This is a genomic window from Sedimenticola thiotaurini (assembly GCF_001007875.1).
GTDB lineage: Bacteria > Pseudomonadota > Gammaproteobacteria > Chromatiales > Chromatiaceae > Sedimenticola > Sedimenticola thiotaurini.
This window is the reverse complement of record NZ_CP011412.1, coordinates 921,499-979,169: the sequence shown is the minus strand read 5'-3', so window position 1 is coordinate 979,169 and position 57,671 is coordinate 921,499. Positions and strand designations below refer to the sequence as shown.

48 protein-coding genes (2 of these 48 only partly in view) are annotated in these 57,671 nt (G+C 50.6%); 21 read left to right on the top strand and 27 right to left on the bottom strand.

The genetic code is table 11. The annotated features are described in order from the left end of the window. On the top strand, positions 1-1,080 hold the 3' portion of the coding sequence (locus tag AAY24_RS04315; RefSeq protein WP_046858645.1) for a putative O-glycosylation ligase, exosortase A system-associated. It extends 234 nt beyond the left edge of the window; 1,080 of the gene's 1,314 nt are visible here — the last part of the coding sequence; its start codon lies off the left edge, out of view; it ends in the stop codon at positions 1,078-1,080. 9 nt (positions 1,081-1,089) lie between these two features. After that, entirely contained in the window at positions 1,090-2,049 is a 960-nt protein-coding gene (locus tag AAY24_RS04310) for a polysaccharide deacetylase family protein (RefSeq protein ID WP_046858644.1), read from the top strand. A gap of 48 nt (positions 2,050-2,097) precedes the next feature. Here AAY24_RS04310 and AAY24_RS04305 read toward each other — a convergent pair whose 3' ends face one another. From AAY24_RS04305 to AAY24_RS04265, 10 genes are all read right to left on the bottom strand, one after another. Then, on the bottom strand, positions 2,098-3,948 hold the full coding sequence (locus AAY24_RS04305) for an asparagine synthetase B family protein (protein ID WP_199930491.1): 1,851 nt from the start codon (positions 3,946-3,948) through the stop codon (positions 2,098-2,100). Further along, positions 3,948-4,649: a tetratricopeptide repeat protein gene (locus AAY24_RS04300; RefSeq protein ID WP_052761054.1), complete on the bottom strand. Its 702-nt coding sequence runs from the start codon at positions 4,647-4,649 to the stop codon at positions 3,948-3,950. The genes AAY24_RS04305 and AAY24_RS04300 overlap by 1 nt, the downstream gene beginning before the upstream one ends. A gap of 62 nt (positions 4,650-4,711) precedes the next feature. After that, positions 4,712-6,166 (bottom strand): lipopolysaccharide biosynthesis protein, encoded by a 1,455-nt coding sequence (locus AAY24_RS04295; protein WP_082117027.1) that lies wholly within the window; start codon positions 6,164-6,166, stop codon positions 4,712-4,714. A 307-nt stretch (positions 6,167-6,473) separates the two neighbouring features. Further along, a complete protein-coding gene (locus AAY24_RS04290; RefSeq protein ID WP_082117026.1) occupies positions 6,474-7,520 on the bottom strand; it encodes a polysaccharide pyruvyl transferase family protein in 1,047 nt (348 codons plus the stop codon). Between the two features lie 48 nt (positions 7,521-7,568). Beyond that, complete coding sequence (locus AAY24_RS04285) at positions 7,569-8,816, bottom strand: glycosyltransferase (RefSeq protein WP_046858641.1); 1,248 nt, start codon at positions 8,814-8,816, stop codon at positions 7,569-7,571. Between the two features lie 40 nt (positions 8,817-8,856). Then, positions 8,857-10,149 carry a 3-deoxy-D-manno-octulosonic acid transferase gene (locus AAY24_RS04280; protein WP_052761052.1) on the bottom strand — a complete coding sequence of 431 codons (1,293 nt, stop codon included), beginning with the start codon at positions 10,147-10,149 and terminating at the stop codon, positions 8,857-8,859. 41 nt (positions 10,150-10,190) lie between these two features. Further along, positions 10,191-11,447, bottom strand: coding sequence for a hypothetical protein (locus AAY24_RS19115; protein WP_199930490.1), 1,257 nt, complete (start codon positions 11,445-11,447; stop codon positions 10,191-10,193). A gap of 125 nt (positions 11,448-11,572) precedes the next feature. Further along, positions 11,573-11,905: a hypothetical protein gene (locus AAY24_RS04275; RefSeq protein WP_046858640.1), complete on the bottom strand. Its 333-nt coding sequence runs from the start codon at positions 11,903-11,905 to the stop codon at positions 11,573-11,575. A 20-nt stretch (positions 11,906-11,925) separates the two neighbouring features. Next, positions 11,926-12,897: a GNAT family N-acetyltransferase gene (locus AAY24_RS04270; RefSeq protein ID WP_046858639.1), complete on the bottom strand. Its 972-nt coding sequence runs from the start codon at positions 12,895-12,897 to the stop codon at positions 11,926-11,928. 52 nt (positions 12,898-12,949) lie between these two features. Further along, a complete protein-coding gene (locus tag AAY24_RS04265; protein WP_082117025.1) occupies positions 12,950-14,170 on the bottom strand; it encodes an aminotransferase class I/II-fold pyridoxal phosphate-dependent enzyme in 1,221 nt (406 codons plus the stop codon). A gap of 211 nt (positions 14,171-14,381) precedes the next feature. Here AAY24_RS04265 and AAY24_RS04260 point away from each other — a divergent pair, with 211 nt between their 5' ends. The 3 genes from AAY24_RS04260 (at position 14,382) to AAY24_RS04250 (ending at position 19,010) form a co-directional block, all read left to right on the top strand. Beyond that, on the top strand, positions 14,382-14,633 hold the full coding sequence (locus AAY24_RS04260) for an acyl carrier protein (protein WP_046858638.1): 252 nt from the start codon (positions 14,382-14,384) through the stop codon (positions 14,631-14,633). 14 nt (positions 14,634-14,647) lie between these two features. Beyond that, entirely contained in the window at positions 14,648-16,360 is a 1,713-nt protein-coding gene (locus tag AAY24_RS19375) for a hydrolase 1, exosortase A system-associated (RefSeq protein ID WP_234422275.1), read from the top strand. Positions 16,361-16,703: 343 nt separating this feature from the next. Next, complete coding sequence (locus tag AAY24_RS04250) at positions 16,704-19,010, top strand: tRNA wybutosine-synthesizing protein 4 beta-propeller domain-containing protein (RefSeq protein WP_046858637.1); 2,307 nt, start codon at positions 16,704-16,706, stop codon at positions 19,008-19,010. A 47-nt stretch (positions 19,011-19,057) separates the two neighbouring features. Here the strand turns inward: AAY24_RS04250 and AAY24_RS04245 are convergent, their stop codons facing one another. Together AAY24_RS04245 and AAY24_RS04240 are read right to left on the bottom strand one after the other, a co-directional pair. Further along, a complete protein-coding gene (locus tag AAY24_RS04245) occupies positions 19,058-20,290 on the bottom strand; it encodes a pyridoxal-dependent decarboxylase, exosortase A system-associated (protein ID WP_046858636.1) in 1,233 nt (410 codons plus the stop codon). Then, a complete protein-coding gene (locus AAY24_RS04240; RefSeq protein ID WP_046858635.1) occupies positions 20,287-21,882 on the bottom strand; it encodes an acyl-CoA ligase (AMP-forming), exosortase A system-associated in 1,596 nt (531 codons plus the stop codon). The genes AAY24_RS04245 and AAY24_RS04240 overlap by 4 nt, the downstream gene beginning before the upstream one ends. A gap of 170 nt (positions 21,883-22,052) precedes the next feature. Here AAY24_RS04240 and AAY24_RS04235 point away from each other — a divergent pair, with 170 nt between their 5' ends. The 3 genes from AAY24_RS04235 to AAY24_RS04225 all read left to right on the top strand — a co-directional run bounded on the left by AAY24_RS04235 (position 22,053) and on the right by AAY24_RS04225 (position 25,915). Further along, on the top strand, positions 22,053-23,630 hold the full coding sequence (locus AAY24_RS04235; RefSeq protein WP_046861000.1) for an MBOAT family O-acyltransferase: 1,578 nt from the start codon (positions 22,053-22,055) through the stop codon (positions 23,628-23,630). A gap of 2 nt (positions 23,631-23,632) precedes the next feature. Further along, positions 23,633-24,850 (top strand): hypothetical protein, encoded by a 1,218-nt coding sequence (locus AAY24_RS04230; RefSeq protein ID WP_046858634.1) that lies wholly within the window; start codon positions 23,633-23,635, stop codon positions 24,848-24,850. Positions 24,851-24,937: 87 nt separating this feature from the next. Further along, positions 24,938-25,915, top strand: coding sequence for a sulfotransferase (locus AAY24_RS04225; RefSeq protein WP_046858633.1), 978 nt, complete (start codon positions 24,938-24,940; stop codon positions 25,913-25,915). Between the two features lie 35 nt (positions 25,916-25,950). Here AAY24_RS04225 and AAY24_RS04220 read toward each other — a convergent pair whose 3' ends face one another. Both AAY24_RS04220 and cysC read right to left on the bottom strand, forming a co-directional pair. Further along, positions 25,951-27,099 carry a TIGR03088 family PEP-CTERM/XrtA system glycosyltransferase gene (locus tag AAY24_RS04220; protein WP_335337210.1) on the bottom strand — a complete coding sequence of 383 codons (1,149 nt, stop codon included), beginning with the start codon at positions 27,097-27,099 and terminating at the stop codon, positions 25,951-25,953. Positions 27,100-27,194: 95 nt separating this feature from the next. After that, entirely contained in the window at positions 27,195-27,821 is a 627-nt protein-coding gene (gene cysC, locus AAY24_RS04215; RefSeq protein ID WP_046858632.1) for an adenylyl-sulfate kinase, read from the bottom strand. Between the two features lie 228 nt (positions 27,822-28,049). On the opposite strand from cysC, the gene AAY24_RS04210 reads away from it, so the two are divergent. Continuing rightward, positions 28,050-28,808 carry a S1 family peptidase gene (locus tag AAY24_RS04210; RefSeq protein ID WP_046858631.1) on the top strand — a complete coding sequence of 253 codons (759 nt, stop codon included), beginning with the start codon at positions 28,050-28,052 and terminating at the stop codon, positions 28,806-28,808. 12 nt (positions 28,809-28,820) lie between these two features. Here AAY24_RS04210 and AAY24_RS04205 read toward each other — a convergent pair whose 3' ends face one another. Further along, the gene (locus AAY24_RS04205; protein ID WP_046858630.1) at positions 28,821-33,215 is read right to left on the bottom strand and encodes a heparinase II/III family protein; all 4,395 of its coding nucleotides are present in this window, start codon (positions 33,213-33,215) and stop codon (positions 28,821-28,823) included. Positions 33,216-33,441: 226 nt separating this feature from the next. Between AAY24_RS04205 and AAY24_RS04200 the strand changes: the two genes are divergently transcribed. Together AAY24_RS04200 and prsT are read left to right on the top strand one after the other, a co-directional pair. After that, complete coding sequence (locus AAY24_RS04200) at positions 33,442-33,933, top strand: low molecular weight protein-tyrosine-phosphatase (protein WP_046858629.1); 492 nt, start codon at positions 33,442-33,444, stop codon at positions 33,931-33,933. Between the two features lie 230 nt (positions 33,934-34,163). Then, entirely contained in the window at positions 34,164-36,935 is a 2,772-nt protein-coding gene (prsT, locus tag AAY24_RS04195; protein ID WP_046858628.1) for an XrtA/PEP-CTERM system TPR-repeat protein PrsT, read from the top strand. Between the two features lie 35 nt (positions 36,936-36,970). Here the strand turns inward: prsT and AAY24_RS04190 are convergent, their stop codons facing one another. After that, on the bottom strand, positions 36,971-38,113 hold the full coding sequence (locus tag AAY24_RS04190; protein WP_046858627.1) for a GNAT family N-acetyltransferase: 1,143 nt from the start codon (positions 38,111-38,113) through the stop codon (positions 36,971-36,973). 407 nt (positions 38,114-38,520) lie between these two features. Here AAY24_RS04190 and AAY24_RS04185 point away from each other — a divergent pair, with 407 nt between their 5' ends. Continuing rightward, on the top strand, positions 38,521-39,591 hold the full coding sequence (locus AAY24_RS04185; protein WP_046858626.1) for a hypothetical protein: 1,071 nt from the start codon (positions 38,521-38,523) through the stop codon (positions 39,589-39,591). Between the two features lie 10 nt (positions 39,592-39,601). Here AAY24_RS04185 and AAY24_RS04180 read toward each other — a convergent pair whose 3' ends face one another. Both AAY24_RS04180 and AAY24_RS04175 read right to left on the bottom strand, forming a co-directional pair. Further along, positions 39,602-40,459 (bottom strand): ThiF family adenylyltransferase, encoded by an 858-nt coding sequence (locus AAY24_RS04180; RefSeq protein ID WP_046858625.1) that lies wholly within the window; start codon positions 40,457-40,459, stop codon positions 39,602-39,604. A 49-nt stretch (positions 40,460-40,508) separates the two neighbouring features. Beyond that, the gene (locus AAY24_RS04175; protein WP_046858624.1) at positions 40,509-41,501 is read right to left on the bottom strand and encodes an SDR family oxidoreductase; all 993 of its coding nucleotides are present in this window, start codon (positions 41,499-41,501) and stop codon (positions 40,509-40,511) included. Between the two features lie 488 nt (positions 41,502-41,989). On the opposite strand from AAY24_RS04175, the gene AAY24_RS19370 reads away from it, so the two are divergent. Next, entirely contained in the window at positions 41,990-42,880 is an 891-nt protein-coding gene (locus AAY24_RS19370) for a PEP-CTERM sorting domain-containing protein (RefSeq protein WP_234422240.1), read from the top strand. A gap of 53 nt (positions 42,881-42,933) precedes the next feature. Here the strand turns inward: AAY24_RS19370 and AAY24_RS18405 are convergent, their stop codons facing one another. The 4 genes from AAY24_RS18405 to AAY24_RS04150 all read right to left on the bottom strand — a co-directional run bounded on the left by AAY24_RS18405 (position 42,934) and on the right by AAY24_RS04150 (position 48,665). Continuing rightward, entirely contained in the window at positions 42,934-43,932 is a 999-nt protein-coding gene (locus AAY24_RS18405; RefSeq protein WP_082117021.1) for an HD-GYP domain-containing protein, read from the bottom strand. 358 nt (positions 43,933-44,290) lie between these two features. Next, on the bottom strand, positions 44,291-45,667 hold the full coding sequence (locus AAY24_RS04160) for an L-serine ammonia-lyase (RefSeq protein ID WP_046858622.1): 1,377 nt from the start codon (positions 45,665-45,667) through the stop codon (positions 44,291-44,293). Positions 45,668-45,789: 122 nt separating this feature from the next. Beyond that, positions 45,790-46,515, bottom strand: a complete 726-nt coding sequence (locus AAY24_RS04155) for a glycerophosphodiester phosphodiesterase family protein (protein ID WP_046858621.1) — start codon at positions 46,513-46,515, stop codon at positions 45,790-45,792. Next, positions 46,512-48,665, bottom strand: coding sequence for a putative bifunctional diguanylate cyclase/phosphodiesterase (locus AAY24_RS04150; protein WP_199930489.1), 2,154 nt, complete (start codon positions 48,663-48,665; stop codon positions 46,512-46,514). The genes AAY24_RS04155 and AAY24_RS04150 overlap by 4 nt, the downstream gene beginning before the upstream one ends. 286 nt (positions 48,666-48,951) lie before the next feature. On the opposite strand from AAY24_RS04150, the gene AAY24_RS04145 reads away from it, so the two are divergent. The 4 genes from AAY24_RS04145 to AAY24_RS04130 all read left to right on the top strand — a co-directional run bounded on the left by AAY24_RS04145 (position 48,952) and on the right by AAY24_RS04130 (position 50,823). Beyond that, positions 48,952-49,251: a TusE/DsrC/DsvC family sulfur relay protein gene (locus AAY24_RS04145; RefSeq protein WP_046858619.1), complete on the top strand. Its 300-nt coding sequence runs from the start codon at positions 48,952-48,954 to the stop codon at positions 49,249-49,251. Positions 49,252-49,304: 53 nt separating this feature from the next. Then, the gene (bcp, locus tag AAY24_RS04140; protein ID WP_046858618.1) at positions 49,305-49,778 is read left to right on the top strand and encodes a thioredoxin-dependent thiol peroxidase; all 474 of its coding nucleotides are present in this window, start codon (positions 49,305-49,307) and stop codon (positions 49,776-49,778) included. Between the two features lie 126 nt (positions 49,779-49,904). Next, positions 49,905-50,270, top strand: coding sequence for a Spx/MgsR family RNA polymerase-binding regulatory protein (locus AAY24_RS04135; protein ID WP_046858617.1), 366 nt, complete (start codon positions 49,905-49,907; stop codon positions 50,268-50,270). Positions 50,271-50,361: 91 nt separating this feature from the next. Beyond that, the gene (locus AAY24_RS04130) at positions 50,362-50,823 is read left to right on the top strand and encodes an EVE domain-containing protein (protein ID WP_046858616.1); all 462 of its coding nucleotides are present in this window, start codon (positions 50,362-50,364) and stop codon (positions 50,821-50,823) included. Between the two features lie 34 nt (positions 50,824-50,857). Here AAY24_RS04130 and AAY24_RS19105 read toward each other — a convergent pair whose 3' ends face one another. From AAY24_RS19105 to dksA, 3 genes are all read right to left on the bottom strand, one after another. After that, a complete protein-coding gene (locus AAY24_RS19105; RefSeq protein WP_199930488.1) occupies positions 50,858-51,013 on the bottom strand; it encodes a hypothetical protein in 156 nt (51 codons plus the stop codon). A gap of 95 nt (positions 51,014-51,108) precedes the next feature. Then, a complete protein-coding gene (gene gluQRS, locus AAY24_RS04125) occupies positions 51,109-52,005 on the bottom strand; it encodes a tRNA glutamyl-Q(34) synthetase GluQRS (protein WP_046858615.1) in 897 nt (298 codons plus the stop codon). A gap of 78 nt (positions 52,006-52,083) precedes the next feature. Next, positions 52,084-52,527: an RNA polymerase-binding protein DksA gene (gene dksA, locus AAY24_RS04120; RefSeq protein WP_046858614.1), complete on the bottom strand. Its 444-nt coding sequence runs from the start codon at positions 52,525-52,527 to the stop codon at positions 52,084-52,086. Positions 52,528-52,719: 192 nt separating this feature from the next. Here dksA and AAY24_RS04115 point away from each other — a divergent pair, with 192 nt between their 5' ends. Both AAY24_RS04115 and AAY24_RS04110 read left to right on the top strand, forming a co-directional pair. Further along, positions 52,720-53,487 carry an HAD family hydrolase gene (locus tag AAY24_RS04115; protein ID WP_046858613.1) on the top strand — a complete coding sequence of 256 codons (768 nt, stop codon included), beginning with the start codon at positions 52,720-52,722 and terminating at the stop codon, positions 53,485-53,487. 85 nt (positions 53,488-53,572) lie between these two features. Then, positions 53,573-54,712 carry a pyridoxal phosphate-dependent aminotransferase gene (locus tag AAY24_RS04110; RefSeq protein ID WP_234422239.1) on the top strand — a complete coding sequence of 380 codons (1,140 nt, stop codon included), beginning with the start codon at positions 53,573-53,575 and terminating at the stop codon, positions 54,710-54,712. A 102-nt stretch (positions 54,713-54,814) separates the two neighbouring features. On the opposite strand, the gene cysZ is transcribed toward AAY24_RS04110, so the two are convergent. Continuing rightward, positions 54,815-55,591, bottom strand: coding sequence for a sulfate transporter CysZ (gene cysZ, locus AAY24_RS04105; protein WP_046858611.1), 777 nt, complete (start codon positions 55,589-55,591; stop codon positions 54,815-54,817). Between the two features lie 36 nt (positions 55,592-55,627). Continuing rightward, the gene (locus AAY24_RS04100; RefSeq protein ID WP_052761048.1) at positions 55,628-56,335 is read right to left on the bottom strand and encodes a 4'-phosphopantetheinyl transferase family protein; all 708 of its coding nucleotides are present in this window, start codon (positions 56,333-56,335) and stop codon (positions 55,628-55,630) included. Between the two features lie 105 nt (positions 56,336-56,440). Between AAY24_RS04100 and AAY24_RS04095 the strand changes: the two genes are divergently transcribed. Both AAY24_RS04095 and recJ read left to right on the top strand, forming a co-directional pair. After that, entirely contained in the window at positions 56,441-57,094 is a 654-nt protein-coding gene (locus AAY24_RS04095; RefSeq protein ID WP_046858610.1) for a glutathione S-transferase family protein, read from the top strand. Positions 57,095-57,102: 8 nt separating this feature from the next. Then, positions 57,103-57,671, top strand: partial view of a single-stranded-DNA-specific exonuclease RecJ gene (gene recJ / locus AAY24_RS04090; protein WP_052761047.1) — the 5' end (the start) only. It continues 1,168 nt past the right edge of the window; the window shows 569 of its 1,737 coding nt (coding positions 1-569); its start codon is at positions 57,103-57,105; its stop codon lies beyond the right edge, outside the window.

Below are 57,671 nucleotides of genomic sequence, written 5' to 3'. Positions count from 1 at the left end.
TGGATACTATTCCTGCTCTGGATGGGAGTTACGAGCCTGTTTGCATTTTACCCCGACGATGCACTTGCTCAATTGATCAAAGTTCTGAAAATCCAGCTGATTATCTTTTTTACCCTGATGCTGATTCACACCAAGGAACAGGTGATGGCACTGCTGTGGGTGATTGTGGGCTCTATCGGTATTTTTGGTGTTAAAGGCGGTATATTTACCATACTGACCGGTGGTGCATTCAGAGTCTGGGGGCCACCTGGGTCATTCATTGAGGATAACAACGAACTGGCTGTTGCTTTGTTAATGTTGTTGCCCCTGATCTACTATCTCAAGGTACAGGCAACCAATGTATGGTTACGGCGTGGCTTGTTGATCGCTTTTCTGCTTTGTGTGCTTTCTGTATTCGCCTCTTACTCAAGAGGAGCGTTTTTAACCATCGGAGTTATGTCGCTCTACTTGATATTAAAAACAAAAAACAAAGTAATTATTCTGGCTATGGTGGCAATTGGGGGCGTTCTTGTACTCAGTTTTCTCCCCAACCAGTGGCATGAGCGCATCGATACCATCCAGAACTACCAGGAAGATGCCTCTGCAATGGGTCGACTCAATGCCTGGACGTACAGTGTCAATGTGGCGAATGACCGCTTAACCGGTGGTGGCTTCAACTCCTGGTCAATACCCACGTTCCAGATTTATGCTCCGAATCCCAACGATGTGCACGCTGCACACAGTATTTACTTCGGTGTATTGGGTGATCATGGATGGATCGGCCTGCTGCTCTTTGTGACAATCCTTTTACTGGCATGGCGGACCGGGGTCTGGATACTGAAGAACACACGGGGGATAGAAGAGCTTAAATGGGCCTATGATTTCGCCTATTATTTCAAGATCAGTATGGTTGCATACTGCTTTGGCGGGGCATTTCTCAGTCTTGCCTACTTTGATTTTCCCTGGCATCTGTTTGCCATTATTCTGATCGTTAAGAAAATAACGGAAGCACAGTTGGATAAATTGAAACAGGAGCAGGGATTGAACAGAGAATCGGGTGTTCGGCATGCATCGCGTACAGCACCGTCCATGACCAGGTAGATCCAGGCGATGATTTTTTCCACAACAAGACGATGGCCGTTCCTGCAGTTGGTGACGGCAGCCGGGCCAAAAGCGAAACTTTCGATTCTTAACTACCATCGAGTCCACCCAGTTATCGATCCGATTAATCCCGGTGAGATCGATGCTGAACGATTTACCTGGCAGATGGAACTGGTTGCCAATAATTTTAATGTGCTGACAGTAGGGGAGGCAGCAGATCTCCTGGCAGAGGGGAAATTACCCGATAGATCCCTCTGTATCACATTCGATGATGGCTATGCAGACAATGTGGAAGTTGCGTTGCCTATACTCAAGCAGTTTTCCCTCAGAGCGACATTTTTCATTGCGACCGGGTTTCTTGATGGTGGTCGTATGTGGAATGACACGGTCATTGAGTCGGTTAGGAACTTTCCGGCTGGATATCTTGATCTGTCGGATCAGCAACTCGGCCAGTATCAGCTTGATAGCTGGCAGGACCGGCATAATGCCTACTCGGCAATTATTCGCGAAATCAAACATCTCCCACAGGAGAAGCGGCAATCTCTGGTCGACTGGGTGGCATCGAGAGTACCGGATGGGATCGATAGCGGAGATCTCATGATGCGTAGCGATCAGGTGCGGGAACTACACCAGAGTGGTATGGAGATTGGTGGCCACACAGTTACTCATCCGATTCTTTCGACCATTCCGGATGAGCAAGCCAATCATGAAATAGCGGAGGGGAAGAAACAGCTGGAAGCTATTACCGGTGGACCCGTAACAGTATTTGCCTATCCCAATGGCAAACCGGTGCAGGACTATTTGCCAAAGCATACCGACATGGTACGAAAGCAGGGATTCAAGGCGGCCGTTTCAACCGAATGGGGTGTATCTACCACTGCAACAGATCCATACCAGCTGCACCGCTTTACTCCCTGGGACAATACACCGGCAAAGTTTATGCTCAGGCTGATCAAAAACTATGTTTAATAGTATTAATGGGATCAGGGTGCAATAGACCGATGAAGCCTTGGCAGTTTATCTGGAGTGTTTTTCCATCCAGAGTTGCAGCACGGTCAGAATCCAGATCAGTTCGCCATAGTACGCCGCATGTCCCTTACGATGTAGCTCGATAGCGTGATCGAGGAAACCGTTGTTGAAAACATGGGTCTTCTTCAACTCCAACAGGCTGTTATAGGCCAATTCCTGAAGCGGTTTATGGTTCTGCATCCATACTCCAAAGGGGAGTCCGAAACCCTGTTTCCTTTTATCGATAGTCTCCTGGGGGAGCCAGTTAGTCAGGGCCAGCTTATAGAAGTGGCGTAGATTGCTGCCTTTGAGCTTGAGGTTGCTGGGGATTTCCAGTGAGAACCGTAGCAGGCGCTCATCCAGCATCGGATAGGTCACTTCCACGCCGGCAACAGCACACATATGGCTGACTTTTCTGATGTCGTTGTCTGCCAGCGTGTATTGCCAGTCAAAATAGAGCATCCGGTTGAGCGTGGATGCATTGGACGGCCGTGAGTAGGTCTCTCGCTGTAATCGGAGCGGAGCATCCGTATCGACTGCGGTAAGAAATTCAGATGAGAAAATCTCAGCTGGATTGTGCTGATGCAGAAAGTTGTATGTCTGCACCCGGTCCGGCAACGGGGTATTTGCCTGGTCTATGTAACTTCTGGCTTTATCGAACAGGGTGGTACCCTTAGGCAGGTGGCGGATCACCGGCTCCAGCATATATTTTCTGAATGAAGAAGGTATTTTGTGATACGCCTCGAATACGCCCTGCTTAGCGTAGCGCTCATTCCCGGCAAACAGTTCGTCACCGCCGTCCCCTCCCAACAGGCGAGCCATGCCATGATCTTTTGCAAGCTTGGCACAGAAATAGGCGGGTAGTGCGGAAGAGTTACCAAAGGGTTCATCGTAGCTGGTGGCGATAACCGGGAGTGCGTCAACAACATCGTCCGGTGTGACGTAGTATTCGTTCAGATGAATGCCAAAATGTTTTGCCGTAATGCGGGCAAAAGCCATCTCGTCGTAACCTTCGGCCGAAAAACCGATAGAAAAGGCTTCAGTGTTATCGTGCAGTTCTGACATGCAGCCGGCGACTGTGGAACTGTCCAGACCACCGCTCAAGAATGAACCGGTTACAGAGTAATCGTCCGTGGCATCTTTAACCGACTCTTTCAGCAAGTATTTCAGTTTTTCGGAAAGTGCAGGCAGATCCTCCTGGTTGTCTTCCAAAAATTGCGGTGTCCAATAGTTTTTCTGGTTCAGGCAACCATCGGAGAGCTCAACCAGATGACCAGCCGGAATCTTTTTGATCCGCTTGTATATGGAAACCGGGCTAGGAACCATGTGAAAATAGACATAATCGTAGATACCATCTTCCCGTAACTCCTTACCGACAGCAGGGTGGCCGAGCACGCCACTGGCAGACGAGGAAAAGACAACACCATTACGCAGTTCAGCATAGTAGACCGGCTGTAGACCGAGGCGGTCCGTGACTGCAATTGCCCGGTTATCGTTGGGATCCAGGATCAGCGCAGAGAACGGGCCCTCTATATGGTCGATGCATGCAGTTCCATACTTCCCATAAGCTTCTGAGAGGGCGCTGGCGTGTCCCTCCCGGGAGGCGTGATCCTGTAACTCCTTTATGTTCCAGTGTGGCCGACCGACTAGCGCGACGACTACTCCATTGGACATGGCGGACAGGCTGTCACTGGAGATGGCACCGCACCTGTCACTGTTTGAAATAAGTAGTTCCCTGGAACTGTTAAGTCCCCGGGATATAGAGGTTAGTGTCTCTCTGTCAACCTGGTTGGCATCCGTGGCAAAAACACCTCCCAACACAGATGCATAGAGGGAACCTGAACCATGAATCTTTTCCATCACTTCCAGTATCCTTTATTTTGGAGTTTGTTTCTCAATCCAGGCAAAGGGTATTGCAGGGCGTATGCTCGCTTTGCGTAATCTATAGATTTGTCGTACTGCTTTGTATCGAAATAGAGCAGGCCCATGTTATAAAGCAGTTGCGCAGAGTCCGGTATGATTTTTTCCGCAGAAGTGTATTGCTCAAGTGCCCGGCTGTATTTTTTTAATTTGTGCAGGTAGAGGCCGTACAGCATCCTGACTGTGCCATCATTCGGTGTGAAATTGATGGCGCGGTTGAAATAACACTCTGGAGGTGTAGTTATGCGTCGATTTTCTACACGTTTTGATGATTTCGGAAGAAACCAGTAACGCACGATTGCATAAAGTGCCTCGTGATGATTGGGAAATGCCCGCAACGTGTAGTCTATATCATTGATGACAGCAGAATCACGCCGGTCCTCAATCAGAGCGCGTACCCGTGGCATGAAATGAGCGCCCTCAACCAGTCTCAGGTGTTCTCCTCTATGCATCGGATCTCTGTAATCATAAGGTCCGTATGACGCCCTCTTACCTTCGCAGGGGGCGCCTGCCAGGGTATCTCCGACCCAGGGTGCATATTGCGCATGCAGGGTCAACGGTGCCAGGCACAGCAGGATAAGAAGCACCAAGCCTGTACCCACTGGTTGAAAATGATGATAGATCCTTTTAATCATTTGCATACCGATAAACCCCGTATTGTTATGCTATTCGGTCAGTGGATTGACTGGGACTGAACCTGTTGTCAGGCCTCTCCCTTGGCACTTCTGAACTGAATATATACATTCATGATCTCTTCCTGAACAGGATGCTTCAAGAGCCTGACAGATACGAACCAGGCCAGAGCTGCTGCGCATGCTTCGAGTGGCAGCAATAGCAGGTCATGAAGCCCCGTCATCCCCAGGAGCTGTGACGTCGCGAACAGTGTGAGGACGGTGATCAGGGTTACCTTGAAACTGCACAGCGTGCTTTTTACCAGATCAATATAAGTAAATTTAAGCGTAACGGAAAGGTGGTAGTTGTAGAGCATTAGCGCCACGCTCCAACTGAATATCCAGACCGCTGCAACCGTCCAGGTGGTAAACAGCGAAGCGATCCCTATCCCGATGATATGAACGGGTGCAATCAAGAGGCTTATCTGGAGTCTCCGCTTTACATGGCCCATAGCGATAAGTGCGTTTGGAGCCATTGAGAATACGGACGATATGAGTGCTGATATTGCCAGAATGGAAGCAAGCGGGGCAGCGGCCAGCCACTGATCACCGAATAGCAGGAGTATGATACGCTCCGAATCCAAAGCGACAAAGCTGAAAAAAGGCCAGGCGATAACGGTAAATACAGCCACCGCTTTGCGGTAGAGGATAATCAGCTGTTCTTCGGAATCACGATAGGTGGATGCAAAAGCCGGGGAGGCGACCCTGGTTACCGCCGCGGTTACGTTATTCCAGAACAGGTTGATCAAACCCAGAGCTCGACTGAAGATACCCAAAGCCTCCATTCCAAACTGTCTGCCGATGACAAATTCATGGACGTTTCTGTTGAAGGAGTCAATCGCACGAGAGGAACTGAACATGATACCGAACCGCCAGACATGGGCTATTTGCAGGGGATTGGGAAGGATCAGAGAGTCCCGTGGCCGGTAGTACATAATCAGCAGTGTCTGGATCACAATACCGGTCAGTGAAGCCCAGGCCAGGCTCATGTAGCTAAACCCCAAAAATGCCAGGGCGACTGCGGTCACAGCGTGAATAATGGTACTGCTGAATTGAACAACGAATATGTTACGGAACTGCATCTCGCGATTTAATAGTGCAAAACCCGGTGATGCGAGGGGGAGAATGACAAAGTTGATACAGAGAATGTTCAGTACATCGATCAGCGCAGGTTCGTTGTAGAAACTGGCAAACATATCACGGGAGAAAAAAAGGCCCAGGGCCATCAGCCAGGCCGTCATTGTGGTCAGTGCATAGGCACCGCTCAGTTTTTCCTTAGTGAGGTTTTTTTCCTGAATGATGTACTCGCTGACACCAAAATCGCGAAAAATACTGGCCACTGCGAGTAGCGCGGCACAGAGGGAAAATATCCCGATCTCCTTTGGGGTCAGGAGACGAGCCAGGATCATGGCGCTGATTAGCCTGATGATCTGGCCAAGGTGTTTCTCGCCTAGCGACCAGAAAAGGGAATTGCGTAAAGAAGCCATTGATTTATAAGGTAAATATTATTTTGTTTGATCAGTTTGATATCTGCTGAATCATACCATTATTTACAATAAATCTCTGTTGAATAATGGTGTTTGTGACTCTACTGGATAACTATTGAGTTGTCTGAAAGTCATTAATGTTTTATAGCAACTACAATGGATAAGTGGCTAAATAACAGGCAGGCTAAAGGGTAAGTCATGAAGCATATAACAAGCTAAGCCACACGAGATGGGAATTAAATGATATATAGAGTTTATAAACAAATACCATGGGATGGTGCTTTGGAGTGCTACCATAGGACAGTCATCACCATTTCATCCAGCGTTTTAGTATTCTACTAACTTTGTATGTGAAAGGTTCTGCTATAGGAGAAATTGAACTCACAATAGAGTTAAGAGTTTGCTGGTGCTCTGCTGACTCGTTCAGATAACGATCCGCTGCTTGGATGGTTTTTTCCTTATATTCAGGGTAATGGTCTGTGACTCGCTGAATTGCACTTTGCAGCGCATGTGAATCATTTAATGGTACGCAAAGCTCTGGCATATCAATAGCATTGAACAATGAACGAGTCTTTTTATGATAATCAAAACCGATAATTGGTTGGCCACAGCGCAAGCTGACGAGTAATGCATGAAAACGCATGGCAATTGTGATGCTCGATTTCTCCAGGCTATTTAAAGTGAAAGATTTGGGTACTTCTTTAATGCCGATGGATTCCAAGAGCGTGACATCCTGCAGATTGCCTTGATGTTCGTGCGTGAGGGAACCAAAATAAAAAGGGTATGGTAATACAGTATGGGCTATCTCGTTTACTGATCTGAGTATATCTTCAGGTGACCAATTCAACTCTTCCCATGATCGTAAGTTGAGCGCAATGGTTCCATTGAACTGAGTTTGGTGGTTAACCGGAACTTGGTGGGGAGACCACCAATAGAGATCTGGTCCTACAATAATACGACTATCCTTCCCAAGGATCTCTTTTGTATCAGCATCTCGTACCTGAAAATAGAGTGCATTTTCTATTAGCGGCAGTGTCTGTTTTAAAACACTGGGATTGCTAGTTTTTGCAGATATTCCCAGAACTACAAATGGTTTCCTTAGTTGCTGGGCAATTTTAACCCCATTTTGAAAGAAAGGATTTCCCGGCCAAATGCTCCCTCCTCCTACGACGATAAGATCGGCCATATTGAGGAAGTCTGTGCCAGGAAACCAGGAAGTAAAGAGTAGGTCGTGATCCTGAAAAATATTGCAGATAGATTGTTGTAAAAGATCATCCCCGGCATTCAACTTGCCATAATACCCAATAACAATAATTTTCAGCTTACGCTTATTCATTGAAATATTATTCGGCATATTATTTACTCACGAATGTAAGCTCATAGTGGATATTGGATGGATGGTTCAAGACTTAGCCAAAATGTCATTAATATCACGGACCCATTTGGTTGATATATTCTCCCTTGAATAGCACTCAATATGGGATAGATTCGGGGCGCCAGTCACTGGATTTTCTGGTTGTTTGATCTTCTCAATAAAATCGAGAATCGCCTTATAAATTTCATCGGCATCATTCAATGGTGCGATATTTGCCACATCTGATTCCAGCAGTAGTTTGGCGGTATCTCCGGATTTGTCCGTTAAAGCCAACACAGGTTTTTGCGCTCGCAGATATTCGTAAGCCTTGGCTGGTATCTGCTGGTTACAGCCGTCACCCTGCAATAGCAACAGCCCGTCGGCATCGAACATCTCCTGCAGGGCTTCCCGATAGGGTATGGGGGGTGCTAATCGAACCAGGTCTTCGATATTCAGCTCATTCAGCCAGGAGGAGTAGGTCTCTTCATGGCCACTGGCCCGCAGGGTGAGTTCGAAATTCTGCCCCGTGATCTGATTATCGTTTTTGAGTCGACTGATCGCTTCAAAAAGTTGTCTTGGATTTCGTTCGCTGATATAGACCAGCCCGGAATGGAGCACTCTTATCTTGCCATCTCTCTTTGGATGGGGAACCAGTTCGGCGTACTGCTTTTCGTTGTAGCCGTTGGTGACCAGCAGCCACTTCTCCTGGGCCACTTCAGGATAGCGATGCTGGTATTCCTGTAGTGCCCCGGGGGTGGCAAAGACCAGTTGCGCGGCCCGTTTTGCTGCTGTTTTCTCTATCCATTTAAAAAATTTCCACTTTATTGGGTCACTGGGATAACCGGGTTGGGCCATGGGATCCCTGAAGTCAGCAACCCATGGGATTCCGGTTAAGCGGTTGAGAATCGCGGCAATCAGATGGGCAGATGCGATGGGGTAGGTGGAGATGATGATATTGGGTCGATTGGCTGCAATATGGGCCAGACCTCGGAGGACAGCGAAGACAACCCAGGATTGCAAATTATCGGGCAGTGCCATCCACTGGAAATACTTACCCTTCACAGAGAGTTGCCTGGAGGTATCGAATGCCAATGCACGGATAACCCGAATGCCGGCTTGCACCTCGTCCAGTGTCCGGGCGTCTGTTCGCTCGTAGGTTCTTTCACTGGCACTCAAAATGGTCACATCCCAGTCCTGTTGCTTAAGGGCATTGGCCAGAGAAACTATCCTATGCACACCACTGCTTACTGCCACAGGAGGAAAATGGTAGGCGATCAAAAGCACTTTTTTTGTCATGTTTTTGTTATGGCAATAGATTTTTCATGCAGATGGTAGGTCAGGAGTGCTGAGTCAGCTGAGTTGCATCCAGTGTTTTTTGGACAGCGCCAGAGAGAGAGTGGAGTTGGCTCAAAATGTCGTGCTTCTCTTCCCTGTCCGATCTGTCCGTTGATATATGGCTGAGTATTATATCACTAATTTCCTGGACGCCATCCACGTGTTTTACCAGTCCCTTTTCCCTTGTCAGCTGGTATACCGGATAACTGGGGTATTGTCTGTTCCACTCCCCTGAAACTACGGTGAATTTGCCTAACGAGAGTGGTTCCAGAACATTATGGTTACAGCCGACATAGCATAGATTAGCAATGGAATAGAAACTTTTAAGCTCTCCGAAGGTGTTCAGGATGAGAATATTATTCTTATCCAGTGTGCTGCCATCAAGTTCTGTTTTCAGTCTATAAGGCAATCCGGATTGATCAAGCCTATCTGTCAAAGCACGCATGAACTGAGCGTTTTCTGGGTGACGGGGTGCAATGATGAAACGGATGTCCGGGCGTGTATTCCAGATATTAGCGATTGCATCAAACAGAACAAAACATTCATTAATGTCAGCTAGACAACCAGCGACAACAACGAGGGACTGCTTTTTCACTAGATTTGAAAGAAACTCTCTAGAGCTATTCTCGATGGGGATGGACTCAACATCCTTGATCGCATCAAACTTCATGTTACCCGCTACATAGATGCGTTCTGTTTTTGCGCCAGCTTTTATCAGCGAGGACTTAATATTCTCATTCTGTACGCCTATTGTTTTAAAAGTATTGAGGAAATCGTACTGAAATAGCCTAAGCTCAAGTCTATCCATACGGCACGCAGGTTTGTAGCCATAAAGCCAAGCATTGACTAGGTGTACATGGGCACCAGCTCTTTGGGCTTCTCGAAGCAGACCGTAAGAAAGGCGACAGGGCGCTTCAGACGGTAGAGCGGGAATTTCACATAGCACGAACTGTCGAGGAGGTAATCGCTTTGCCAGGATGCGAGCATCGGATACGCGGCCTGTCAATTCTATAACGTATGCTTGTGGAAAACTGTACTGGTAGCTCTCTGCGTAGCAATCATGATCAGTTATTAATATCAGTTGGTAGTCTTTTTCCAATGACTTAATAAATGGTAAGCAGGCATTCAGTTCTCCGATCGTAGAGCAGAATATCCATATGATATTCTGTTTTTTTTCTACATGATGTTTTGGATCAATAATATTTGGAGTGGCGACGTATTGATGTATTCTATCGGAAAAACTATTGAGCATTTCAAATATAATCCATTTTGCCGCATTGAGTAATTGCTTCATGTGACATTTTCCTGGTAAAGCGGGTCAGAATTTCATAGGATTTATTTGATCTTCATGGGTTGAGGATTTGGGGTAGGTGGCCAAGATTTCAGGAACTTTCTAATCAGTTGTTTTAGAAGGCCAGTAGTTGTCTTTTCATTTTTCCAATCAGACCATTTAGTCCATTTTTCAATTATGCTTTCTATAGGGATGGTTAAATCAGTTCTATTTAATGCATTTAATGGATCAAGTAGTTCCTCATATTCGCTCGCTAAATATAAGGTGGATGGGGAGATCTTATGAAGTCTTTCAAGATCAATCCCTGGAACAGAGAAGCTTCCTATAGTGTCAGGATCAATGCCTGATGCAATAAGCTCTAATTTCGTACGTAAGCACTTCTCACACTTTCCACAGTTTAAAAAACCATCTGGAATATCATCTGTTTTCGTGCATATGCGAAGCGGTTTTAATTCATCTGGCCATCTTGCAATAAATTTTACTTTATCTAGTCGAGTATGATCGGCTCCATCATGATATAAGTGGATATCTTGGTTGGAAAGATAGGGTTCGATTAGAGGTGATGTCCCCCATGCGTCCGGATGCCATAGGTCGTTTGTCGCTGGAATAAAAATATCTGTGAGCTTGTTAGATAATAAGTAACTAATCGAAGATAGTACCATTCCATGCCATCGAGCTGCCCAAAAATTAGAATCATCAAAAATATGGCGTATGTTGGTCCGTATATTAATAACATTTAGGTTGTTATTAAGACAGAAATCCTTAAACAGTTCAGTCGTGTCATCATACAGGTTGGTGTTACCTGGTTGGTTTTCTTTCCATCCTATATCAAAACCAAAGACAAAAATGATATCCCTAATTCGTAGGGGATGCTCAAGTGGTAAGGTAGTATGATTGCGCTTTAATGTCCAAAAAGAATCAACCCCGCCTGAAAAAAAGCTTCCTGCACGGGGTGCTCTTTTTTTGGTAACGGCTAAGTTATGTGTATCGGCTTCAATAGTGAACTCTTTATGATTGTAACCAAACCATCCTGATTGTTGAGCCAGTACGTATAGTATGCCGTTTAATGTAGCAGGATCTATTGGAACTGGTAGCTTTAAACGATTTTCGCCTTTGTGTAGTGCCGGCAAACTAAGGGCGATGGCTAATGCAGTGTTTATCGATATCTCATCAGCGACGTAGTCAGCAGGAATATTAAATATTACAGTGTCATTTTTTTGATCGTGATTCTCCCATTGAAGATCTACTGATATCGTAGTAAATAGTTTGTCTTTTTTTATTTTAGGAGCGTGCACAATCATTTTTTATCTCCGCGGGTTCATATTAAGGAAAAACTGAGAGGTTATCGGCGAACTTCCCGATACCAAATAATGATCAGTTTGATAGAAGTAAACCGAGAGCAGATCTAGTTGGTCAGTGCCTGCAATCAGCTTATCATTGTCGTGAAGCACAAATACAAAGAAGCCGGAGTGGCCAGTACAACCTTCATAACCTTTTTCCCGTAGCGTTCAAGAAGAAATACAGCCGGACTTAATTCTTTATCCAGGCCCTCGATATGACCAAGTATCCATACATGTACACCACTTTCATCCTGATGGGTGTGCACAGGAATATGCGGTGCTGATTCCCAGGCAATCAGTGTCTCCTGAACAGTTAAATGCTGTTTCTGGCATTCCGGGCACGGGGACTGGATTTTCTCATATCCGGACAGGAAGGCTTGGCGTATATTTGAATCTGGGTGATGAATCAGGCTATACATGGGCTCCCTGCCGGATGAGTTCAGAATTTTTTCAAATTCAGGTGATAAATTATCCTGCTGTCATGGCTCCACTTGGTGTGCCACTCCATCATCTTGCCATAGAACTCTATGGTCTTGATTCTTTCGCTATCGAATATCTCCTGGAAACTGTCCTGTCGCATCAGGAATGCCGGAGAACTGGTCGATATGCTTTCATTATAGGTTGTTTTTAATATAACCAGGACGCCAGCCTGTTCGATACAGAGATCACTGGCGACCAGATCATCGTTGTAGAAATACTGGTAAATGCACCCCTGTTCCTTATTACAAAAATCCTCCAGAAGTGCTACATAGAACTTTCCCTGTGGGTTGTTGATCTCGATAGCCGTGCCTTCTTGTCCTTTCCAGCCAGCACTTTCCAACTTACCGTAAGCTTCAACGGCTGCCCGAACCTGCTCAGGGTCCCTTATTGTCTTGAGACTGGGCTCAACACCCTCTTTTTTTAGACGATTTCTCTGGCGTTTCAAGTTATGGCGAAGATTTTTTCCCCTGGAGGCCCAATAATCGTCAAAAGTGCCGGTGGTGTCGACCGATGCAGTTTCAATATAGTCCATAGTCGATATGGGACCTTGATCTGCGGGACGGGGATAAATAGCCGGGTCCTGCTGGGTCAGGCCCAATTTCAGAACAATTCCCGGAAGAGCAGATGAAAGACTCTTCAGAAGATCCTGTAGGTCGTTATCTGAGTTATTGATCCAGGCACCAAGAGGGGCTTGGGATGGTTGGAATGTATCCCAAACACCGAATTTGGATTTGCGCAGAACCGCCATGGCGTCGATAGCGCCTGCTTCCTTATGTACAGCCAACATCTCTTTGCCACTGGCCAATTCTTCCAGGGAATGGATGATAAAGGCGGCATTGAGCACCGGGCTGTTTGAGCCCCGAAGATTGAGTTCATCCCACTGTTCACGGTAATTCCCGAATTCGCTGGCAGAATGCAGTTGCCAAGTCATGTATCTGTTCCTTGTTGTTGAAAGGGGAGAGTATAGTCGTTAAAGGCCGAAATCACGGTTCATCGTTACCAGAAAACTCCTGGCGAATATTGTCCACCATCCATTCCAACTCACCCTGGCGCAGTTCCTGGTGGCAGGGTATCTGTACCAGATGGCGGCTGTAGTGGTGGCTGTTCGCGCAGGTAGCTGCATCGACTTCATCGTCCAGAAACTCCCACCTGAGCAGGGGAATACCTCTCATGCGCAAGTTAATGAAGGCTGGATCAACCCGGTCCACGATCAAAGGGAAGACGTAGGGGACAACCCCTTCAGGTAGTTTTGGATAAAGCCTCTGACAGCCTGGCAGATCGGATAATGCGTCGGAGAGCCACTGGTAGTTTTTTATGCGTTTTTCAATGATGCGGTTGGTGGAGACCAACCGGGTTATTTTTAGAGAAAATAAGGATATGCGTGTGTCGATCCAGCGAGGTTCAAAATCAAAGCCACCATCGGAAGCGGCCGGAGCACTCTCGGTATAACCCTCTCCCTGGCGTGATTTTAACCATTTCCAAAGTAGGCTTTTTAATCTAAGTGGAATCCAGAGCAGTAGCTCAAGTAATTTTAGACGGTTGTATATGAAGGACTTTTCCAGTGTATTGAGCACACTGCGCAGTTCAAATGCTCTTCCGCCGGACTCGGTCTGTAACTGGATGGGATGGCTGGAGTTGGCTGTCAGAAAACCACCATCATTGACCGGGAAAAACTTCATCAGGCTACCGGCAGCGTAGGCACCGAAGCTGCCGAGAGGTCTATCCTGGTACCTGCTGAACAGTGCGTGTGCACAATCCTCCAGCAGTGTGATGCCCTTGTCTGTGCAAAACTGCTGCAGGCGATCGATCGGTTGCGGAAAACCAAAATAATGGGCCACCAGAAGAAGCCTGGTATTACTGTTCAGCTTCTTGTCAATATCTTCCAGATCAATACTCATATCCGGGTGAATTCGATAAAAAACGGCTTTCGCGCCAGAGTGCTTGACCGGTGCAATCATCGAACTGCAGTGATAAGCGGGTACCAGCACTTCGTCCCCCTCGGAGATCTGACATAGCCGCAATGCCTGGGCGATTGCCATTCGTCCACTGGTCAAATAGACAATCTTTTCGGTGTCCAGGATGTTGTGACTTCCGCTGCGCCCTCCCAGGAAAGAACCCAGAGAAAGGGGAACGGATCCGGGAATAAGCGTAGTTGTTGTTTCGGTCGCCGTCGGGGTAATGCCAGGATTACGTTCTACATCCATGTCGGGGGTTGCTTTGAGTGGGAGTTTTTATTCGGGTGAATGATCTGATGAGTATAGTTGAATCATATAATTACCTGCAAATCGACCCACTGTGATAGAGATAGGTGCAGAACGATTGTAAAATGCCTGTCCGGCCACTACGGGTTTAAGATGCGGCTTGGTGAAGTGGTAATTAACTAACTGAATTATATATAAAAAATGGAGAATTCCGATGGTAGCTATTGAAGATATCAAGGAGATAATCGGATCGGTCCTGCAGATCGGGGACAGTATTGATAGTTTTGACAGTGCAACCCAGTTGCTGGGAAGTGTGCCCGAGTTTGACTCCATGGCCGTGGTCTCCCTGATTACCGCTATTGAGGATAACTACGGCATCGTCGTGGATGATGATGAAGTCAGTGCGGAAATTTTCGAGACCGTTGGTTCACTTCATCAATTTGTCGCAGAAAAGGTTTCCAGTTGAAGGAACAATTACTGATGTATCCGGAGTTTCTTCAGGGACCGACAGGCCGGTTGTTTAGCATCAGGTACTTGCCGCCGGGGGATCATCTGCCGAATCGTTGGGTACTGCACCTGCCCGCCTTGGCTGAGGAGATGAACAAGTCGCGTCACATGGTCAGTTGGCAGGCCAGGCAACTGGCCCTGCAAGGCTATGGCGTTCTGGTAGCGGACCTGTTCGGCACAGGGGAGAGCGAAGGTGATTTCAGCGATGCGGACTGGTCGTGCTGGAAACAGGATGTTCAGTTCCTGTTGCAACAACTCAAAAAGCTGGGTGCAACCGATATTACTCTGTGGGGATTACGAGTGGGTGCCTTGCTTGCTGTGGATGTGCTGAAGGAGGCACCGGAACTGGTCAATCGATTACTGCTCTGGCAGCCGGTAATCAATGGAAACCAGGCGATGACCCAGTTTCTCAGGCTTCGGTTGGCGGCCGGGATGATGGCAGCGAATGGCGAGAGTATGACCGAGCTGAAGCAGATCCTGTCCACTGGGGAGATTCTGGAAGTGGCGGGATATGGCCTTTCTCCAGCGCTCTATACACAACTGTCGGCGGTTACACTGCAGGACATGCCGGTTGATCTGCTGACTAAGACCCCTGTTCATTGGCTGGAAGTGGTGTCAGCAGAAGGGAAGCCGCTAAACCTGCAATCAAAAAAGCTCGTCTCCAGCTGGCAGGAGGCCGGCTGCTCGGTGCATGCGGAAGCTGTTGCTGGAGAACCTTTCTGGACCACCCAGGAGCTCGCCATTGCAACCCAACTTATTGACCGTACAACGACTCTGTTGTCCCAGGACGTTGATGAGACTGCGGATAGCCAGTTGTCTGTCGACTGGGAAACTGTCAGCGATGTTGAAACACCACTGACCTTCGAATGCGCCGGTTCACGCCTGGTTGCCGTTCTGCACAATCCCTCATCAAAACGCAGGCGCGCCTTGCTGGTGGTAGTGGGTGGTCCCCAGTATCGGGCCGGTAGCCACCGGGAGTTTGTGTTGCTGGCAAGAGCGGTGGCGGACTCCGGGTACCCTGTTTTGCGTTTCGATTACCGGGGTATGGGTGATAGCGAAGGCGATTATACCGGTTTTGATAATATCCAGGATGACATCCGGGCGGCTGTAGATAGTCTGCAGGACCATCTGCCAAATGTGGAAGAAGTGGTTATCTGGGGATTATGTGATGCGGCTACCGCGGCCGCTTTTTATGCACCCGGTGATCCCAGGGTGAAAGGTTTAGCGCTGGCAAATCCCTGGGTCAGAAGCGAGGAAGGGGAGGCAAAGGCGTTTTTGAAACACTACTATATCAAGCGCATCCTCTCCTTGGGATTCTGGAAAAAAGTGTTACGCGGTGAGTTGAATATTGCCAAATCGGTCAGTTCGCTCCAGAGCAATGTGAAGGCGGCGGCAGGTGCGGAACAGGAGAACAGCGTTCCAGTATCCTCTGCTCCCGGTTTGGCAGTCCGGCTGGAAAACTCCCTGGGGGATTTCAATGGCCAGGTCCTGCTTATCCTGAGCGGGAATGATCTCACTGCGGCAGAGTTTAAGGATGCAACCAAGGCATCGCGGGGATTCCGGCGATTACTGGGTCAGTCACGATTTAAGCGGTTTGATCTGGATGCTTCAGATCACACCTTTTCCCGCCATGAGTGGTTGGATCTGACCATCGGGCGAACCATATCCTGGTTGGATGAGTGGTGAATTGCGGATCAACACCGAGTAACGAGTGTGCTATCAGGGCGTAGAACACACTGCCATCTCAGTATCACTGCACCAACCCGGTCAACATATCTATGCTAGGCTTAGTGATTGGTTGCACGCTGTTAAACTGTCTGAACTCAGGTGTGGTGGTCGACCGGACTCAATCGCCCAGGCATGGATGCCGGCAAATTTCGTTATGATCTGAATCACCGTTTTTTCAGGTGGCATGAAACCTCGAACTCGAAAAATGTCGGGTGATCTCATCCAAGCATCAATATCAGCGAATTCCAGACTGTGTTGTCAGATAGTGGTTTGGACAATCGGTAATTACATGGAGTGTGTTATGGGAAAAACTGTGTTTGGCAGAAAGGATGGACTGAAGTTCAGCAGTGTTTTGGGGAAAATTGTCAGTCACGGCCTTCCCGTTCTGCTCATCTGTTCTCTATTAGCGGTGTCACAACTGGTAACCGCAGCGGAACTGAATCTGCCTGCACCGATCAGGGGCAAAAATCTGGATGATTGTGCAGAGAAACTGAAAAAACAGTCCGGTGGTTGGTGCGAGATCAGGGTTAATGACAAACACCCATCAATCTCTTCTGTGTGGCCCGAAAAACTGGATAAAAGAATCCGCATGAGAACTGGTGGGAAGTCGATACTGACTGCCTGGAACAGTGCGGCTTTTGATGAAGAGAATCTGTATCTCTATTTTTTTGGGGGAGGGCATGCGGATTATGGTGGCAATGAAGTTTACCGGTTCGATCTGAAACAGGGTAAATGGAAACGATTGACCGACCCATCTCCTTTGAATCAACTCTATGTCCTGCTCGATGCCAAAGCGAGAAAGAACAAGCCCTGGCGGCGGCTTTGCTGGATGCCCGATCCCGATAAGGTACCCGGCAGCTCCCATACCTATGATGGGCTGATATTCAGTAAAAAAACCAGAACCATGTTTCTCTATACCTATGGTGCGGCTAATGGATCATGTTTAGAGGATAAAGAAAACAAGTATGAAAATGATCCATTGGTCCGTGGTAGCAGAAGAGTCGGATTTGGTTGGTACGAATTCAATCCGTCGGAAACCGACGAGCGGCACGGACTTGCACCGCTGACATGGCGAAAAGTGTTTAGTTATGAGCAACTGAAACAGAAGAATGTACATCAGAGTTACCCGGTATCTGCTGAATTGAAGGATGGCAGCATCCTGTTTGGCTCAAAGAACAGAACCGTCGTCTACGATCCGCTGAACGGCGATATTAACAGCGCTAAATCTTTGACCGGGCAGGCGGACTGGGGGGATGGACTTAAAGCTTATGATGAGAAACGTAATCAGATCTGGTCCATTCAGAGGAAATCGCTGTTGCAGTTTGATGCCTCTACCGGCCGACTCATAAATACCTATAAGCAGATTATTCCCCATGGCAAATCCATAGCAATAAACCGGGACGGTGAACTGGTCTCATGGGATGGTCGCTGGAATATATTTATGTTCAACCCCGATGCCGAAATCCCCGGTTGGCGACACTATAATTGGATGAAACAGGGGCCCCAGCAGGGCGATGCGCGGGTCTATGGCAAGTGGGTTTACCTGAAAAATTATGATCTGTATGCGGGTATATCATCCCACGTGACCGGTGTGTGGATATACAAGCACCCGAAACATATGAAGCCGGTTAACTATGCCCCCCACAATCTTGGTGAGCTGGTTAAAAAAACCGTGACTGGCGGCGTGCTGAAAGTACCGGCAGGTATTTATGGTCAGGGACTTTTTATCAACAGATCCATGACAGTGGATTTGAAGGGTGTCTCTATCCGTGGCGTCGCCAAACGAAAAGGGATTGTAAACGTCTCCTGTAACGGATGCCAGGTCAAAATAGTGAATCTCAACGCCGATGGAATAGCTGCTGACTGCCTGGGTGGAAATTGTGCCGGTATCAAGGCAGAGGGTAAAAAGTTTAATCTCACGGTAGAAAATTCCACGATTAACAACACCGTGATCGGGATAATTACAGATAACAGGGGTGGTGTTATTGAACTCAATAACGTCCTGATACAGAACAGTGGTCTTAATGACCGATCACGAACCCTGGGACACGGTTTTTACGCCGGTGATATCGACAAGGTGGTGATGAAAAACTCCATAGTCAGACGCTCTTTCGGCAAGGGGCACCTGTTCAAGAGCCGTGCGGCGGAGACAGAGATCGTCAATTCAGTGATTGCCGGACTGGATGGTCGCCACTCGCGCCTGATTGACTTTCCCTGCGGGGGGCATCTGTCGGTACACGAAAGCGTTCTTCAGCAGGGTGAAATGACGGACAATATCGACCTGATCAGTGTGGGTACCGAAGCGAAAAACTGCGGTGGTAGCGTGAGGCCTTCCAATGTCTCCATCACTAATAACTGGATTATCTTTGACCGGGACGAATCAAAAGATGAGCCCGCCTTTAATTATGGTTTTAACCGGTTTTTTACCTGGCGGGCACCGATTGAAAAAATAGTGGTGACCGGAAACCGGATTGTGGAATCGACCGGTCGATTCCAGTTTGATGGGGAAGACCATGTGCCGGATCTGTCGGATGGGAACCGGTTTTATAGCAGTCGAAAAGCGGCTGGGTTGGGGCCCAATCAGCTACCGGACAGGCCTTCCAGATAATGGCTCCGGTTCAGGATGGATTGGCAATTGCCTGGCCGGTCTATCTTCTACACCAGTACCTCTATCGGTGCGGGGTGGCTGAGAAAATCCTGTGGACTGGCACGTAATCCATAGGCACCCGATTGAAAAATCACCACCAGGTCGCCCGTTTCCATCACCGGAAGCTCCATTTTGTTGGCCAGGATATCCAGCGGTGTGCAGAGTGGCCCGACGACATTCACTGTTTCCATTTTATCCGATACAACCCGATTACCCACGCAGACCGGGTAATTCTTGCGAATCACCTGGCCGAAGTTTCCTGAGGCGGCCAGGTGGTGATGCAGCCCACCATCGGTAACCACAAAGGTCTCTTCCCGGGAGATCTTTTTGTCCACTACCTTGCTGACATAGATGCCGGCCTCTCCAACCAGATAGCGGCCCAGTTCAATGACAATCTCCGCCTGTGGAAGTTTTGGCCTGTACTTATCCAGCAGGGTATTCAGGTTGTCTGCTACCGGAGTCAGATCGAGTGTTTTTTCTCCCGGAAAATAGGGGATGCCGAAACCGCCGCCAATATTCAGCCATTGGATGGGGGAAGGAGCAGCATCGGCCAGGCGACAGGCCAGCTCAAAGGTGTTGGTTTGCGCCTCGATCAGTGCTTCGGGACGCAGGTTCTGCGATCCGCTGAAGATATGGAAACCCCTGAAATTCAGTTCCAGTTGTCCGATCCTTTTCAGTACCCCGGGCACCTGTTCGGCATCAATACCGAAGGGCTTCGGGCCGCCGCTCATTTTCATACCGGAGGTCTTGAGCTCAAAGTCCGGATTGACCCGCACAGATACTCGCGGGCGAATAGACAGGGTGTTACCGATGTTGGCAATACGCTCCATCTCACCGGCTGATTCCATATTGATGATGACACCCGCAGCGACTGCCGCTGTTAACTCCTTGTCTGTTTTGCCTGGCCCCGCAAAGCTGATATTTTCCGGATTGACTCCCGTGTCCAGTGCGGTCTTCATCTCTCCCAGAGAGGCCACATCCAGGCCATCGGTCAGGCCGGACAGATGTTGCACGACCGCCGGCATGGAGTTGGCTTTGATGGCGTAGTGCAGATGAATGGCAGCGGGAAGTGTTTCCCTAAGTGCAGAGATCCTCTCTGTGATGAGTCGTCGGTCATAGGCGTAGAAGGGGGTCTGGCCTACCCGTGCAGCGAGCCTGGTCAGGGGGATGCCACCTATCTGAAGTTCATTATCCACCACCGGATATTGCGTCATTTTTTCGTGTCTGGGGGTAGGCTTCATTTTGATGCGCTCTCCTGGAACAGCTCACGATACTGTTGGGCAAGGGATTTTCTGTCGATTTTACCATTCTGGTTTCTCGGCAGGCTTTCCCGAATCACTACGGCCTGTGGCACCATGAAATTGGGTAATGCCTTACGACATTGTTGAAGAATGGTCTCTTCAGTTTCACTCCCAACACCGGTAACCAGTAGCAGGATCGCTTCGCCCAGTGCAGGATGGGGTATGCCCAGTGCTGCCGCCTCACTGACCAGCTTTGAGCCGTAGATCACCTCTTCCACTTCGGTCGGGCTGACCCGGTAACCGGAGGTTTTGATCATCTCATCTTTACGGCTGATGAAATAGAGATAACCTTCCTCGTCTTTTTTGACCTGATCACCGGACCAGACGGCGATTTCAGTCAGCGGTATCTCGCTCAACTGGACTGGGCAGGGCTTGAAACGCTCGGCGGTCTTCTCCGGATCATTCCAGTAGCCCATGGCAACCAGCGCACCCCGGTGGACCAGTTCGCCCGGTTCCCCCGGAGCACATTCGGAGCCATCTTCCCGGACTACCAGGATCTCCGCATTGGGGATCGCCTTGCCCATCGATTCCGGGCGTACATCGACCTGGTCCGGGGGCAGGTAGGTGGAGCGGAACGCTTCGGTCAACCCGTACATCAGGTAGATCTCAGTGTCCGGCAGTGATTGCCGCAGTTTTTCGGTGGTTGCCCTGGGCATGGCGCCGCCGGAATTGGTGATATAGCGCAGTGATTTCACTGCAGCTTCCGGCCACTCCAACTGGGCCAGTTGGTTCCATAGCGGTGGTACTGCTGCCAGCCCGGTGATTCCGTAGCGCTCCACGGCCCGGATCACGTCGCGAGGCAACAGGTAGTCCATCAGTACTACTGAGGCACCGACACTGAAGGCGGTGGTCATCTGGCTGAAGCCATAGTCAAAGCTGAAGGGCAGAACCGCCAGCAGACGGTCTTCGGGTTGGTTGGTCAGATACTCGGCGACGCTCTCGGCACCCGCCACCATGTTGCGGTGGGACAGTACCACCCCCTTCGGATTACCGGTGCTCCCCGAGGTGTAAAGTATGGCCGCCATATCGGTGTCGATACGGCGATGAACCGGGGGCTGTTCTCCGTCCAGCGGAGGAAATGCCTCCTTCCAGTGCACGATATTCAGCGCCTTGATGGATGGACGCTTGCTTTCCGGGTTCCCCGTTACCACGATGCTGCGCAGATCGTGACAATCTGGCAGGACCTCGGCTAACTGGTTCAGGCGGTCTACGGACGTAATCAGTACACGGACATTGCAGTCCTTGAGAATGTAGGCTACCTGTTGCGGTTTCAGCAGGGGATTGATGGGTACGAATACACCACCGGCCTGGGCGGCTCCGAACAGAGCGAAGACGGTTTCCGGTTGTTTCGGTAGATAAACTGCTACCCGTTCAGAGGGTGCCAGATCCAGTGACAGGAGCCCAAATGCGACATCGCGGACCTGTGCTTGGAGTGAGGCGTAACTGAATTCCGCTTTTTTGTGAACCAACGCTATCCGCTCCGGCGAATTTTCGGCAGCGGTGTCGATCAACTGATGAAGTAGTACTGACATCCCGGTCTCTTTTACCCTTTGTGCTGAACGGTATTCTGATGGATTTGATCACATTGCTCTATATTGGGGGGATATTGTAATGTCTTGGCTGGGACAATAATAGTTGTCGGCACTATAGGGTGGTTTTCCAGGTATGCTACCCTCTCAAAAATTTGATCACGGAAGAAAAGGTGCTTTTTAATTCCCACCAGTTTATTTTTCTGTTTTTACCGCTGACACTGGCGGTATTCCTGATTTTATCCAGGAGAGATCAGGAGTATTCAATACTTTGGCTGGTGGCCGCCTCTCTGTTCTTTTACGGCTGGTGGAACCCGGCCTATCTGGGGTTGATTGTCGCCTCAATGCTGTTCAACTACCTGTTCGGCAGGTTGCTGGGAGCAGCACAGGCTTACTCTACTCCCCAACGTCGCTGGATTCTGGGATTGGGGGTCACGCTTAACCTGGTGACCCTGGGCTACTACAAGTACGCCGGTTTTTTTGTCCAGAACATCAATGCGATAGCGGGTACCGATTTTAATCTGGAGTCCATCATCCTGCCGCTCGCCATCTCATTCTTTACCTTCCAGCAGATAGCCTATCTGGTGGATGCCTATCGTGGGATTACCCGGGAATATCGATTTATCCACTATGCCCTGTTTGTAACCTTTTTCCCCCAGTTGATCGCGGGACCCATTGTCCATCACAAGGAGATGTTGCCCCAATTCCTGAATGGTCCCTCGTCCAGAAAGATTGCAGAGAATATCTCCATCGGGATAACCATATTTGCTATCGGTTTATTCAAAAAGAGTGTGCTGGCGGATAACGCGGCACTCTACGCCAGCCCAGTATTTTCCGCTGCTGAAGGCGGGGGGGAGTTATCCCTGCTGGTCGCCTGGGGCGGTGCGTTGGCGTATACCATGCAACTCTACTTCGATTTCTCTGGCTACTCCGATATGGCCATCGGTGCGGCAAGGATGTTTGGTATCAAGTTGCCATTGAATTTTCACTCGCCCTACAAAGCGACCAGTATTGTGGAATTCTGGCGACGCTGGCACATGACCCTGTCCCGTTTTCTTCGAGACTATCTCTATATACCGTTGGGCGGGAACAAACGGGGGCCGTTCAATCGGTACAGAAATCTTTTTCTCACAATGCTGCTGGGTGGTCTGTGGCATGGGGCTGGCTGGACTTTTGTCGCCTGGGGGGCGCTGCACGGTTTCTATCTGATAGTGAACCATGCCTGGCATCGGGGTAGGGCGTTGATATTCGGTGATAGTCGACCCGGCTCCCCGGTTGGCAAACTGGCTGCGTGGCTGCTTACTTTTGTGGCGGTCGTTGTTGGCTGGGTGTTCTTCAGGGCGACCAGTTTCTCTTCAGCAATCACCATTCTGGAAGGGATGGCTGGATTAAACGGTGTTGAACTACCCAACGCCATTATGGCCAGACTGGGTGGCATAGGTCAGCAATTGCAGTCCTGGGGAATCGGAGCCTACCTGGGTGGTGGTACCCAGTTTATCTTGACCTGGGGCTGGGTCGTCCTGTTGATGCTGGCGGCGATACTGTTTCCCAATACTCAGCAGATCATGTCCCGCTTCGAACCGGCCTTGGCTCCTTACCACCATCCGGAATCGGCGGCCCATTCCATCAGAACCCTGCTGCCCTTCAAGTGGAGTCCTAGCGGAGCCTGGGCAGTCATGACTGCACTGATTGCGGCACTGGGTGTGCTGGCCCTTACCTCCGTTTCAGAGTTTCTCTATTTTCAGTTTTGAACATGATTAATAAAACCCATTCCAGTTATCTGAAGCGTTTCTCCATTGTGTTTCTGCTGCTCATACTGGCTTTTGGGGGCCTGAACTATCTTATCGATCCCTACGGGCTGTTCGGAACCAGCCGCGTTGAAGGGTTGTCAAAAATAAAACCTGCTGCGGCAACCCATCTGCGTTTAAGCAAACCCTATCAAGTGAGACGCTACCAACCGAAAACCCTTATTGCCGGAAACTCAAGACCGGAGATGGGTATGGATCCGGCACATGCCTGTTGGCCGGATAGTTTCAGGCCGGTCTACAATCTTGGCCTGCCTGGAGTAGGTGTCTATCGGCAGGCGCGGTCGATACAGCATGCAATTTACAACAGTGATGTCCGCCTGATTCTCTGGGGAGTCGATTTTTCTGACTTTCTTTCAACCCGACACAAGGCTCCGGAACCGGGACAATGGCCACCAGCACAGCAGACCTATGAATCCAACTTGGTGGTTACTGCCGCCGGTGAGGAGAATCGGCATTACCGTGTCAATACCCTGAAAACCTACCTGGAGACGCTGATCTCGCTGGATACCACCTCCGATTCCTTGATGACGATCCTGCAGCAGGGTAATCAATACAGTTCCAACCGTTTGGAGAACGGTTTCAATCCGGCAAAAGATTATGTACCGATTATTCGGAATGAAGGGCAGCAGGTCCTGTTTCAGCAGAAGATGGGGGAGATTGAGAGGCGATTTTCAAGGCCGGGACAATCTGTTCTTGGGGAGGCCGGGAACAGTTCAAAGCAGTTCAGGAGTCTGGCGTATCTGTTGAATAGCGTTGATAAACAGAAAACCCAGGTTTATCTCTTTATTAATCCCTATCATGTGGAGTACCTTCGGGCTATCCATAGCAAAGGGTTATGGGAACAGTTCGAGCAGTGGAAATTGCGATTGCTGGCGATTGCGGATCAACATCATGCTCCACTATGGGACTTCTCTATCATTACCCCGTATAACTCGGAGCCCGCTCCTGCCTCAGCTACAGCAGCGGATGAACTGAAGTGGTTTTGGGAGCCGGCCCATTATAAGCAGAATGTGGGCAGTCTGATGCTGGCCAGCATGGTGCCGGGATGGTGTCAAAAAAACCTGGAAACACCGGTGGGGGTGAAGTTGAATTCGAATAATATTGATAGCGTACTCAAGATTGAACGGCTGAAAATTGGTAACATATCCACCAAGGTCAAATGAGAGTTTGGTCGGCAGTCCCGTATCAACAGGTACTTGGATCATTCAGTTTGTAATCTGTCTGTTTAAACCAGGGAAGTAAATACGATAATGGATCGAATAATTTTTGCATATGGATCGGGCCGGTCTGGCACCACACTACTGGCCAAACTGATCGACTCTTCCCGCTCGGTTATCTATCGACATGAGCCCGATAAGACTTCACCCAATAGTGATATTCCCTTCCTTCCTGAAGCAGAGCAGTATCAGGAGTATGCAGACGCTTCCCGCCGTTACCTGGAGCAACTACGCAATGATCGGTCTGCTTTTGTAAATGGAAAAAAACCCTGGTTTGAGAAAAGGTTTCGAAAACCCTCCGGCACGCTGTTGCGTCGATTTCTTATTCCTGCAGCCACCCTTGCGGAGAAAGCCGGTCTGAATTTGCCGATTCCCGATTTAGCCAAGGATAACAATTACACAACTGTAATAAAATCCGTCAACTCCCTGGGCAGGGTGCCGATGTTCGCACAGGCTCTGCCCGAGATGAAATTTATCCATATTGTAAGGCATCCCGGCGCGATTATTGCCTCCCAACTGCGGGGTATCGAACAGAATAAAATGGGGCAGGATCTGTTCATAAACTCGGTATCTAAAATGTCCAATGCGCGGAATTTTTCAATCGATATCGAGACGATATCAACCGCCACGTTTGAAGAGCAGAGCGCTTATATCTGGATGGTACAAAATGACAAGAGTTTCCGGGAACTCTCGGACAGCCCGAACTATATGCTTATTTCATACGAGGATCTGTGTGTAAACATGCCTGACCGGGTTGAGGCGCTTTGTCAGTTCATGGGAGTCCCTTTTGATAGCCAGATGCAACAGTTTATTGCAACGCTTTCCAGGACGGATGGGGAGTCGGGCTACTTTTCGGTCATGAAGAATCCACTCGCCAATATCGATAAGTGGGAGACCACGATTGATTCTGACACTGCTGAAAAAATTGTGGGCATTATCGGGCAATCCGAAATCGGCCGTTTTGTAATGGAAAAGTATCAGGCGGCCAAACAATCCATCGCCAATAGGTAAGATCGTAATGTTAGCAGTGTAGAGTTGCTGCCGGTTTATGGTCTCATCAGCAGGTCGTCGTAAACCCCCATGTATCGCTCCACCATAGCTTTGATGCTGAATTTCTCCTCGACCCGTTGCCGCGCTGCTGCCCCATGGGATTCCAGGAGTGCCGGATTACGCAGATAAAGCGCCAGCGCGTCGGCCAGAGCAGGGCTGTCCGCGGGTGGTATCAGGGTGCCTGTTACCCCGTCCACCACCAGTTCCGGGTTTCCGCCCACTGCCGTGGCTATGACGGGTAATCCGCATGACATGGCCTCCAGCAGGGTGTTAGATATTCCTTCCGCCAGAGAGGGGAGAACAAACAGATCAATCGCTGGAAGCAGCTCGTTGACATCATCCCGTGCGCCGGGTGCCCAGACCAGGTCCGCATAACCCGCATCTGCCAATCTCCCCAGAACCGGTTCACGCAGCGGGCCGTCACCGATCATCACCAGCCGCGCGATGCTTTTCAGGTCCGGATTCTTGTTCAGCAGCAGGATAAACCCTTCGGCCAGATTCATCTGATCCTTTACCGATTGAAAGCGCCCAACAGTACCGATGACTATGGCGCCTGCTGGCGTGAAACTTCCGCCGACCGGCAGGTCCGGCTTCTCTCCCTGTACTGGTTTGAATCTATCCGTATCCACGCCGTTGTAGATCTGGCTGATGCGGGAGCTATGGATGCCGATTTTTTCCGTCAGGTATCGCTCGAGATCTTGTGAGAGTGGTATATAACGGTTTATCAGGGGACGGTGCAGGCGGCGCAAAAGTTGCAGTTTTTTGTTGCTGCCATCCAGATCATCCATATCCCGGCCGTGTTCACCATGAACCCGGTGTTTGATACCGGCCAGATAGGCGGGCAACAGGGCATCCAGTCCGGATAGGTTGCGGGAGTGGAGAATGGTCGGTTTTAAATCTCTGAACAGTTTGAACAGGCGCCACTTTGTTGCTGGATCCCGTCCCGGTTTTTTATGCATGGCAATCACCGGCACATCATCCCTTTGCAGCCGGTCCCGGAAGTCTGAAAAATCATCCATGCAGATGATGGCGTGCCGATAACGCTGTTCCGGTATACGATTGATCAGGTTGATCAGGCCATTTTCCAGACCACCAATCCAGAGGTGGTGGATAACGTGTGCGATAAGGGGCGGGGGCGATGTCATAAGGCCCTGTTAATCTAAATAATTAATGCTGTCTGCAGTGGTTTAAGCGGGTGATGCCGTTACCAGATCCATGGATGTGAACAGGCACTATCGATTTATCCATTCACCGATTTATTCCGATTACCGGGGACCACAATCTCTTTTTTTGTCAGATAATCAATAATCTGTTCTACGCATTCATTGATGTTTTGTACGCTGGTATCCAGGACGATCTCGGGATTTTCCGGCTCCTCGTAAGGTGACGATATACCGGTATACCCCTTGATCAAGCCCGCCCGGGCTTTCTGGTAGAGGCCTTTCGGGTCGCGTGTCTCACACACTTCCAGCGGACACTTCACATGGATCTCAATAAAATCCCCTTCATCGACCAGTTCACGCGCCCGCTGCCGATCGGCGCGAAATGGGGAAATAAAGGCACATAGGGCGATGACCCCGGCATCGATGAAAAGCTTTGAGACTTCACCGATGCGTCGTATATTTTCATTCCGATCCTTATCGGAGAAACCCAGATCGCCGCACAGGCCATGTCTGACGTTGTCACCATCGAGCACATAGGTCTTTGCGCCGAGCTGGTAGAGACTCTCTTCCAGGGCATGGGCGATGGTCGATTTTCCTGCCCCGGATAGACCGGTAAACCAAAGAATGACGCTTTTATGGCCATTGTTCTGAGCTCGCCTGTCACGGGTGACGGTGGGTCGGTGCCAGACTACGTTGTTATCCATCAGATGCTTTCCTTGTGGCTCGTCAGATAGAGTGGTTACCGGTATTGCTGTTGTTGAATATTCAAATAATGGCCTATCATGCCGGACCAGCTTTCCCGGTTGGCAGAGTTTACCCTGAATACCGATCCGGTTTTAGTGGAATTTTAGGACTCCGGGATAGGTTCTCACTGAATTGAGGCAATTATCCATTTACACATCAACTTGATGGGAAATTAAGGGGTATTACCGATGCGATTACACGGCCTGGCTTTTTACGCTGCCGTCCTGTTGGGCCTGTTTTGCCATGGGGCAAACAGCGCCGACCTGCCTGATATTATTGATCGAATCCGGCCCAGTATAGTCTCGGTGGGCACAGTGATGCCGTTGCGCCGCCCATCGGCCCAGTTTCGGGGCACCGGCTTTGTGGTGGGAGATGGCCGTCATATTGTGACGAATCATCATGTATTGCCGGAACTGATCGATCATGCCAAACGGGAGACCCTGGCAGTATTCAGCGGGCGGGGCAGTAAGGCCACCGTCCATCCGGCCAAGATCGTGAACAGTGATCCGGAACACGATCTGGTGCTGCTGGAGATCAGCAATGGCCCCTTACCGGCTATGTCCCTGGCACCTGAGAGCAGAATCCGGGAAGGGGAGGAGATTGCTTTTACCGGTTTCCCCATCGGTACCGTGCTGGGACTTTATCCGGTGACCCATCGGGGCATTATTTCAGCCATCACCCCCATCGTTATACCCTCAAACAATTCCAAAGACCTGACAGCCAAGCAGATTATGCGTATGCGCAATCGGTTTGAGGTGTACCAGTTGGATGGCACGGCCTATCCCGGCAACAGTGGCAGTCCTGTCTACGATGCCCAATCGGGCAAGGTTGTGGGGGTGTTGAACAGTGTCTTTGTGAAAGATACCAAAGAAACCCTGCTGGAGCGTCCCTCCGGCATCAGCTATGCCATTCCGGTCAAGTACGTACATGAACTGCTGAAACGGTGAACCAGGCCTGAATTACCAGCTGAGCCGGATATTGTCTCTAGCAGTGTCATTGAGAGGGATGATCGCCATCCCGGCATCGTCGGCGGTATAACCGGTTTCCGCGCCATCGAGCACCAGGGTTACCCGGGTCCCGGGAGTTATTCCGACCAGGTAGAGGGCGTCATCGCCGCGCTTTGTCGCAACGGATACCTGCTGCGGTTCCCGACCGTCCACAAAAAGGACCAGATTACCCTGAGTGCGTGCTCCATAGATACGCTCCGAGCCGGTCTCAAGCCGTTCCGGGTCAACCTCTTTAAACTCCCCCAGACTCGGAGTCAGCACGGTCAGGAAATGATCTTCCGAACGGGGTTTGGCAGGTTGGATCTCCACCCGCCAGAGGGCGTCCTCAAACCAGGGTTTCCGATTTACGCCTTCAACCATGTTCCAGCCATCCAGCTCGCTGTCATCGCCATCGGTTTCCACATAGTACTGGTAGTCGGGGCCGCCTATCAGACGGGTGATGCTCTCCCTGGGATAGAGGGTATCCACCCGCAATCTGCCCGGGCCGTTGGCTATCCGCAGCTGCCTGGCTCCACTCTGCAGGATGCCGTTCTCCTCCGTTCCCGCCAACAGCCGTGTATCTGCCAATCGGGGGCGATTAATGGTGTGCAACAGCCACTTCTTGGCATAGTCGGGATCGGTGGAGACCAGCTTGTCGTGAATGATCAACTGATCCGTGTTCACCAGGTAGAGCAACTCCCGGGTGGCTTCGGTGACTTTGCCGTTCTGCCCGTTATCGTCGTATTGGGTATTGTTATATGCGGCGGTGAGGTCCGCCGCGATGTAGTGATAACGGCTGTCGTTGCCGGCATAGGCGAGCAGTTGCCCCCCCTCAAGATGCAGGCCGTTGTGTAACTGATCTGCCCATTGACCGGTACTGCGTATGGCACTGCCGGTGGGCAGTGTGATCCGTTGTCCGCCACCGGCCACGTTTTCCTTAAAGAACCGGTTGGGTTTTACCTTCTCTTCAGGGCGTACCACAAGCAGGGAGTTCTTCGCCACGGTTCGCAGGTAGTAATTGAGCCTATGCTCACTGAAAAATCTGCCATAGGTGCCACTGTTGCTGGCCAGGGGGGCACCTTTAAACAGAGTGAAATGGCCGGCATCGTAGTGGCCGTGATGGGTAAAGCTGTCACCTGCCCGGAAGCTGATAAAAGTATCCTGTGGCGACCAGCCGGAGCGGAAATAGGCCGTGTTCATGGCGTTTTTGCCAAACAGCGTGGCACCGGGCAGATAATCCCTGGCGAAGCTCAGGGTCTTCCTGGTCGATTGTGGTAGCGGCGTGATAGTGGGGTCATTGAACAGCAGAAATCCCCAACGATAGCCCTGGTAGTAGCTGGCGTAACCATAGAGTTCCCCCAGGTAGCGGGAGTAGGCGGCCAGTGCCGGATCTTCTGTTGCCTGGGTGATCAGATCGATGACCCGTCGAGTCTCATCTTTCAAATCGACCCGGGGGCCTTCATCACCCAGGCCATGGGCCCGGTTGTCGGGGCGGGTGTTGTAGATATGCCAATACCCCACACGCCTGAGGGTTTCTATCACTTGCTGGCGGTTTTGCGGATCTTCCACTCCGTTCAGGTAGGCGTTGGCGGCCAGGGTGAAGAGAAATCCCCGATTGTTGATCCAGTAGTTATAACCCTCCGGCCAGGCTTCCGTCATGGCCACCGCTTTGAGGGTTTCCAGGAAATGGGCCTGAGCCTGGGTTATCAGGAGCAGATCGTCAGGGTTGGTCGGGTCCAGCACTACAGCTGCCAACCAGGCGATAGAGGAGAGCGTGGTCCGGCCATGCCAGAGCGACAAGCTGTTCCCCTCCAGTAACAGCAGGGCGTGCCGCAGCGCGCTGCGGATCCTGTCCTCGATGGCCAGGCGGTCATCCTCTTTCAAGCCGGGATAGAGATGAATAAAGTCGTAGGCGAAGGCGTATTGCCACACATTTCCGTAGTTTTCGTTATTTCGCGCCACCTGCATATAGCCACTTCTGAGCCCGTGAATAATCTTTTCTGCGGTGGCAGCATCGCCGGTACTTAACCAGCAGCTGGTCAGGCCTGGCAGGCTGTTGCTGGAGCAGGGGCGGTAGTTTTTTCTGTCATAGTTACTGTAGAGAGCAAGGCGCTGCTCTATGGCCTGGGAAATGCCGTGCCCCTGCCATTTGGAGAGCTCCGGCAGGAGGATTCTGGGGTGGGCCGGTCTCAAGTTCCCCACCAGTTGGTGTGCGTTGTGGTAGCTGTCAGGCATGATAGCCTGTACCAGATAACCATCCCGCTGGCCCAGTTTGTCCAGCAGGCGCAAGGCCAGTTGCCGGGTGCCCATGCCGGTATATTGGGTGGCTCCCCAGATACCCAGGGTGAGCAATAACAGGGTGCTCACGATAACAGCTGAAATCTGGTATAGGAGCGGGAGCCGCCGGAAGTGGCGCAGCAGCTTGTTTGCCATTCCCGGGGGATGCTGTTGGGCTGGAAGCAGGGTAAGTGCCGTTGTGCGGCTGGCCAGCAGTATCCAGGTGGAGAGGAACAGCAGCAGCGTCAGCCGGGGTTCGTCCAGGATACTGTCAAACAGCCCCACCACCAGCAAACCGGTAAGGGCGGGCAGATAGAGCAGGGGAAAACTGTCCCTGTGTCGCAGTCGCTCAAGGGAAACCAGCAGGCTGTAGACAATTAGTAACGTGAAGATAAGAAGACCGATCCACCCCCCTTCAAAGAAGGTATCGACCCAGATGTTTTTGATATGCCAGCCAAGATGGTTACCGGAATAGAAGAACCAGTGATCCAGGCCCTGATCAAAGGTACTGTTCTGTAGTAGCTGTTTGCCGCTGGGAGTGATGATCTGTACGTCATCGATATCAACTCCCTGGGTGAGTCCCCGGTTCAGAATGGATATCTGCACCGGGCGTGAGCCGTACCACTGTTTTACTCCCAGGTTCCTTACACTGAAAGTTTTATTGAAATTGATCCATTGGCTGCTATCGGAACCGGTATTGATACCCATCCAGCGGCAGGTCTTGTAAGACTGGTAAATCAACCTTTCACAAATCTCCACCAGTAGTCGGGTAGCTTGGTCGTTTCTGGGTCGCAGGCTGATGGACAGACGGTAGGGCCCCGGTTCCGCTACTTCGAAGCGTTGGGTCAGGAACAGGTCGCCGCTATCGTTGCTCCTGTCCATGCGCAGAAAACTGTTGTTGTCCTGCCGGGCATGCAACATGGTGGGGGGGAGGTCATCACCGGGATGGGACCAGTAGTAGCTCCTTGGAAAGGCTCCGCGGCCCATACCAAACAGTTGACTCTCTTTATCCTTCCCCATCATGTCGATTGCCGAATTCCAGTGTTGGAAACGTCCGGCCAGGTCACTGCTCACCGTGCTGAAGCGGTGTTTGATGAATTCGCCACTGATAAATGGGGTGGATACCAGCAGCGCCAGCGCCACGATACCGAGTAGATACCAGCCCCTGCCAGCATGGCTGGAAGGGGCAGAACGGCTGATCAGCATCCAGGCCGCCAGGCCGGTAAAAACAGCCACAATCACCGCCGCATAATCGGCACGACTGAAGGTGACCGCCAGACCGTAGAGCGCAAACAGCAGCAGACAGAAACCGGCCAGATGAATCAAGCGGTTTCGCCACAGCAGGAATAGCGCGCCAACAAACGGCAGGGAGAAGATCAGGTGGGCATCCAACGGCGCTCCACCGGTCGTCATGCCGGAGAACAGGCCGGTTACCCGGTAGGGCTTGGAGAAGTTGAGGATGCCGGAAAACAGTGCTCTTTCCCAGAGAATCGCCATCAGATCGGTTGCCAGACCACCGACCACGCCGGCGATAAACAGCCGTACGACCGGGTTGCCCCGATTAATAGCCTGCCCCAACAACGGCAGCAGAAGTAGTGCCCAGAAAAAACCTTTTGCCAGTCTCAGGCTGTTGTAGTGGCTGTAATAACTGGTAAATGCATTGGCATCGACCGGCTGAATAGGTAGCAGCCCTTTCAGGGCGGTGTAACACTGCCAGACAATCAGCAGGAGTATGAGAAGCCAGCGTTTCCGGTTGAGTTGCAGCGGGGTGAACCAGGCTTCTCGCCTCATCAGGCCGGCGGCCACCGTGATCAGCACCAGCAGATCAAATTCACCAAAGAAGATACGCCCACTGGCGGGTGTCAGGTCGAGGACCGGCAGCAGGGTCGGCAGGACAATCAACCAGAGCCAGGGGTAACGCCACAGCAGTAGCAGATAGAGGACAAAACCGGCTGCCAGCCAGTTGACTGCGATGGGGAAATCCACCAGCGTAACAGTGACGGTGGTCAAAATCCCGATAGCCAGCAGGCGCTGGAAGAACACCAGTAGCTGGGGCGCTACCTGTTGCGGCCTGGTCAACGGTTTAGACATAGTGAAGATTTGTTCCGTTTGTGCCAACGCCAATCAGGGATAGGGTATGTTGTGGGGGATGAAAAAAGCGACCTGTTATCTGATTGGTGCACATCCATCTGCACAGGCTCCCTGCGATTATTCCATGAGTTAACCACCGTGAACGGCTCAGCACGAACCGGAAGGCATGTTATATTTAACAGTGACCAAGCAGGATCAAAGCACTTCATCTTACCAGTATCATAATATGAAAAAGAAAAAAATCTCTCTTCTCATGGTCTGCTCTGCCAATATCTGCCGCTCACCCATGGCAGAGGGCTTGATGAAGCGTGAGCTGATGATGCGGGGCCTGGATCACCTGGTCGAAGTGGATTCCGCTGGTACCCATGTATTCAAGCCTGGTCACCGCCCTGATAAACGTGCACAGCAAGTGGCTGATAAGGGGGGGATTAACATCAGGAAGTTGAAGGCACGCATGATCAGCGAGGAGGATTTTCAGCGATTCGATCACATTCTGGCCATGGATGAGGAGAATCTGCATAGTCTGCAGGCGATCTGTCCCGAAGAGTATGGGGACAAGCTATCATTGATCATGTCGTATGCGCCAGGGAGTGATGCAGCTGAAATCCCGGATCCCTATTTTGGCAACCTTCTGGGATTCGAGCGGGTACAGGGATTGCTGGAACTGGGATGCAGGGGCTTAGTGGAGCATTTGATTACCCGGTATGGTTTCTCCTAGATAGATAGCATCTGTGGTGTTGATCGAGTAAACCCTCCGTCCGGTGTTGCCGCTACCAGATGCATGGGGCATCATGGGTATCTTTTTAACCATGTGGACATTCGGGTTGTTGGTCCGGGATCTATAGCCTGCAAACAGAGGACTATTAAAACTTTTTTGTGATATTGCAGTTATCCGGATAGTGGACAGAAGATCTGTTCAGCATGCTAAATGAACAAATAGGAAGTTTAATGAATAAGATTCTTAGTGGTGTGTTTTATCTCTCCCTTTCACTGCTTGTTGCCGGCTGCGGATCACCCATTGATGATCAGCAACATGTGGAAAATGCCCGGCAGTTTTTAAATAGCGGCGATCAGAAGTCGGCCCTCATTGAACTTAAAAGCGCGCTTCAGCAGAACCCGGATAACAGTGAGGCGCGCAGCTATCTGGGGCAACTTTACCTGCAGGCCGGCAACTTCGGTGCCGCCGAGAAAGAGTTGAAAAAAGCCAAACAGCTGGGGGCAGATGATAACGATGTACTCCCCAGCCTGAGCCAGGCACAACTCCAGTTAAGAGAGATTGATGAAGTCCTGGCAATCGATACCAGCCAGCTCGATCCATTGGCGCTGGGTCAAGTCCTTGCGGCTAAGGGAATTGCTCATTTAACCCGGGGCGAATCCAGTGAGGCGGCGGAACTGACCGAAAAGGCGTTGAGTATGGCAGCCAACTCTCCCTATGTACGAGTTGCCAGGGCAAGTGCCTATCTGCGGGGAGAGGATGCTGTTGAGAAGGCCCGGGCAGAGCTGGAAAAGGCGTTTGAAATTGATAATAACTATCCCGCTGCCTGGAGTCTGCTGGGAGATCTGGAAGTTAAAGAGAAACATCTGGAAGAGGCAAGGGAGGCCTATACCAAATCCATATCCCTCCAGCCCACGAATCTGTCTGATCGCAACAAACGGGTGACGGTCAATATTCTGCTGAATGACCTGAAAAAGGCACAATATGACCTGGATATATTAAAGAAAAAACTACCAGGCAATCCGGGTGTCGCCTTCTCACAGGGTCTGGTCTATCTGGTATCGCAAAAACTGGAGGATGCCAAATCAGCTTTTGATCTGGCACTGTTGGATCAGGAGCGTTATCCGCTTTCCCTGTTCTACCTGGCCTATGTGAACTATCAGCAGGGCAATATGGCGCAGGCGGAAACCCATGCGGAACGCTACTTTACGATCAATCCCGACTACCTTCCGAACAGAAAGTTACTGGCGGAAATCAAATATGCCAAGAATCAGTACGATAATGTTGAGAGGCTGCTTACGCCTGTTTTAAAAGACAATGAGAAGGATGAGGGGATACTGAATATCCTGGCCAAAACCCAACTTATGCAGGGCAAGACGGCGGAGGGTATTGCACTTTTAAATAATCTTGTGGAGCAGTATCCGGACTCGGTGGATGCCAGAATACGCCTGGGGGCCGGCCTGTTGTTGAGTGGCAGCGAGGAGGACGGGTTTAAAGAACTGGATGTCGCCATTAAACAGGATGACAGCAATCACAGGGCCGATATATTTCGTGTACTCAGTTACCTCAGGCTGAAGCAGATTGATAACGCCCATCAGGCTGTTAGCGAGTTTCAGTCCAGGGCACCGGACAGCGAGATCCCCTATAACCTGAGCGGCATGATCTACCTGGCGGAACGGGATTACAAGGCAGCCCGCAAGGCCCTGGAGCAATCCTGGAAGATGAAGCCGGGCAATACCGACGCAGGACACAATCTAGCCGCGATCCTGATAATGGACCGGGACTATAACGGTGCCCGGAATTACCTGGATGAAGTGTTGGCCGCACACCCGGATAACCTGGAAACCCTGGTTAAACTGGCAGAACTGGATGCGCTTGAAGGTAAAACAGAACAACAGGTACGTAAGCTTGAGAAAGCGATCCGATTGTACCCATCGGCTGTTAAACCCCGGACGATGCTGGCGAATCATTTTATCCAAATTGGAAAACCGGGGCAGGTGGCCGGACTGATAGAGACGCTCGATCTTGAGACAAAAAGACAAGTACCGGTGATGACCGTTATCGCTAATCAGAAATTGGCACAAGGTGACTTTGAGTCTGCAGAGCGGGAAGCTCTGAAGATCATCGAACGGGATCCCGATGGGGCAAATGGTTATTTTCTGCTGGCCCAGGCCCGGATGGGCCTGGGGCAAACTGATCAGGCCGAAACTGCGCTGTTGGAGGCACTGGAAAAGGATGAACAATTTCTGTCTGCGCGTATTGCACTGCTCAGACTCCTGGCCAGAAAACAGGATATTCCCGCTATTGAGCATCAGCTGGCCATACTGAAAACCACAGCTGCCGATAATGAAGAAGTTATCCGGGTTGAATTCGCCCTTGAGGAGTTGAAAGGGGATCATCAACAGGCCCTGGTGTTGGCAGAACGGCTGTTTAAGGCTTATCCAACGACAGAGAACATGCTGGCGCTGTCGAGGCAGAGACTCAGAGTTGGCGACAGTGACGGGGCGCTGAGTCTGCAGGAAACATGGGCAGATAAAAACAGTGATAATTTTACCGCAAACCTGATCCTGGCCGAGACCTACACCCAACTGGGGAAGTATGATCTCTCTGCCAGGTACTATAAAAAGGCCCTGGAACTCTCCCCTGACAATGTGCTGGTGTTGAACAATCTGGCCTGGTCATTGAGAGAGGGTGATCCTGAACAGGCTCTGGTTTATGCCGAAAAAGCCAACGAGCTGAAGCCCGGCACCGTGACATTGATGGATACACTCGCCATGGTCTATCTGGCCAATAAGAACCCGGATAAGGCTCTGCAGACCATTAAGGAGGCCCGATACCTCGATCCTGAAAACAGAACCCTACGTCTGCACGAGGCGAAAATTAATGCCGCGGCAGGTAACAAGGAGTTGGCGGTTGAAACGCTCCAGGAACTGTTGAGCAAAGAAGAGGAGTTCGCTGAAAAGTCAGAAGCGGAGGCGTTGCTTAAATCCCTTAAAAATGGCTGAACTCTGGCCTGCCAATGGGGATATTATCAAGATCCCTAATTGGCCCTGAAGTCGGATGACTCACTACCGGCAAGGATACGGGAGCATAGTCCGCGGCAAAGATTCATTAAAACTTTGTTGGCCAACTGTCCTTCGTGTTTCAGTAGGCGTGATAAGCCCTTCTCATCAAGGGACAGGACCTTTACATCTTCAGTCGCCGCGATAATGCTCGCAGTTCTGGGCACCCCCAGGAAAAAGGCAATCTCACCGATCACTTCGCCCGGCGAGACCATGGCGATCATCTGGCCATTTTTCTCAACCGCCACGTGACCCGATAAAAGGATAAACATGGTTTTAGCCGAGTTGTCCTTTTCGATTATGTGGTTGCCTTTCTTGCAGGCGATGATGTGGCTTTTCTGAATCAGGCGTTCGATCTCTTCCTCTTCCAGAAAGTCGAACAGACTCGGGGTCGTGTTGAAAGCAAACTGTTTTTCCGGTGACAGGGATTTAATCTCGTTGAGGAATTGCCCGGTATTGGAAACAGTCAGGCTGTGGACATTGGACTTGTCGTCAATAATTTGTGTCAGCGCTTCGGTCGATTGACAATAGGCCAAGTCTTCAGGTTTCGTCAGCATAGCAAAGGGAGACCCAATCTGTTTAAGGTGCTCGAAATCACCTACAATTAATGCCATTGGAATGACCAGGCCAATTCCAGGATAGGTATAAGGGGTGGTGAACGGTCTGAATCCAAGTTTCAGGTAAGAGTTGAGATGATGGGGTTCGCAATCCAACAGGACAATTTCCGCCTTGTGCTGGAGAACGAAATTCATGACTTCCCTGTACATCCTCAACGTGACATTGCTGCCCCGGTGATCTTCGGTCACCATCAATCGTTCGACTATACAGATCTGATCCTGTCTCAGCACGCCCATGAACGGCGCAATACTGTATGCTTCGATCAGTGAGTCTGGAAATGGCTGATCTCCACCCCAAAAGAGCCGCAGGGTACCGATTGGTTCACCGTTCTGGATAGCGATTACAGCACGGGCGAATTCATCATACTCGTCCCGCAATTCCTCTTTTTCATGGTCGCCTTTATCCTTGAGCCGACCCATGCTTTTGACATAAATCTGATAACGCAGTCTGAAGGAAGCCCGATTGTCCTCTTCCGTTATCGCAAATCTGACACCATCCTGCATATAGCCTCCCCAAAAACCATACCACAGCGCTCTGATATAGAGATGAACTGACTGTTATTTATCAATCAGTGTAAAAAACTTTTCAGCCGTTTATCGGTGGTGGTTTTAAATAACTTCCTATCGATAACAATATAATACCATTCATACCATCGATCTATCGAACCCTGTATATACAATGTCTACACATTCAGTATATAAGAGAAAAAATACTACTGGTCGGTTATGTGTGCAATTTGCCGTGAAACGGACCGGTGTTAACCCATTGATCCATATCTGATAGTTATTATAGGAAATAGATTTATAATCGGCGCTAAAAATTGTTCAGGCGGTGCAGGGTAGCAGCGGTGGCCGGTTATGATCGGTTCGGCGCAATATAAGCCATCTAATAAACAACAGGATCTGAAGCCATGCAAAAAGAGGATATGCTGAAATTGTTAACTGCCGGGATAATGGCGCCGTCCGCAGACAATATGCAACCCTGGAAATTCCGGATAGGTGATGATTCGCTGGAGATCTCTCTTGACCAGGAGCAGTTGGGTCACTTTTTCGATCCCGCAGAGGTTGCCACGGCGATGGGGTGCGGCGCACTGATTGAGAACATTGATCACTGTGCGCGCCAAATGGGGCTTCAGATGGATCTGAATCGTCGCGTGGAGGCTGATCAGAAAATAGTCGCCACCTTAAGCTTCTCACCTTTGATACCGGGCAAACAGGGCGGTGATCTGTCCGATGCAGTGTTCTCCCGATGTACTGACAGAGCCTTGTATGACAGGAGAAAAACGATCACTGCCAGTGACAAGAAGCTACTAGAGGATTCGGTCAATCAGGCTGAAAATTACACCCTGACGCTCTATGACAATCCGGAACAGCGCAAAAAAATCATAAAAACCGTTTATGGGGCGGATACGATCAGGTTCAGTCATGAAAAAGTACACAGGGATTTTTACCACGTTTTGAGATTTGGCGACGCTGCAGAGAGAACCCGGGAGGGCTTGGCCCAATCCACCCTGGGTATTGAGTTCTTCTTTATCCCGGTATTAAAAGCGCTTCGTTCCTGGAAAATAACCCATTTTCTCAACAGGGTTGCGGGTCTCCATCATATGATGGCATTACGTGGAGTCTGGCTGCCAATGGTGTTTTCATCCAGCCTGGTCTCAATCACATACAGGGGAGCAGCCGATTATCTGCAGTTTGGCCGGGTTATGGAACGGTTCTGGCTGCAAGCGACTGCGGCCGGGTTGAGTGTTCAGCCCATGGGGGCGTTTCCACTGTTTCTTGCCCGTGTCAAAACAGTGGATGGTGAGGGGTTCAGCGAGAGGGAAATCGCCCGGCTGAATAACCTGGAGCAGCTTTTCGCCAGCGCTACTCCGGGTTATCAAACGGGGACAGATCAATTGGTCATGCTGTTTCGGCTCGGCTACGCCAAACGGCCACCGAATCGGTCTTTACGGAGGCCGTTGGACTCCTTTCTGATCTGATCCGCTCCTCTTACAACCCCAACAGTCGTTTGGCGACGCCGAACTTAAGTTTCTGAACGGGATTTCTGTTTCCCATCCAGAGGGTTCCCTTTTTAAGCTTGTTGAGCCGGGCGTCGTAGCAGGTATAGTGAGGGATCGGTTTCAGCTCTTCCGGATGCAGGATGGCCAATATGGCCTGGGTGATAACCATGCCGGTTGCCAGTTTACAGCCACTGGCAATACTGGGAGCTTTACGCTGGCTCAGGTCAACAGAATCCGGGTCGACATACTTCAGATGGAAGCCGGCAGGTGCACAGCCCAGGGACATTTTCAACACCTGGTGTTCAAGCGATGCGCTGTAGTCGATATCAAAATAGTCATCAAAGGACATGCCGTTGGCGGTGTAGACCAGCATTCCCACGCCAAAGCCAAGTGGTACCCCGAAAATGGCCGGTATATTCCGTTCCCGGCAGGCGTTAATGATCATGCGATGTGTCTGAATCTCGAAGAACTCGACCGCATCGATAAAAACATCAGCCCCCTCCAGGAAAGCATCGATATTGGACTCGTTGATTCCATCGGGATAGGTTTCAATCTGGCTGTCCGGGTTGATATCCAACGCCAGATCCCGCATCACGGTCATTTTCGGTTTGCCGACTGAGGAGATAGTGGCGCCATACTGGCGGTTAAAATTACCCACTTCAAATTCATCGAAGTCGGAAATCTTGAAGTTTCCGATGCCCGCCCTGGCCAGGGTTATCAGATAATCTCCACCCACGCCCCCCATGCCGGCGATTGCCACGGTGGCATGTTTCAGTCGCTCCTGCTCCTGGGTGGAGGTGATGCCGTTGTTTCGGGAAAAGGCCAGGTCGTAATCAAAATCACTCATTTTTCTTCTATCCATTCGATCGTTTTTAATTGGTCGTATTCCAGATCCACTATTCGCCTTCAGCCAACTTTCTGGATATAAATGACCGGGTGTCAGTGAATTCCATATCTAAAAGACCGGACAGTTCGGTCATGTCAGGTGTGAATTCATATTGGCCAAGCAGGGCAAGAATGCTCATCATATTCGCCCCGGCTGGAGAGTGTTTGCGCATGATAAATTCAAGCAGTTTCAATAGCCATATTGGCAAGGGCAGTTTTGTTACTTTTTTATCAAGCTTTTCTCCATAAATATCGGCCACTTCCCGCCAGGAGAGCGCCTGGGGTCCACCCAGGTCAATAAGCTTATTGATAGTTGCTGGTTGGTTGATTGCCCGCACCATGCAGTTAGCCACATCTTCAATGCAGATAAAGGATTGCCGGGTCTGGCCATTGCCCGGAACCAGGGCCACACCATATTTTTCCAGGATGCCGTTGGTCAGGGATGACCATAAGCGTGACAGCCAGTAGCCGCGCAGCAGGGTAGGTTGTGGAATACCCTTCATGACAGCGCTACTCCCCATCACTGCATAGTAAATATCCATGAAGGCGGCACCGCGAAAGATGGTGTAAGGGATGCCCGATTCAATAATCATCTGTTCGACTTGGCGCTTTATGACGAACTCGGGAATCTGCTCGTCAAACGGGGAGGGGAAGGCGGATATATATATAAGGTGTTGGATCCCATGTGTCTGACAGGCGCGAATAATATTCCTGTAGTAGAGAAGATCATCGACACCGAAAGCTTCTCCTTTACGGGGAACAATGGAACTGGCGGTTGCAACCACATGGGTTATACCCTGGCTACACGCTTTGTCCACGCTCCCGAAATCACTCAGGTCGCCAATATGGGCGGTGACGTTGCCCATTTCCGGCAAGTTCAACCGGGACTGGGATCGGACAAAGGCTGTGGTGGTCAATTTTTCTAAGGTTGCCCGTTGCAGTATGGCACTGCCCAACTGGCCAGTGGCGCCGATAACCAGCAGGTGTGGATGGTTGGCTTCCATAGACTCAGGATCCCGTTCCCTACGCTTTGATCAACTTTAATGTCCGGGTGGATGTGACACAATACGGAATATATCACCAATGTGATGATTTTATTGGGAATTGCCCGGATCTTTTGAGTTGTCAGGTTATTTTACAGCCGAGGCGGGCGGCGAAGCTGATAGCAGGAGTTGTAATTACCCGAAATTTCGCCGGAAGGGGGGGCTTTGGGATGATTCCTGACTAATTCGGGGTGATATTGTGTTCAGGAGTTCATGCCAAGCATGGAATCAGTGCCGATTTGTGACCAGCTTCTTAAGTCTAATGGTGTGTTTCGATGTCGGATAGGGTGAGTCGAGGTTGTCGATATTTTTTACACTAAAGCTTGTTTGATATGAGGCAAGGTAGACAAGAAAATAAAAAAATCATATTAATCAATAGGATAAAAAATATGGCACGGTTGATGCTTTGTTCTAGGCACACGGAACATGTATTCACCATTAGGAATGAGATGATGAAAAAAACACTACTTGCACTAAGCTTGATAGGACTGACCGGCTCTGCTGTAGCATCGCCGTTCTATGTCGATGGCAACACGAACTGGAATGGAGATCTGGCTGCTTCAACTGACAAGGTGTGTGATACCTGCACATCTTCAAAGAATGAGATCACCTATATCTACCAGTCGAACTCCACCACCATTGATAGCAATGGTTCTGGCGCGCTGGATGCCGGTGACACCATTATCACCGACGGTGGTGTGGCGGTTGGAAATCTCACAAACAACGTAGTCACCGGTTTTAATCCGAGTGAAGTATTCGGTGTGGCCAATGATAACGGTTACGGCGACAACTGGCTGTTGACTTTCGGTTTCACCGGCCTGACCGGTACCGTTGTTGAGTATACCCCAGGCGTCTCCCTGGAACTGGCCTATGGACCGGGCGGCAGCTTCGATCTCTACTACACCGAAGATGGCACCACCCTGTACAACTTCATGGATATCCAGGTGACCGGCGCTGTTACCGGTAGTGGCGGTACGCTGTTGGCCGGTGTGGTTGATTTTGCTGACGCCGACGTGTTGACTGATGGTGATCCCACCAATGACTGGATGTTGAACCTGTTCCACTCTGACGGCGCAACCTGCGGTGGCCAGAGCGGTTACTACGATATCTGGAGCACTTGTGATGGTACCGGTTTGCCGCTGCTGCAAATCACCTTCCTGGCTGACTTCAACACCAATGCCAGCACTATCAACGTGACGGACAACGGCGCCGCTGGCGCAATCCTGACCGGTAACCACGATGGTAGCGCCGTATTCAACGTGCCAGAGCCCAGCACCTTGGCACTGTTCGGCGGTACCCTGCTGCTGTTGGGTGCAAGCGCACGTCGCAGAAAAGCATAAGATAAACAGTTGGTGCAAGAGTTGAACGGGCCCTTTTAAAGGGCCCGTTTTTATTACCTGAACAACAGCACAAATTCCGCAAACAGTTTTTTATCAAAATGGCCTGACATCTGTTTCTGCATCAATTTCAATGCATCAAAAGGTTTCATAGCCTTCTTGTAGGAACGCTCGGCAGTCAGCGCATCGAATACATCAGCGATACAGCAGATACGGGCATAGCGATGTATCTCCTTGTCCTTGAGTCGCTTTGGATAGCCGGTTCCATCATAGTATTCATGGTGCTGCATAACGATATAACGGCACTCATCGCTCAGTGCGTTGGCCTGTTTGAGTATTTTATAACCCTGAAACGGGTGGATGCGCATGTGAGCCATTTCGGCATCCGTCAATTTTCCAGGTTTATTGATCACATTGGGGTCTACCATCACTTTGCCCAGGTCATGCAGAAAAAATCCGGCCCCCAACTCATGTAGATCATGTCCATCGGAACGACGAAAAAGCGCTTTAGCCAGTAACAGTGCGGTAATACCTACGTTCACAGAGTGGGTGTAGGTATAGAAGTCGTGGGAGGTGATGCGTAATAAATTGCTGGACGTCTCATCATCCGCAAGCACCAGGTCGGTAATAGAGGCTATCACTTTCTTACTGGTCAGGATATTTTCCGCGGATGGGCTCTCAAACAGTCGTTCCAGCATGGTGCGTGAATGCCTATAAACCACCTGTGCCTTCATCTCAGAAGCCATGGTTCCGTCATTCAACGCCTCCAGCAGTTCGGTTGGGGCGAGCGTTTCCGGGTTCCAGCGTTCGGGAACCGGCTGATCCTTGGGGTCGACGATCAGGGAATTATCTTCAGGTATTAATTGAGCTGCCTTTACATCGCTCCGATCAAAATCCACCAGGATATGGGGCAACTTACACTGCCTGATCTTATCAATCTGATCCTGGTTTTTTATTTTGAATGCGTTTTTGACAAAAGGGTGTTGACTCCAGGAGAGCGGCAACTCCACATACATTCCGATAGTCAATTGCCTTGGAGTGATTTTCTGACGCATTGGTAATCCTGCAGTTTAATAATATTAACGGGCAAAAAGTGGCATGCACTCGTTTTTTGGCTTCCGTATTATCTCCATGTGGCCCATTCGATCTATTGAAGCTGTCTGCTGTTGGTCAGACTAAACATGCCATTTCGGCACAGAAGAAACCCTAAGACTATCCATGATTTGAAGTCTATAGTATTCGGGGCTCGAGTTTAATTAAAAAAAACGACTGTTACGGGAGCAATCCATACTACTGTTTTATAGCTCATAGGGTAATTATTCTTATTGATTGGTGAGACAGAGTAAGCGACAGAATTCAGGGCAATTTGCAGTATCGACTGTCATAGCCATAGACAGGTAGGTCGTGTCGCTTTCAACAGTCGATAAAATTCACTGCCAGGCCGCCGCGCGCAGTCTCTTTATACTTGGTTTTCATATCCTTGCCGGTTTCCCGCATCGTTCTGATCACTTTGTCGAGGGAAATAAAGTGGCTACCATCACCGTAGAGCGCCATGCGGGAAGCGTTGATCGCCTTGATCGAAGCCATGGCATTTCGCTCAATACAGGGCACCTGTACCAGGCCGCCTACCGGATCGCAGGTTAATCCCAAGTTATGTTCCATACCAATCTCGGCGGCATTTTCAACCTGCTGTGGTGTCCCTCCAAGTACCTCGGTCAGTCCTGCGGCCGCCATGGAACAGGCTGAACCAACTTCGCCCTGGCAACCCACCTCCGCGCCGGAGATGGATGCGTTGATCTTGTACAGTATGCCGATCGCACCCGCCGTTAACAGAAAGCGCACGACGCTGTCGTCATCGGCCCCGCGGCAAAATCGAGCGAAGTAGTGCAGAACCGCGGGGATAATTCCGGCCGCTCCGTTGGTCGGTGCGGTCACAATCCGTCCGCCGGCTGCATTCTCTTCATTTACCGCCAATGCATAGAGATTGGTCCAGTCAATGGCATTAAGCGGGGATGGGCCATGCTCGGTACCGGTTTTAAGTTTTCGATAAAGCTTCGCAGCACGACGTTTTACCTTCATTCCTCCAGGCAGAGTTCCTTCCGTGTGACAGCCGCGCTCAACTGTCTCCTGCATGACCTGCCAGATTTTCAGTAACTGTGCCCGTATGGCAGTTTCAGATTGCCAACATTTTTCATTCTCCATGATCAAGTTACTGATATTGTTGCCTGTTTTCTGGCAAAGGGATAACAATTCACTGCCTGTGGAGAAGGGGTAGGGGAGGACAGTGGATACTTGTGGCAGTCTGTCACCCTTGATTTCATACTCATCCAGAATGAATCCACCACCCACTGAATAATAGACCTTGCTCTCCAGCAGTTGCCCGTCATCGGCCATGGCACTGAAGCGCATGCCGTTGGGATGCCCGGGTAGATTCTTCCGTTTATGCAGAATGAGATCACTATCTTCGTGATAAGGGACGGACCATTCGTCGAGAAGATTCAGCGTGTCGGTCCCACGTATCTTTTCCAGTCTGTTCGGAATCTGGTCAATGTCGGTCGTGTCGGGTTGTTCGCCGGACAATCCGAGCAGTATGGCCTTATCACTGCCGTGTCCTTTCCCTGTGGCTCCCAGTGAGCCGAAAAGCTCGGCTTTTACCCGTTGCGTTTGGCTAAGAAGGTCCCTGTTCTTCAGATGTAGCGCAAATCGACGGGCCGCCTTCATAGGGCCTACAGTGTGGGAACTGGAGGGTCCAATGCCGATTTTGAACAGTTCAAAGATGCTGATGGACACGGGGATACTCCAGGGAGATGGGTATGCTCTTACTATAGTCCAGATGGCGTGGGCGGGATCAGAAGCGCAGCGATTGTTGATGGTAAGGCAGGGTTGCCGTTACTGCAGCGTGGATCGCTTAATCAGGCGATCAGTTTGCCGATGTCCCGGGTTTCAATCAGATCGATGCCGCGCCCGATCCAGTGCCTGGCCAGCGTTGCATCCGTGATGTCGTAGATCATCCAGATCCAGGGGCCAGAGGCCAGTTGGTTTGTTTTCGGTAGTTTAGTGTGGTTGCAGATCAGATATTCCGGCTTCAGTACCGATGCCCGATCTATATTGAACTGATCATACTGCCGCAGGACCCATCCTATCTCCAGGTTACTGTTTTCCCTAGCGAAGTTGAGTGCAGCATAACTGAATGAGATCAACACACACTGGGTACTGAAGCGATCCAGAATAGCAAGCAGCGATTGCATCACCGGTGCCACGCCCCAGTGATGCAGGCTCTCCTCCTTGATCTCTACCATTACCCGTGCCGCCGGATAGTCGGCCAGATGGGGCAATACTTCGTGCAGCCAGGGAACGGGTTCAGGGCCATGTTCTCCACCTAATCGTAGCGGCTCATGAATACTGATCTGTTCCAGTTGTTGTTCAGTGATCTCAAGCAGAGAGAGTGGGCGACTGGCTGTTCGATTAAAATCCATATCGTGAAGCAGGACAAAACGACCTGGAGCGTACATTTGGATATCGAACTCCACCCACGTCGCCCCCAGATCCAGTGCGGCTTGAATGCCTCGCCAGCTATTCTCCGGATATGCCTCCATGTATCCCCGATGGGCAACCAGACGGGAAGAGAGGCTGTTCATGGTTTGGGGAAGGGGTGCTGCTCGTCAGCGGACGGGCGCTGGGGGTGGATTGAAATGGGATGACCGTAATAGTAACCCTGGGCATAGTTGATGCCATATGTACGAAGCAATTGGTCGGTTTCCTCGTCTTCCACCATCTCTGCGATGGTTTTGATGCCAAATTGATTCGCAATGCTGGCGATATGCTCCACCATGATTCTGTCTCTCTGATCCACGGCAATCTGGCGCACAAAGCTGCCTTCAATTTTCACGTAGTCGACCGCCAGATACTTCAGATAGAGGAAGGAAGAGAAACCGCTTCCAAAATCATCCAGGGCAAATTCGATACCCAGCTCATGCAGTTCATCAATCAGCCGGCTCAGTTCGGATATTCTTGGCAGGGCCTCCCGTTCAGTAATTTCGAATACGATTCTCTGAAGTTGAATCCCCATCTCCTGGGCAAAGGCCACCATCTCATGGATTACCTGTTCTTTGGCCAGTGTGTGCGACGCGAGATTGAAAAAGAGTCTGCTCTTTTCTGCTGGATGATTGGCTAAATGCTTGATGCCCTGTTTAAACACTTCCATGTCCAGTTCGATAGTCAGGCCTAACTCTTCGGCGGCGTGAATGAACTCGCTGGCAGCGGTATATTTATCGTCACTTTCAATCCTGGCGAGAACTTCATAGGCGTACAGTTCTCCTGGTATCTGTACAATGGGTTGCAGGAATACAGTGATCCGCTCATCTTCCAGGGCCTGGCGCAGAAACTCCCCTTTGGTGAATATCTCCATTTCTGCGACTTTCTCTCGCTCATCCAGGACCGCAACGCAGTTTTTACCACTGTGCTTGGCTTTATACATAGCCACATCCATGGCGATATTGAGATTCTCTACACCATCTCCATTATCCGGATAGCTGACAACCCCAAAACTGGCACTGATACTGATCTTGCAATCCGGTAGCTCCAGTGTGGAGTCAGTCAGTATATGGCGCAGTTTTTCCGCAGATGACAAGCCATGCTCGAAATCGGTCTCGGGCAGAATGATGGCAAATTCATCCCCGCCAAGCCGGGCTATAACGTCACTTTTTCGGGTTTGTTCCATCAGTAGCAACGCCAGCTTTTGCAGCGCCATATCACCCACCGGATGGCCGTAGGTATCATTGATATGTTTAAAGTTATCCAGGTCAATCATGATGAGGCAGAAACTGCGCTGATGGCGGGTAGCCCGGTCAACTTCATAATCGAGAAACTGTTCGAACTTCCGTCGGTTATAGAGGCCGGTGAGAGGATCACGGGCGGAAAGTTGTTCGAGTCTGTACTGAAAGTCCTGCAGTGTGACCAGCATGCGATTGAAGTAGCTGGTGAGATGCTGTACTTCCAGTATTCTGCTTTTATACCTGACTCGCTTGGTCAGATCGGCATGTTGTGATATGTCGCCCATAATATCCGTTAAGGCGCTTATGGGCTGAATGACAAAGGTTTTAAGTTTGAAAAACAGACCGATGAATAACAGTGCCAGAAGCAGGCTGATATAGCCAAGCATCACATTGATCATCAGGGAGAGGGAGACTTTAAGATTCTCCACCGGGTAGCGGATGTCGATGACGCCATTAACATCACCGGGCGTGGACTGTTTATGACACTGAATACAGGCGCGTTCCGCAATTACCGGATAGATGAAGCGGATTTCGGTCTGACTGGTTTGCAATATCTCCTGTCCGTTTGCCAACGCCTGCTGAATTAACGGGTCAGACTCCCGTTGTTTGATCTGGCCGGGTGTGTCTCCAAATTCGTTAATCACCGGGTCTCCCCGATAGGACATGATTTCAATGTTTGGTGCGGCCTGATTGAGACGCTCGATCGTTGCCGATATCTCTTGCTTGTCCCATCCATCGCTCATGACCGAGTAGAGACTTTGAAAGATGAGTTCCGCTGTTTGTCGGGCATCCTCCCGAGACAGGTCGCTGATAGCCTTCTGCTTGATGTTTGTGGATATGAGGAAGATCGCGATGAGGGAAAAAACCAGGTATCCAACTGATAGCAGTAGGATAAACTTTAAAAGTGGCATTCCCTGAACACTCGTTTGTAAATTCTTTGACATCTTCCTGTTCGCGATATGGTACGACTTTTCAGACCGCCGCCTTGTGAGAAGAAGGGAGCGTGGCGACAACAAAAAATAGTTTAGATCGGCCGGACAGCGTAGGGTGCTAATGATGCGTTAAAAAATAGCCATATACCAGTGACGTTTGCATTCCGATCAACCGGGTACTGGATGTGAGCCCAAGTTAATGCTTTGTTACTTATAATAAAAATTAACAAGAACAATAAGATATACGAATCCAAAAAACCTCTAAAAAAGCAATAACCCTATTATCAGGGTGGTGTAATTTAAGTAATCCAATGTACAATTCCATAATTACTTACAAGATTACTAGGTTATTACGGAGTGTATAACAATGAGTGTGGAAATTCCCCAGCGTGATGGTGACGGTTATCTGGTTGATATGAATACCTGGACCCCGGAGATTGGCAAGGCAATGGCTGATGCCGATGGGGTGGTATTGGATGATGAAAAATGGGAACAGATTTTGAAGGCCCGTGAGTACTACGAAGAGCATGCCGTCGTGCCACCAATCCGCAAGTTCGCCAAATATCTGGGTGCGCCATCCAAGGAGATGTTTAATCTCTGGTTGACCGGCCCCATGAAGCCGATTACCAAATATGGTGGCCTGCCTAAACCGACAGGTTGTGTATAATCAAGCACCTGCGGTACATTTGATCGGGTGTTTTTAACAAGGGTAGAGGTTAAATGAAGTATCCGGAAATTGGAAAAAAAGCACCCGAATTCACACTGCACGACCAGGATAACAGAGAGGTCAGCCTGGCGGATTACCTGGGAAAGAATGTGCTTATCTATTTCTATCCCAAGGCATCCACGCCAGGCTGTACCGTACAGGCGTGCGGCATTCGTGACTCCAAGAAGGTTTTCAGTGAGTTGAATACGGTAGTGCTCGGGATCAGTCCTGACTCACCACGGCGGCTGGCAAACTTTACCGAGAAGCAGGGCCTCAATTTTACCCTGCTCTCAGATGAGGATCACGCTGTAGCAGAAGCCTACGGGGTCTGGGGTGAGAAAAAGTTCATGGGCAGGGTTTTTGATGGTATCCATCGAACCACCTTTTTTATCGATGCGGATGGCATATTGCGACACGTCATGGCGAAAGTGAAAACCAAGACGCATCACGAGGATGTGGTGGATTACATCAAGAGCCATATGGTCTAGCATCGGGCCAGCTAGCTGGAAAAATCACTCGGTATTGTATCCCGATCGGGGTCATCTCTCGATAATCACGCATAGTGTTTGCCGGCGTTATAACGCGTTATTAAACCTAAAGATAAGTCACATTCCATGAGTAATCTGAAAATTTACTTGTACGCCAACTGCAGTACCTGTCAGAAGGCCAAGAAGTATCTCAATGAGCATCAGATTGAGTACCAGGAGATCCCCATTCGTGAACAACCGCCTACGGTAACTGAGTTGAAGGCTATGCTGGACGCCTATGATGGTAAATATGCCCGGCTGTTTAATACATCCGGACAGGATTATCGTCAGGGGGGGTATAAGGAAAAGCTCAAGTCCATGTCTGTCGACCAGATGATGGCGGAACTGGCGGCGAATGGTAACCTGATTAAGCGTCCTTTTGTTATTTCCGAGTCGGTGAAACTTGTCGGATTCAAGCAGGAAGAGTGGGATCAGGTATTTCTGAATACCTGAACAAGCGCTATCTGACCACTTCGCATTTGCTCAACGGCTTGATATTCTCTCGCCAAATCGGTGTTTTAATTGATCAGGAATACCCACAATTATGAAACAGTACTGGCTGATGAAAAGTGAACCGGATGCCTACTCAATTGATGATCTGCAGCGTGATAAGACCGAACACTGGGATGGGATCAGGAACTATCAGGCCCGTAACTTCATGATGCGGGATATGAAACCGGGTGATGAAGTGCTGTTTTACCACTCCAGTTGTAAAGTGCCCGGGGTAGTGGGATTAGCCCGGGTCTGCAAGGAAGCGTATCCCGATTTTACAGCTTGGAATCCGGACTCCAAATACTACGATCCGAAATCAACACCCGAGAAGCCCCGCTGGTTTATGGTTGACGTGGAGTTCGTCAAGAAATTCCCCCATGTGGTCTCCCTGAGCCAACTCAGGGAAGTGCCTGACCTGCAGGGAATGCGGCTGCTTCAGAAGGGGAACCGGCTTTCCATCATGCCGGTTGAAGAACGGGAGTTTCAGACTATCTGTAAACTCGCCGAAGGGTAGTGGTTGCCGGTGGGGGCGTACTAACCGCCCAGGTTTACCGGCCTGATGCCACCAGATCCTTCAGCAGATAGTTGCTGTAGGCATCCAGCACGCGCTGCTGTGCAGGGGTCCGAGGGGCATTGGCTTGGGCCATTTTTCGTTTGTACCAGTCCGATATACCACGGGGAAGCGAGGTTTTGGCTTTCCGCATGTCAGTAGTCCTTTTCCTTTCCAATTGGCTTGTCCATTTAAATTATACATCCTGACTGGATAAAAGCACAGATTATCGATCCCGAATTGTCCTATTTATCCAGTAAAATCAAGGTTGTTTATGATTCTGCGGGAATCCCATTCAGTAATTGCCCAAGTCCACAGATCGCCCACGCTTTCCGGGCGTTCTGGCGGAATCGGTTGATTCAGGAATTCCAGGGCAGCCAGTAGCGCAGTAATCTGATCGGAACTGTTTATTGGATCATCACCCAGACGTTTACTCAGTTTCCTGCCGTCTGGAGCCCTGGCCAGTGGCAGGTGCTTATAGTTGGGGGTTGGATAATTGAGCAACCCCTGCAAATAGATCTGCCGGGGCGTGGATTTGAGCAAGTCCGCTCCCCGCACCACGTCGGTAATACCCTGGTAGGCATCATCCACCACCACGGCCAGTTGATAGGCAAACAGCCCATCCGCCCGCCTGATGACAAAGTCGCCGATCTCGCGGGCGATACGCTGATTGATGGCCCCCCATATAGAGTCGTTAAACACCACCGGTCGATCATGGGTGATAAGACGCAGCGCGTACCGCTCTTTGCTGTTCACGTCTCTTAGGCTGAAGCCTGTCCTGCAGGTACCGGGATAGACCACCCCTTCGGCACCTGCGATACCCAGAGCCTGAATTTCACTGCGGCTGCAGAAGCATCGGTAAAGGAGATCCTCTTGCTGGAGTTGGTCGATGGCCGCCTGGTAAGCATCCAGACGGTTGCTTTGATAAAGCACCGGCTCATCCCACTCAAAACCGAACGACTCAAGGGTCCTGAGGATGTCATCCGCAGCACCCGCCACTTCCCGCGGTGGATCGATATTTTCCATTCTGACCAACCACTTACCCTGGTTTTTTCGGGCATCGAGGTAACTGCCCATTGCCGCTATCAGCGAACCAAAATGGAGCGGTCCTGAAGGTGAGGGGGCGAAGCGTCCGCGGTAACTCATGGTGTCGATCAATACGCAATCTATAAAAAAGCCGGCTATCAGCCGGCTTTAAGTTTAACATGCGCAAGTCTGATGACTTCAGCTCATCTGTTTTTCCCGGATTTCATCCAGTGTTTTACAGTCGATACAGAGTGATGCTGTTGGGCGTGCCTCCAATCGACGAATTCCGATCTCCACACCGCAAGCCACACAGTAGCCGTAATCGTGACTGTCAATAAGATTCAATGTCTCATCGATCTTTTTGATCAGTTTCCGCTCACGGTCGCGGGTACGTAACTCAAGGCTGAACTCGGATTCCTGAGTAGCCCGGTCGTTGGGGTCGGGGAAGTTGGCGGCGTCATCCTTCATATGATGGACGGTCCGGTCGACTTCTTCCATCAACTCCTGCTTCCATGCCTTCAGGATGGCCCGGAAATGCTCTTCCTGCGCCTCATTCATGTACTCCTCGCCTTTCTTTACTTTATAAGGCTTGAAGCCAAAAGGGCCGGCAAGGTCATTCTCTGGCTTTTTCTTTGCGGTCATTCAATGACTCCTGGAAAACCACGCTAATGAAGTCGGCTATGATAACCAGAATCTTCTGTTCCGGGCAATAGTTGTCAGATACCCCTGTTATTGGTCCGTGTTGCTTATTATTGACTCGGGTAAAATAGGCGCTTCACGGGCTTCATTTCTCGCCGGAGAAGTGAAGAAAATAATTAAATAAAAGAGTGGCTTATGGGTGATTTAGCAGCGCTGATATGGGATGTTGACGGCACCTTGGCAGATACCGAGCGGGATGGCCATCGTGTTGCTTTCAATAAGGCGTTTTCCCAGGCGGGTCTGGCGTGGCACTGGGATGTGGATCTGTATGGCAAACTGCTGGCGGTAACTGGCGGAAAGGAGCGAATCCGCTACTACCTGGAACGTTTTAACCCGGATTGGGAATCTCCCTCTGATCTGGACCGGTTTATTGCTGACTTACACCGTCGCAAGAGCGAGATCTTTGTGTCCCTGATGGAAGAGGGTCAGATTCCGCCACGAAACGGGGTGATCAGGCTGATCAATGAAGCGGCAGAGGCCGGTTTGCGGTTGGCAATCGCCACCACCACTACGCCGGCTAATGTGGATGCCTTGCTGGAAAGATTCTTTGGAGCCAGTAACAAACAGCCATTCGAAGTAATAGCCGCGGGAGATATTGTCCCAGCGAAGAAGCCAGCGCCGGATATCTACCGCTGGGCTCTGGAAAAAATGGATCTGTCAGCAGATGAATGCGTGGCTATCGAAGATTCCCGCAACGGATTTGAGTCCGCCAGGTCAGCTGGTATTTCAACTGTGGTCATTACTGTCAATGGTTACACCGCTGATGAGGATTTCGGCGGGGCCAGCCTGATTGTGGACCAGTTGGGGGAGTCGCAAAGCCCCGCAACCCTGCTGGGTGGGGTGATAGATTCTGCCAGCATGGTCGATGTGGGTTTGTTGCGCAGACTACATGGGTTATCCTGACCGAACTTGCCCTATCACACAGGCATGACCCTTTAACCGATCTGCCCCAACCATACAGAGTACCCGTCGGATGATTGCAGAACGAATGGCGTCCATACGCCCATTTTATGTCATGGAGTTGTTGGCGCGAGCCAGAGAGCTGGAACAGAGTGGCCGTTCCATTATTCATATGGAGGTGGGAGAGCCTGATTTTGACACCCCTGGACCGATCGTCGCGGCCGGTATGCGGGCCCTGGAGCAGGGGTTTACCCACTACACCGCAGCGGTAGGCATCCCGGAGCTGCGTGCCGCAATTGCGGCGGATTACGGGCGTCGCTACGGCGTTAAACTGGATCCGGCACGGGTATTGATTACACCGGGCTCGTCAGGGGCCCTGCAACTGGTCATGAGTATCCTGGTAAATCCCGGCGAAGCGGTGATGATGGCCGATCCAGGTTACCCTTGTAATCGCCATTTTGTCCAGCTGGTATCCGGTCAACCGGTGACAGTTTCTGTGGGGCCGGAATCCGGCTACCAACTGACGGCCGAGATCATCGAGCGCGAGTGGAGCGACAACATGCGTGCCGTGATGGTTGCTTCCCCCTCCAATCCCACCGGCACCCTGATAAAACGCGATGAACTGGAGAAGATATACCAGGTGGTGAAGGAGCGGGGCGGTGTGCTGATAGTGGACGAGATCTACCAGGGACTGGTGTACGGAGCCGAACCCTTTACCGGGCTTGAGGTTACCGATGACCTGTTCATTATCAACAGTTTCTCCAAATACTACGGCATGACCGGCTGGCGCCTGGGGTGGATGATTGCGCCCGAACGGTATATGGGAGCCGCTGACCGTCTGGCCCAGAACATATTCCTGTCAGCGCCGACCCCGGCCCAATATGCGGCCCTGGCGGCCTTTGAGGATGAGACCCAGCGGATTGTCGAGCAGCGCTGCGCAGCCTTTCAGGAGCGCCGGGATTACCTGTTGCCGGCTCTGCGGGAGTTGGGATTTGAAATCCCCGTGGAGCCTGAAGGCGCTTTTTACCTGTACGCCAATTGCAGACAGATAACTTCGGACAGCTCTGCCTTTGCCCATGATATGCTGGAATCGGAAGGTGTGGCTATCACCCCTGGGAAAGATTTTGGTGACAACCAGCCGGAACAGCATGTGCGCTTTGCCTACACCACCTCCATGGAGAGACTGACCGAAGGGGTGACCCGCATAGCGCGATTTATAAAAGGCTGATCAGAAGTCAAGCGGGGTGAGGTAAAGGGACACTCTGCTCCTGGCTTCACACTATGCGCTGGCTCACCTTCTCCATCGGGTCGATGGACTTGTCAGAAAGGGTCACACACTGGCGCGTGGCGTTGGTACTTCAGCGCGATCAACAGAGCCTTTGTCGCACCATAGCCGGGTGGCACCAATCACGGCCGCCGGCATGGCGGCGAAGTTCAGGATCGGAACCATCATCAGCAGTGTCACTCCCCCACCAAAAGTCAGCGCCGCTAGTCGGGTCTGTTTTAATCGATCATGCTGCTCCTTGAACTCCAGGCCATGATTGCCCATGGGGTAGTCGCCATATTCGATGGCCAGAAACCAGGCACTGAACAGTAGCCAGAGAAAAGGTGCCAACAGATTGATCCCCGGGATGATGAACAGGATCAGCAGGGGTATTGCTCGCAGCAGAAAATAGACCAGCTTTCTCAATTCAGACCGTACTGTAGGCAGGATCAGCTGAGTAATGGATTGGCGATTTTCAGGTGGTTTCTTGCCGGTTAGCATCTCCTCAACCTTGGCCGATAGCTGGCTGTTGAATGGCGCAGCGATCAGGTTGGCGACAGTGGTGAAGGTATAAAAAGTTATTAACAAAATGCTCAGGGCAAACAGCGGCCACAGTAACCAACGCAGGAAACTGAGCCAACTCGACTCCGGCAGAAAAGTATTCAGCAGACCTTCGAACTGGCTGTAACCGATCCAGCCGATAACCACAAACACCACGATATTGATCCCGATAGGGGCCAGGAGATAGCGCCGGAGACCCGGCAGCATCAACATCTGCAGCCCCTTGACCAGGTGAGTGATACCATTGATTGGATTGCTTGCTTTGCTGTCGGATGAGGCCATGTTATTTGGGTTTGTTAGTTAGAATATCCCGTTATTCTAACCGATCCGTGGGCCCAGATCAGGGGAGAACTGCAAGGTTACCCAGTTTCGGGCGGCAGGTAGTGTGCCATCCGCGGCAATCGCCGCGCACCAACCGGATTGAGGTTCAAAATTGATGTAGGGGAGGGTGCCACTCGTTTCAGTGGGGGTGAAAACCCCTGTTCCGACGGCCTTCACCTGCGCTTCCAGGGCCGTCCAGTGTCGATAGAATGCCCCATTGAAATCCGCTTCACTCAGTGAGTCGATCTGTTGAAACAGTTCCGGTGCAAACACTTTCCGGGCGATTCTACGCAGATTTTTGCGTTGAGCCAGGGGTTCCAGGTCGATACCCACTGGCACACCGGTGCTGACCACCAGTAACGCCATTGAGCCGGCATGGCTGAGATTAAATTGAATCTCCCCGCATGACGATGGCAGGCGGGGTTTCCCCTTTTCCCCGTAACAGAGAGGGATATCGGCCGGCGGCGTGTTGGTATAGCCGGAGAGTATCTGGCGCAAAACGCCGCGGGCATTGCCAAAGAGAATTCTGTCATGCCGGTTCAGCAATTTAGCCTGGCGCCGCCGCTCATCACCGCTGAGCAGAGGGGAGAGATCCAGCCCGGGGCACAACAGATCGATCTTCCAGAGGTGGATCTGATCCCGGGAAGGCGGTGCCGGCAGTGCCGTCGGTTTGCGCCATTGATCGATTTTCAGAATATCACTCAAGCAGTCTGCCCAGTGTTGAGGAATGATGCGGGGTCAGCTCCCGCTTCGTGATATTCTTTCATGATCAAATATCAGAGTCACATCTAAATTATCAGGGGTTTGTCAATGAGTCTTGAACTGGTCAGTTTTGCTATCTGTCCGTTTGTCCAGCGTGCAGTGATTGCGCTGAAAGAGAAACAGGTGGATTTCAAAATCACCTATATCGATCTGGAAAATCCACCGGCGTGGTTTAAAGAGATTTCACCCTTCGGTAAAGTCCCACTGCTCAGAATTGATCAGGAGGTGCTGTTTGAGTCTGCAGTAATCAACGAATATCTCGACGAAGTTTATTCACCCCGATTGCATCCGGACGATCCCCTGGTTCGGGCTAAACACCGGGGCTGGATTGAGTTCGGTTCCAATCTGATCTTTGAACAGTACAAGTTAATGGTGGCCACGGATGATGATGGGGTCCAGCAGCAGTGTGAGGCGCTGGGCGGCCTGTTCGCCCGCCTGGCGAACGAGGTCAGCGATGGCCCCTATTTCATGGGGGATCAATTTACCCTGCTGGATACCGCCTATGCGCCGTTTTTTACCCGCTATGAGATCCTGAAAAAGTATCACGAGGAGTTGGAAGAGCTGATCCCTTCTCGGCTGGCCCATTGGGGACGGTCGCTGTTGGCCAGGGATTCGGTCAAGGCATCGGTGGCCGATGACTTTGAACAGAAATTTGTCGATTTCGGCAAGAGCAAAGGCTCCTTTATTCTGGCCAGAGCATAAGCCGGAGTATGGCAAGTAGCACGCGAAGCATAGTCCGGGCACCTGTTCCCGGCCCTTCCACTCTGCAGTTACCCGGTGTGCCACCACTGTTGCAGCGAATCTACGCGCACCGTGGAGTGACCTCTGCCGACCAACTGGACTATAGCCTGACAGCCCTGATACCACCGGGAAAGTTGGGTGGCAGCGTCGAGGCTGCAGAGTTGATTCATCAGGTGATGGCCGATAACGGGCGCATCCTGATTGTTGCGGATTTCGATGCGGATGGCGCCACCAGTTGTGCATTGGCGGTGCGTTCGCTTCTGGCCATGGGCGCCACCCAGGTGAACTACATGGTGCCGAACCGCTTTTCAGATGGTTATGGATTGACTGCTGAGATTGCTGAGAAGGCGTTGACGCTTCAGCCGGATCTGGTGATTACGGTGGATAATGGCATTTCAAGCCTGGCGGGTGTCGCACTGCTGCGGAAACGGGGCGTTGCCGTACTGGTCACGGATCACCACCTGGCCGGCCCCCGATTGCCGGACGCCAATGTCATTGTGAATCCAAACAGCCCTGATGAGCGCTTCCCCAGCAAACA

Bases quoted from the DNA above. Each gene is read 5' to 3' on its own strand.
- AAY24_RS04310 (WP_046858644.1), top strand. From the start codon at position 1,090: ATGATTTTTTCCACAACAAGACGATGGCCGTTCCTGCAGTTGGTGACG.
- AAY24_RS04305 (WP_199930491.1), bottom strand. From the start codon at position 3,948: ATGGAAAAGATTCATGGTTCAGGTTCCCTCTATGCATCTGTGTTGGGA.
- AAY24_RS04300 (WP_052761054.1), bottom strand. From the start codon at position 4,649: ATGCAAATGATTAAAAGGATCTATCATCATTTTCAACCAGTGGGTACA.
- AAY24_RS04295 (WP_082117027.1), bottom strand. From the start codon at position 6,166: ATGGCTTCTTTACGCAATTCCCTTTTCTGGTCGCTAGGCGAGAAACAC.
- AAY24_RS04290 (WP_082117026.1), bottom strand. From the start codon at position 7,520: ATGCCGAATAATATTTCAATGAATAAGCGTAAGCTGAAAATTATTGTT.
- AAY24_RS04285 (WP_046858641.1), bottom strand. From the start codon at position 8,816: ATGACAAAAAAAGTGCTTTTGATCGCCTACCATTTTCCTCCTGTGGCA.
- AAY24_RS04280 (WP_052761052.1), bottom strand. From the start codon at position 10,149: ATGAAGCAATTACTCAATGCGGCAAAATGGATTATATTTGAAATGCTC.
- AAY24_RS19115 (WP_199930490.1), bottom strand. From the start codon at position 11,447: ATGATTGTGCACGCTCCTAAAATAAAAAAAGACAAACTATTTACTACG.
- AAY24_RS04275 (WP_046858640.1), bottom strand. From the start codon at position 11,905: ATGTATAGCCTGATTCATCACCCAGATTCAAATATACGCCAAGCCTTC.
- AAY24_RS04270 (WP_046858639.1), bottom strand. From the start codon at position 12,897: ATGACTTGGCAACTGCATTCTGCCAGCGAATTCGGGAATTACCGTGAA.
- AAY24_RS04265 (WP_082117025.1), bottom strand. From the start codon at position 14,170: ATGGATGTAGAACGTAATCCTGGCATTACCCCGACGGCGACCGAAACA.
- AAY24_RS04260 (WP_046858638.1), top strand. From the start codon at position 14,382: ATGGTAGCTATTGAAGATATCAAGGAGATAATCGGATCGGTCCTGCAG.
- AAY24_RS19375 (WP_234422275.1), top strand. From the start codon at position 14,648: ATGTATCCGGAGTTTCTTCAGGGACCGACAGGCCGGTTGTTTAGCATC.
- AAY24_RS04250 (WP_046858637.1), top strand. From the start codon at position 16,704: ATGGGAAAAACTGTGTTTGGCAGAAAGGATGGACTGAAGTTCAGCAGT.
- AAY24_RS04245 (WP_046858636.1), bottom strand. From the start codon at position 20,290: ATGAAGCCTACCCCCAGACACGAAAAAATGACGCAATATCCGGTGGTG.
- AAY24_RS04240 (WP_046858635.1), bottom strand. From the start codon at position 21,882: ATGTCAGTACTACTTCATCAGTTGATCGACACCGCTGCCGAAAATTCG.
- AAY24_RS04230 (WP_046858634.1), top strand. From the start codon at position 23,633: ATGATTAATAAAACCCATTCCAGTTATCTGAAGCGTTTCTCCATTGTG.
- AAY24_RS04225 (WP_046858633.1), top strand. From the start codon at position 24,938: ATGGATCGAATAATTTTTGCATATGGATCGGGCCGGTCTGGCACCACA.
- AAY24_RS04220 (WP_335337210.1), bottom strand. From the start codon at position 27,099: ATGACATCGCCCCCGCCCCTTATCGCACACGTTATCCACCACCTCTGG.
- cysC (WP_046858632.1), bottom strand. From the start codon at position 27,821: ATGGATAACAACGTAGTCTGGCACCGACCCACCGTCACCCGTGACAGG.
- AAY24_RS04210 (WP_046858631.1), top strand. From the start codon at position 28,050: ATGCGATTACACGGCCTGGCTTTTTACGCTGCCGTCCTGTTGGGCCTG.
- AAY24_RS04205 (WP_046858630.1), bottom strand. From the start codon at position 33,215: ATGTCTAAACCGTTGACCAGGCCGCAACAGGTAGCGCCCCAGCTACTG.
- AAY24_RS04200 (WP_046858629.1), top strand. From the start codon at position 33,442: ATGAAAAAGAAAAAAATCTCTCTTCTCATGGTCTGCTCTGCCAATATC.
- prsT (WP_046858628.1), top strand. From the start codon at position 34,164: ATGAATAAGATTCTTAGTGGTGTGTTTTATCTCTCCCTTTCACTGCTT.
- AAY24_RS04190 (WP_046858627.1), bottom strand. From the start codon at position 38,113: ATGCAGGATGGTGTCAGATTTGCGATAACGGAAGAGGACAATCGGGCT.
- AAY24_RS04185 (WP_046858626.1), top strand. From the start codon at position 38,521: ATGCAAAAAGAGGATATGCTGAAATTGTTAACTGCCGGGATAATGGCG.
- AAY24_RS04180 (WP_046858625.1), bottom strand. From the start codon at position 40,459: ATGAGTGATTTTGATTACGACCTGGCCTTTTCCCGAAACAACGGCATC.
- AAY24_RS04175 (WP_046858624.1), bottom strand. From the start codon at position 41,501: ATGGAAGCCAACCATCCACACCTGCTGGTTATCGGCGCCACTGGCCAG.
- AAY24_RS19370 (WP_234422240.1), top strand. From the start codon at position 41,990: ATGATGAAAAAAACACTACTTGCACTAAGCTTGATAGGACTGACCGGC.
- AAY24_RS18405 (WP_082117021.1), bottom strand. From the start codon at position 43,932: ATGCGTCAGAAAATCACTCCAAGGCAATTGACTATCGGAATGTATGTG.
- AAY24_RS04155 (WP_046858621.1), bottom strand. From the start codon at position 46,515: ATGAACAGCCTCTCTTCCCGTCTGGTTGCCCATCGGGGATACATGGAG.
- AAY24_RS04145 (WP_046858619.1), top strand. From the start codon at position 48,952: ATGAGTGTGGAAATTCCCCAGCGTGATGGTGACGGTTATCTGGTTGAT.
- bcp (WP_046858618.1), top strand. From the start codon at position 49,305: ATGAAGTATCCGGAAATTGGAAAAAAAGCACCCGAATTCACACTGCAC.
- AAY24_RS04135 (WP_046858617.1), top strand. From the start codon at position 49,905: ATGAGTAATCTGAAAATTTACTTGTACGCCAACTGCAGTACCTGTCAG.
- AAY24_RS04130 (WP_046858616.1), top strand. From the start codon at position 50,362: ATGAAACAGTACTGGCTGATGAAAAGTGAACCGGATGCCTACTCAATT.
- AAY24_RS19105 (WP_199930488.1), bottom strand. From the start codon at position 51,013: ATGCGGAAAGCCAAAACCTCGCTTCCCCGTGGTATATCGGACTGGTAC.
- gluQRS (WP_046858615.1), bottom strand. From the start codon at position 52,005: ATGAGTTACCGCGGACGCTTCGCCCCCTCACCTTCAGGACCGCTCCAT.
- dksA (WP_046858614.1), bottom strand. From the start codon at position 52,527: ATGACCGCAAAGAAAAAGCCAGAGAATGACCTTGCCGGCCCTTTTGGC.
- AAY24_RS04115 (WP_046858613.1), top strand. From the start codon at position 52,720: ATGGGTGATTTAGCAGCGCTGATATGGGATGTTGACGGCACCTTGGCA.
- AAY24_RS04110 (WP_234422239.1), top strand. From the start codon at position 53,573: ATGGCGTCCATACGCCCATTTTATGTCATGGAGTTGTTGGCGCGAGCC.
- cysZ (WP_046858611.1), bottom strand. From the start codon at position 55,591: ATGGCCTCATCCGACAGCAAAGCAAGCAATCCAATCAATGGTATCACT.
- AAY24_RS04095 (WP_046858610.1), top strand. From the start codon at position 56,441: ATGAGTCTTGAACTGGTCAGTTTTGCTATCTGTCCGTTTGTCCAGCGT.